The sequence below is a fragment of the Exiguobacterium sp. SL-10 genome (assembly GCF_004337025.1).
Classification (GTDB): Bacteria; Bacillota; Bacilli; order Exiguobacteriales; family Exiguobacteriaceae; genus Exiguobacterium.
Map to the genome: position 1 here is coordinate 56,725 of NZ_SJUP01000012.1, position 42,117 is coordinate 98,841.

At 52.5% G+C, this 42,117-nt stretch carries 38 protein-coding genes (1 of these 38 only partly in view); 8 read left to right on the forward strand and 30 right to left on the reverse strand.

The annotated features are described in order from the left end of the window. The 9 genes from EVJ33_RS12490 to addB form a co-directional block, all read right to left on the reverse strand. Positions 1 to 278, reverse strand: partial view of a phytoene/squalene synthase family protein gene (locus tag EVJ33_RS12490; RefSeq protein ID WP_131437607.1) — the beginning only. It extends 562 nt beyond the left edge of the window; only the first 278 of its 840 coding nucleotides appear in the window; the start codon lies at positions 276 to 278; the stop codon falls past the left edge of the window. Continuing rightward, the gene (locus tag EVJ33_RS12495; RefSeq protein WP_131437609.1) at positions 247 to 1,725 is read right to left on the reverse strand and encodes a phytoene desaturase family protein; all 1,479 of its coding nucleotides are present in this window, start codon (positions 1,723 to 1,725) and stop codon (positions 247 to 249) included. Before EVJ33_RS12495 ends, EVJ33_RS12490 begins: the two co-directional genes overlap by 32 nt. Beyond that, positions 1,722 to 3,248, reverse strand: a complete 1,527-nt coding sequence (locus EVJ33_RS12500) for a phytoene desaturase family protein (RefSeq protein WP_269088569.1) — start codon at positions 3,246 to 3,248, stop codon at positions 1,722 to 1,724. The genes EVJ33_RS12495 and EVJ33_RS12500 overlap by 4 nt, the downstream gene beginning before the upstream one ends. 73 nt (positions 3,249 to 3,321) lie before the next feature. Beyond that, on the reverse strand, positions 3,322 to 4,323 hold the full coding sequence (locus EVJ33_RS12505) for a class I SAM-dependent methyltransferase (RefSeq protein WP_131437613.1): 1,002 nt from the start codon (positions 4,321 to 4,323) through the stop codon (positions 3,322 to 3,324). A 101-nt stretch (positions 4,324 to 4,424) separates the two neighbouring features. Continuing rightward, positions 4,425 to 4,805 (reverse strand): YisL family protein, encoded by a 381-nt coding sequence (locus EVJ33_RS12510; protein WP_131437615.1) that lies wholly within the window; start codon positions 4,803 to 4,805, stop codon positions 4,425 to 4,427. Between the two features lie 144 nt (positions 4,806 to 4,949). Beyond that, positions 4,950 to 7,508, reverse strand: coding sequence for a sensor histidine kinase (locus tag EVJ33_RS12515; RefSeq protein WP_131437617.1), 2,559 nt, complete (start codon positions 7,506 to 7,508; stop codon positions 4,950 to 4,952). Next, complete coding sequence (locus EVJ33_RS12520) at positions 7,505 to 7,867, reverse strand: response regulator (protein WP_021066686.1); 363 nt, start codon at positions 7,865 to 7,867, stop codon at positions 7,505 to 7,507. The genes EVJ33_RS12515 and EVJ33_RS12520 overlap by 4 nt, the downstream gene beginning before the upstream one ends. A 115-nt stretch (positions 7,868 to 7,982) precedes the next feature. After that, complete coding sequence (gene addA, locus EVJ33_RS12525; protein WP_131437619.1) at positions 7,983 to 11,585, reverse strand: helicase-exonuclease AddAB subunit AddA; 3,603 nt, start codon at positions 11,583 to 11,585, stop codon at positions 7,983 to 7,985. Further along, positions 11,569 to 15,009, reverse strand: a complete 3,441-nt coding sequence (gene addB, locus EVJ33_RS12530) for a helicase-exonuclease AddAB subunit AddB (RefSeq protein WP_131437621.1) — start codon at positions 15,007 to 15,009, stop codon at positions 11,569 to 11,571. Before addB ends, addA begins: the two co-directional genes overlap by 17 nt. Positions 15,010 to 15,168: 159 nt before the next feature. On the opposite strand from addB, the gene EVJ33_RS12535 reads away from it, so the two are divergent. Together EVJ33_RS12535 and EVJ33_RS12540 are read left to right on the forward strand one after the other, a co-directional pair. After that, a complete protein-coding gene (locus EVJ33_RS12535) occupies positions 15,169 to 15,549 on the forward strand; it encodes a truncated hemoglobin (RefSeq protein WP_131437623.1) in 381 nt (126 codons plus the stop codon). Between the two features lie 55 nt (positions 15,550 to 15,604). Next, complete coding sequence (locus tag EVJ33_RS12540; RefSeq protein ID WP_131437625.1) at positions 15,605 to 15,961, forward strand: hypothetical protein; 357 nt, start codon at positions 15,605 to 15,607, stop codon at positions 15,959 to 15,961. Between the two features lie 24 nt (positions 15,962 to 15,985). On the opposite strand, the gene EVJ33_RS12545 is transcribed toward EVJ33_RS12540, so the two are convergent. The 16 genes from EVJ33_RS12545 to EVJ33_RS12620 all read right to left on the reverse strand — a co-directional run bounded on the left by EVJ33_RS12545 (position 15,986) and on the right by EVJ33_RS12620 (position 33,484). Then, positions 15,986 to 16,402 (reverse strand): hypothetical protein, encoded by a 417-nt coding sequence (locus tag EVJ33_RS12545; RefSeq protein WP_131437627.1) that lies wholly within the window; start codon positions 16,400 to 16,402, stop codon positions 15,986 to 15,988. 130 nt (positions 16,403 to 16,532) lie between these two features. Beyond that, positions 16,533 to 19,601 (reverse strand): efflux RND transporter permease subunit, encoded by a 3,069-nt coding sequence (locus tag EVJ33_RS12550; protein WP_131437629.1) that lies wholly within the window; start codon positions 19,599 to 19,601, stop codon positions 16,533 to 16,535. 108 nt (positions 19,602 to 19,709) lie between these two features. Further along, entirely contained in the window at positions 19,710 to 20,159 is a 450-nt protein-coding gene (locus tag EVJ33_RS12555) for a competence protein ComK (RefSeq protein ID WP_236634620.1), read from the reverse strand. Positions 20,160 to 20,281: 122 nt separating this feature from the next. Then, on the reverse strand, positions 20,282 to 21,661 hold the full coding sequence (locus tag EVJ33_RS12560; RefSeq protein ID WP_131437633.1) for a sensor histidine kinase: 1,380 nt from the start codon (positions 21,659 to 21,661) through the stop codon (positions 20,282 to 20,284). Further along, a complete protein-coding gene (locus EVJ33_RS12565) occupies positions 21,658 to 22,320 on the reverse strand; it encodes a response regulator transcription factor (RefSeq protein WP_131437635.1) in 663 nt (220 codons plus the stop codon). The genes EVJ33_RS12560 and EVJ33_RS12565 overlap by 4 nt, the downstream gene beginning before the upstream one ends. Before the next feature lie 345 nt (positions 22,321 to 22,665). Further along, a complete protein-coding gene (gene copZ / locus EVJ33_RS12570; RefSeq protein ID WP_131437637.1) occupies positions 22,666 to 22,872 on the reverse strand; it encodes a copper chaperone CopZ in 207 nt (68 codons plus the stop codon). After that, entirely contained in the window at positions 22,869 to 24,980 is a 2,112-nt protein-coding gene (locus EVJ33_RS12575; protein WP_131437639.1) for a heavy metal translocating P-type ATPase, read from the reverse strand. The genes copZ and EVJ33_RS12575 overlap by 4 nt, the downstream gene beginning before the upstream one ends. A gap of 12 nt (positions 24,981 to 24,992) precedes the next feature. Further along, on the reverse strand, positions 24,993 to 25,295 hold the full coding sequence (locus EVJ33_RS12580; protein WP_021066698.1) for a metal-sensitive transcriptional regulator: 303 nt from the start codon (positions 25,293 to 25,295) through the stop codon (positions 24,993 to 24,995). 95 nt (positions 25,296 to 25,390) lie between these two features. Continuing rightward, positions 25,391 to 26,938, reverse strand: a complete 1,548-nt coding sequence (locus tag EVJ33_RS12585) for a long-chain-fatty-acid--CoA ligase (protein ID WP_131437641.1) — start codon at positions 26,936 to 26,938, stop codon at positions 25,391 to 25,393. A 103-nt stretch (positions 26,939 to 27,041) separates the two neighbouring features. Continuing rightward, positions 27,042 to 27,515 (reverse strand): PTS sugar transporter subunit IIA, encoded by a 474-nt coding sequence (locus EVJ33_RS12590; RefSeq protein WP_131437643.1) that lies wholly within the window; start codon positions 27,513 to 27,515, stop codon positions 27,042 to 27,044. 157 nt (positions 27,516 to 27,672) lie between these two features. Next, the gene (gene lplA / locus EVJ33_RS12595; protein WP_131437645.1) at positions 27,673 to 28,662 is read right to left on the reverse strand and encodes a lipoate--protein ligase; all 990 of its coding nucleotides are present in this window, start codon (positions 28,660 to 28,662) and stop codon (positions 27,673 to 27,675) included. A 68-nt stretch (positions 28,663 to 28,730) separates the two neighbouring features. Next, positions 28,731 to 29,618 carry a Cof-type HAD-IIB family hydrolase gene (locus EVJ33_RS12600; protein WP_236634621.1) on the reverse strand — a complete coding sequence of 296 codons (888 nt, stop codon included), beginning with the start codon at positions 29,616 to 29,618 and terminating at the stop codon, positions 28,731 to 28,733. A gap of 90 nt (positions 29,619 to 29,708) precedes the next feature. Continuing rightward, positions 29,709 to 31,094 (reverse strand): protoporphyrinogen oxidase, encoded by a 1,386-nt coding sequence (gene hemG / locus EVJ33_RS12605; RefSeq protein ID WP_131437649.1) that lies wholly within the window; start codon positions 31,092 to 31,094, stop codon positions 29,709 to 29,711. Then, positions 31,087 to 32,016, reverse strand: coding sequence for a ferrochelatase (gene hemH, locus EVJ33_RS12610; protein ID WP_131437651.1), 930 nt, complete (start codon positions 32,014 to 32,016; stop codon positions 31,087 to 31,089). The genes hemG and hemH overlap by 8 nt, the downstream gene beginning before the upstream one ends. Beyond that, complete coding sequence (gene hemE, locus EVJ33_RS12615) at positions 32,013 to 33,062, reverse strand: uroporphyrinogen decarboxylase (protein ID WP_131437653.1); 1,050 nt, start codon at positions 33,060 to 33,062, stop codon at positions 32,013 to 32,015. The genes hemH and hemE overlap by 4 nt, the downstream gene beginning before the upstream one ends. 116 nt (positions 33,063 to 33,178) lie before the next feature. Further along, complete coding sequence (locus tag EVJ33_RS12620) at positions 33,179 to 33,484, reverse strand: MerR family transcriptional regulator (RefSeq protein WP_131437656.1); 306 nt, start codon at positions 33,482 to 33,484, stop codon at positions 33,179 to 33,181. Positions 33,485 to 33,613: 129 nt separating this feature from the next. Here EVJ33_RS12620 and EVJ33_RS12625 point away from each other — a divergent pair, with 129 nt between their 5' ends. Next, positions 33,614 to 34,912 (forward strand): ammonium transporter, encoded by a 1,299-nt coding sequence (locus tag EVJ33_RS12625; RefSeq protein ID WP_131437658.1) that lies wholly within the window; start codon positions 33,614 to 33,616, stop codon positions 34,910 to 34,912. 39 nt (positions 34,913 to 34,951) lie between these two features. Here the strand turns inward: EVJ33_RS12625 and EVJ33_RS12630 are convergent, their stop codons facing one another. Then, positions 34,952 to 36,082 carry an ABC transporter permease gene (locus EVJ33_RS12630; protein ID WP_131437660.1) on the reverse strand — a complete coding sequence of 377 codons (1,131 nt, stop codon included), beginning with the start codon at positions 36,080 to 36,082 and terminating at the stop codon, positions 34,952 to 34,954. After that, positions 36,079 to 36,816 (reverse strand): ABC transporter ATP-binding protein, encoded by a 738-nt coding sequence (locus EVJ33_RS12635; protein WP_131437662.1) that lies wholly within the window; start codon positions 36,814 to 36,816, stop codon positions 36,079 to 36,081. The genes EVJ33_RS12630 and EVJ33_RS12635 overlap by 4 nt, the downstream gene beginning before the upstream one ends. A gap of 168 nt (positions 36,817 to 36,984) precedes the next feature. Between EVJ33_RS12635 and EVJ33_RS12640 the strand changes: the two genes are divergently transcribed. Beyond that, a complete protein-coding gene (locus EVJ33_RS12640; RefSeq protein ID WP_131437664.1) occupies positions 36,985 to 37,239 on the forward strand; it encodes a GlsB/YeaQ/YmgE family stress response membrane protein in 255 nt (84 codons plus the stop codon). Between the two features lie 47 nt (positions 37,240 to 37,286). Here the strand turns inward: EVJ33_RS12640 and EVJ33_RS12645 are convergent, their stop codons facing one another. Further along, positions 37,287 to 38,336, reverse strand: a complete 1,050-nt coding sequence (locus EVJ33_RS12645) for a hypothetical protein (protein ID WP_131437666.1) — start codon at positions 38,334 to 38,336, stop codon at positions 37,287 to 37,289. A gap of 132 nt (positions 38,337 to 38,468) precedes the next feature. On the opposite strand from EVJ33_RS12645, the gene EVJ33_RS12650 reads away from it, so the two are divergent. Continuing rightward, positions 38,469 to 38,897: an HIT family protein gene (locus EVJ33_RS12650; protein WP_131437668.1), complete on the forward strand. Its 429-nt coding sequence runs from the start codon at positions 38,469 to 38,471 to the stop codon at positions 38,895 to 38,897. Between the two features lie 53 nt (positions 38,898 to 38,950). Here the strand turns inward: EVJ33_RS12650 and EVJ33_RS12655 are convergent, their stop codons facing one another. After that, on the reverse strand, positions 38,951 to 39,280 hold the full coding sequence (locus EVJ33_RS12655; protein ID WP_236634625.1) for a hypothetical protein: 330 nt from the start codon (positions 39,278 to 39,280) through the stop codon (positions 38,951 to 38,953). 174 nt (positions 39,281 to 39,454) lie between these two features. Here EVJ33_RS12655 and EVJ33_RS12660 point away from each other — a divergent pair, with 174 nt between their 5' ends. Then, a complete protein-coding gene (locus EVJ33_RS12660) occupies positions 39,455 to 39,811 on the forward strand; it encodes a hypothetical protein (RefSeq protein ID WP_236634622.1) in 357 nt (118 codons plus the stop codon). Positions 39,812 to 39,870: 59 nt separating this feature from the next. After that, positions 39,871 to 40,434, forward strand: coding sequence for an HTH-type transcriptional regulator Hpr (locus tag EVJ33_RS12665; RefSeq protein WP_131437672.1), 564 nt, complete (start codon positions 39,871 to 39,873; stop codon positions 40,432 to 40,434). On the opposite strand, the gene EVJ33_RS12670 is transcribed toward EVJ33_RS12665, so the two are convergent. Next, positions 40,418 to 40,756 (reverse strand): DUF1878 family protein, encoded by a 339-nt coding sequence (locus EVJ33_RS12670; RefSeq protein WP_236634623.1) that lies wholly within the window; start codon positions 40,754 to 40,756, stop codon positions 40,418 to 40,420. The two genes, EVJ33_RS12665 and EVJ33_RS12670, sit on opposite strands and share 17 nt — an antisense overlap. A 151-nt stretch (positions 40,757 to 40,907) precedes the next feature. Here EVJ33_RS12670 and EVJ33_RS12675 point away from each other — a divergent pair, with 151 nt between their 5' ends. Then, positions 40,908 to 41,906 carry a peptidylprolyl isomerase gene (locus EVJ33_RS12675; RefSeq protein WP_131437676.1) on the forward strand — a complete coding sequence of 333 codons (999 nt, stop codon included), beginning with the start codon at positions 40,908 to 40,910 and terminating at the stop codon, positions 41,904 to 41,906. Positions 41,907 to 42,117: the final 211 nt, after the last annotated feature.

Consider the following 42,117-nt stretch of genomic DNA (forward strand, 5'->3'; position numbering starts at 1 on the left):
ATATCGTACCGTCCCCAGACGTCACGTAACGCCACCCAGAGAGCATCCGGCAAGGGTTCACCCGCCAAGAAGCGATCGAATTCAGCCAAAAATTGCGTCAAGCTCTCTTCGGGCCGGTCCGATTCATCGACCGCGTCATCGAGCGTCCGACAAAACGTATAGACCGCGGCCACGGCCTGACGGTCTGGTTTGGAGAGCAAGGAAAAGGCCCGATAAAACGTGAGCGAGCCTTTTTTCATTACGTCTTCACAGTGACGATACGCTTCTTGTGTCGTCATGGTACAATGCCCCCATTTCTTCTTCCATTCTTTTCACTAACAGCTGCGAGCCGATCATGACGATTGGGACTCCTCCACACGGATGCACCGATGCGCCGACGGCGTAAAGGTGGTCGATATGCGCGTACGGGCGGGCCTGCGGTTTGAACGCGGCCGACTGGGCCAATTTCGGGGCAATGCCGAAACTACCACCTTCGAATAAACCAAACCGTTCTGCATCCATCGGCGTCCGTACTTTCATCTCGAGGACACGGTCCCTGAAGTCGGGGACCATCTGTTCGATCCGACCAATCAAATGCTCGATCGCTCCGCTCGCTTCAAAGTCCTCACGTTCCAATTTGCGTGGGACCGGAACGAGAACATAGAGGACGCTCGTCCCGTCCGGCGCCAATGAGTCGTCAATCAAAGATGGATTGAACGTATACATCGCCGGATACTTGCTTAGTTTACCATCTTCGAAGATGGTCCGCATCGACCCGGCAAAATCATTCGGTAAATCGAATTGGTGGACCGGTAACTCGATCTCCCCAGTGACGGTGAAGTAAAGCAAGAGCGTTCCGCTCGACGGTTCATATGATTTCGGTTTGACGCCATCAATCAACCGTTCCATGAGCGGGAAGTCTCCGTTGACGACGACCGCATCATACGAATGAACGACACCGTCCACGATGACCGCGTTCGCCTGACCTTGCTCGACTCGGACCCGTTCCACGTTCGCATTCAACTCGAATTTGACGCCGCGTCGTCTCAACTCTTGTTCTACTTTCGTCGCCAGTGAGAAATATCCTCCCTTGACGTACCAGATTCCCTCCTCTTGTTCGCGATACGGAATCAAACCATAGAGGGATGGAGTATCATACGGGTTCCCACCGATATAGAGCGTTTGGAGGCTGTAGGCGACGCGCAGGCGTTCGTCTTTGAAGAAGCGTTTCATGTTCTCATGGGCCGTCTCATACGCCTTCAAGCGCATGAGAAGCATCAATAGCTTCGGTTCGAACAAATCGGTCTTGCCTTTATAACCGCGATCTAAGAACGCATCGAACCCAAGGCGGTACTCTTCCCGTTTTTGGGTCATATACTTTCTAAATCCGTCGCCCTCGTTGAACAGACGGTCGATTTCGGCCGCCTGGCGCTCGATGTCACGATATTTGTGGAACGTCGTACCGTCCTCATAACGAAGGCGATAGAGCGGGTCGACCTCGATCAACTCGAGCTCTCGTTCCGGAAAGCCGGCCTCTAAGAGCTGACTTTTCAGTTTCCCAGGCAATAAGACGATGGTCGGTCCTTCATCAACCCGGGCCCCGTTCGCGAACTCGACATAATTGAGCCGACCGCCGACGCGTTGTTCTTTCTCGTAGATTGTCACGTTTAACGACGGATATTTATGGGTCAACAGGAGCGCCGCATAGAGCGATCCGATACCGGCACCGACGAAACTGATGTTCATTGGCCGACACCTGCCCGGTCACGCAACAAGTTGGCGGTGATCCGCGCCGACTCAAAAATCGTCGGCAGTCCACTACCTGGATGTGTCCCACCACCGACAAGCCAGACGTGGTCGAGCTCTTCGAATTGGTTATGGGGACGGAAATACATCATCTGTGACAAGTTATGTCCTAAGTTGAACGTCGCCCCTTCATAGACACCGAACGCCTCCCAATCGTTTGGCGTGAGCGGCTGCATCACTTCGATATGGTTACGGATCTCACGATACGGTGAACGTGTCTCGAGGGCATCAAGGACGCGCTCGGTCATCGTCGCCTCGAGCGTCTCCCACGGTAAATTCGACAAGTTGTTCGGCACCGGAACGAGTACGTAAAGTGATGATTTCCCTGCCGGTGCGAGCGTCGGGTCAATCCGTGACGCATTTTGAACATAGAACGAGAAATCCTCGCTCAATTTCAACTCTTGCGTCATCTCCTTCACGTTCCGCTCATAATCGTCGGCAAAATGAATCGAGTGATGCGCGACATCGTCATAGACACGGTCGAGCCCAAGATAGAGCATGAACGTCGAGCATGAATAGCGCTTCTTCTTCAGCTGCTTCGGACTCCAACGTGTCAGTGCGTCGCTCGGGACGAGCGTTGTCATCGCGTGCGCGAAGTCCGCGCCGACAATCACTTCGTCAAAGGCATAGTGGACGTTGTTCGCCACGAGCCCGTTGACGCGTTTTCCGTCGAGCAAGAGACGGTCGACGCCTTCTCCGAGACGAATTTCTCCGCCTTCTTCTTCGATGACACGCGCCATTGCTGTACATAGTTGGTTCACGCCGCCAATCGGATGATGGACGCCGTAGGCATGCTCCATATACGACAAAATCGAGAAGCCGCCGGGACAATCCCAAGCCGACATCCCTAAATATTTGGCTTGGAACGTGAACGCGTATTTCAGCTCCTCGCTCGTGAAGTATTCCGATAACACGTCATATAACGATTTACCGATCGACAAGAACGGGAGCGCCTTCAAGACGCGCGTGGCCACGTAATCCGTCAGCTTGTCGTGCGCCGTCTGTAGGACCGGCATCAACTTCGACAGCTTGATGGCTTGTTCGGCCATGAAGCGTTCGTATCCTTCCCCGTTGCCCGGGAACTGTTCTTCGATCGCCTGATGCATTTGATCGCGGTCGGTCGTCATCGATAGAACGCGATTCCCTTTATCGAAATAAAGGTCGTACATCGGTTCGAGTTGCTTCATCTCGACGTAGTCATGTAAATCTCGACCTGTCTCTTCGAATATTTCTTCTAAAATATACGGCATATTTAAAAAAGTCGGGCCACGATCAAACGCGAATTCTCCGACTTGAAGACGCGACGTCCGTCCACCGACGAATGCCTGCTTCTCAAACACTGTTACCTTCACACCACGACTTGCGAGCAGCATAGCGGCCGCAAGTCCTCCTGGTCCGGCACCGATTACGGCGACTCTTTTTTCCGACACGTTGAACAACTCCCTATGTGAAAAGTCTCTTATGCTTCTATCCTATTATAGAAATGACTGGAGACAAGTTCAAATCTGAATCGGCTCGTCGTGTGTCCGTGATGTGTCAATTGTCGCGTTTCGCGATGACAATGTACCACGACCCTTCTGGGATGAACGGGATGAAACGGACGTTATCAAAGCCGACCTTGTGCATTTGACGACGTAACTCACGAATCGTCGGGAGCGGATAGAGATTATCATGCAACGTCATGAACGCATTGAACGCTGAGGCAAATCGAGACCCGAGCGGCGTCTCCGCGAGCGGAGTGACGAGGACGGCGACACCTGCTTCGTCTAAGTTTTCAAGCATCCGTCCGAGCAGCTCGATTCGTTGTTCAGGGGAGAAGTAGTAGAGCATATTATTCATCATGACGGCATCAAACCGTTCGTCATGGTCCCATTCCATGAAGTCAGCCACTTCGTAACGGATATCGCCCGACTCGTCCTGATCCCTAGCCTCGGCAATGACATCTTCCTCGAGATCGATGCCGGTCAGTTGCCAATCAGGTTCGAGCCCGTGTAGTTTCCGTAAATAGCCGCCGTGCCCGCATCCGATATCGAGCATCGTCTTGACGTCGGCCTGACGCAACAGCTGTTGCACGACCGGGAACGCGACCGTCTCGACGAGCGTCGACGTCTGTGCGACGACTTGGCCATGCGTCGCACCGTCGAACGTCTTCTGTGTACCCGACTCTAAAAAGTCAGGGTATGCGATGAGTGCCGGAATATGAAGTTCCATCATCTCTTGGAGCATGAAACCGATACTACGCTCATCTTCGTGCGACAACTGATATTTCAAACTACGTGTCGGGAAATAGCGCCAGCCTTTCTTCTTCAAATGGCGTACGGCGACCCCGACTTCGAGCCAACGTTCAAGCGCTAGTTTCGTCAATGGCTGTTTCAAGCGAAGCGTCATCTCCGCAAAACTTGCCCCGCCTTGGAGCGCGTCGAACAATCCATATTTATACCCGATATACCCGTGCCAGAGCGGCAGGAACGATTCGGTTTGTTTCATCCATCTGCGTGCGTGCAAGACGCGTGACCATTCATTCATCTGTTGTTCCATCGTTTCACCTCATCATCGTTATCACTGATTTTTTTATTTTCCCCTAATAATTTACGGACAAACAAAAAAATCCCACTTCGATGTGCGAAGTGGGAACCAAATTAAATGAAATTGCTGAAGAACGACTGACCGTAAGGCAACGCATAGCCGATGAAAATCGTCACAAGTGCGAGAATAGCAAAACCGCCGAACATTGCGTTCGCTGGTTTTTTCTTCTTCACGCGGATGAGCGTCATCTCACCGAAGATGAGTGTGAGCAGTCCGACCGTGATTTTCACGTGATAGAACATGCCGCCACCGTTCAATTGTAAATACAAATAAAGTCCTGTGCCGAACGCGACGAGCAACATGAGTCGAAACACCATGTGGGCAATCTTCCCGCTCTTGTTCGCGTTCTTATAGCCGACGTAAGCGACAGCGAACAAGACGAGTAACAAGATCCAGCTCGTGACGTGCGTGTGTAGGAATGCAGTTAATGGCATTCAAAGTCCCCCTTTCCATTATGTACAATCTCTATTGTACACGAGTCGCTCGGATTGCGGTCAAGCGGGTAATTGAAAAATCTTCGCTTGCACCAAAAAGGCGCCTCATCGATGATCGATAGGCGCCTTGGCGTGTTGACGTGATTAAGCTGTCGTCGTTTCTTGTTCACGGACGGCGTATTCATAACTTGGAATGACGACCGTGAACGTCGAACCTTGATGTTGGACCGACTCGACATGAATCTGACCCGCGTGCCCACGGACGATTTCCTGACAAATCGGGAGGCCTAGTCCGGTTCCACCGATTTCACGGCTATCCGAATTGTCGACCCGATAAAATTTGTCGAAGAGACGGTCGAGCGCATCGCTTGGAATACCGATGCCTTGATCCTTCACTTTAATCGACACCGATTGGTCGTGATGACCCAGTTCGACGGTGATTTTCCCGCCACGCGGAGAATATTTCACAGCGTTCGAGAGCAAGTTGCTCATCAACTGCTTAAACTTCTGACAATCCGCGAACAGTTCATACGGACGGTCATCGGTCGCAATCACTTCGAATTGATGTTTCAATGACGACGCTTCATAGAACGTCATCATGTCACGCACAATCGGTTCAATATCAAGCTGTTCCCGATCATACATTTGACTACCAGCTTCCATGCGCTGCACGTCGAGGAAGTCGTTGACGAGATGTGTCAGTCGTTCCGTCTCGGCGTGGATCGTCTGTAGATACTTCGCTTGCTTCTCGTTCGGCAATTGCTTCTTGACCATGAGTTCGGTGAACCCGTAAATCGACGAGAGCGGTGTCCGCAATTCGTGAGAGATCGTCGAGATGAATTCGCTCTTCAAGCGTTCTGCCTCGGTCTCGCTCGTGATGTCACGGAAGACGAGCAACGTCCCTTTCGATAACCCACCGACGACGATCCGTTCGGCATACATCTGCAAGTTCATCTCGCCTTTACGGATCGAGAAGCTGACGCTGTCGTGTGGGAAATCGTCAGTGAAAAGACGATCCGTATACTTCATGAAATCATCTTCTTGGTCGACCGTTGTCGAAATCGTCTCGCGCCATTCGTTCCATGACAGTTCTGCAAGTTCTCTCGATGTGATTTCATCGAGTTCAGGGAACATTTCATAGAGTGGTCGGTTGACGAAGACATCATCGGTCGAATGCTCGACGTAGATGACTGCCTCACGAATCGAGTCCAGAATTCGTTCTGTCTTCCCTTTCTCACGAGTCATCTCTTCAAATAAACGCATTCGGAGAAGTGAGAGCGACAACTGGCGAGCGAACGACATGATATCACCCATCTGTGTTTGCGTGAAACGGTCCTTATAGCGGACGAGATAGATGAACGCGATAATCGAGTCATCCGTCGGGTCATGGACCGGCACGGCCGTCTCATACATGTAGTATGGATACGGGAGTGGGTGGTCGCTCGCGACTTGTTTCGACGAGTGCACGGTCGTGCGCAGCGTCATCGCTCGCGTCAAGACGGAATTCTCGCTTTCGAGCAATTGACGCGTGAGCGTCTCGTTCAAGCCGTGGCTTGTAATCGAGAACGAGCCCGTTGCATCGACAAAAACGAGGGCGCCGACTTCGGAGTCGGTGATGGCGACGAGTTTCTCGATGATCTCTGGATAAGCGGTCAACGAGTCTCGTGCCGCGAGTGTCTCGGTCAACTCGTTGCGATAAGCCAAATGCTGCTCGTTCTGTTGCGTCTGCTCCAAAATCTCTTCCAGTTCTTGTTGCTGTGCCTGGAGTTCTTCTTGTTGCGCGATCAATTCTTCTTGCTGCGCTTGCAATTCGTGGTTCTTCTCAATCAAATGACGTTCGTTATCACGAAGCGTCTCAGCCATCTTGTTGAAGGACCGCGACATAATCCCGATTTCGTCTTCACGATCCATCTGGTCACTCAGGTCGACGATCTCCCCTTTCAACAAGCGGTCAGATGCGACTGACAAGCGGGAAATCAACTGTGTTTGACGGCGCAAAAACGGTTGGATGACTAATAGAATCAATGCGGCGAACGACAAGATGCTCGCAATCCACAAGAATTGTAAAATGTCATTGTTCAATTTCCAAGAGTCATATACTTTTTGTTTTTCACTCGTCATCAACGTTTTATAATCAGCTAACGCCGTCTCGATTTGTTGAATCGGTCCCAGTGTATCGATGCCTCGTTCAGAATCGTATGGAACGGCGCCCTGTGCAATCAATCGTTCTGCTGTCGATAACGTCAATATCGTTTCCGGGTTGATCGTTGTCTCGGTAATTTCACCTTCAGCGCGCAATTGTCCGTATTCTGTCGTCACCGGAAGGATGACGCCGAAATAGAAGTCATGAAATTGTTGCAAGTCTTCTGCGAAAATCTCACCTTGTTTCGTTTGGACGACGCTCTTGAACCAGTTGATTTCTTGCTGGAACTCATTCTCTCTCGTACGAGCCAAATCAAGTAATTCTGGATCACCAAAGAGAAGATAACCGCGTGCGTCGTATTGAGCACCTTGCCATTCGTCCCATAGCGTGTTCAACCGTTCAATCCGTTCATCAACGTCTTCTAGCCGTTGTTCATTTTCGACAACTCGCTCTTGCATGTACGTGTACATGATCATCGATCCCACGAGTGCGAGCGCGAGGAATGAATAGAGGACGACCATAAGGTCGCGACCGAGTTTTTGTTTAAACCATCTGTTCAATTCACAATGCCTCCTATAATCTTCACCAACTCAAGTGGACTGAACGGCTTGGAAATAAAATAGTCGACGCCAATCTCGTTCGCGCAATCACGATCAGATTGTTGGCTCTTCGCCGTGAGCATCATCACTTTTGTATGTTGACGTCCCGGTAGTTTCCGTACTTTCTCGATGACCTCAAGACCGGTCATGCCTGGCATCATATGGTCGACAATCACGAGATCATACTCGTTCTGTTCGATCAGCCGATAGGCTTCAAGGCCGTCTGGCGCTTCATCAATGTCATATCCTTCATCTTCTAATGTATCTAAAACAAGCATCCGTAAAACTTCTTCATCTTCTGCTAGTAAAATTTTCACCATGACGATTCCTCCATTTTTTATCCCATTCCATTATTTTAACGGATTCAGTTCGTAATCACAAAAAATAAGGGTGTACGGTGTATAACCGTACCCCTTTTTCTTCACAACGTCTACATTATAATACAACAATTTCCTGCAATTCGAGCGAATAAATGAGCATCTGGCCAACCGTGATTCCCCAGATCGCCTCGATTGCCTCGCGGTAGAGCGATAATTGGACGTGATAGCGGTCGCGCAGCATTTGTTTCGCTGCTTCACGGGAATCGCTCGAAAAGAGCACAGAGTCCGATTTATAGTCGAGGAGCACGTATGTCTCGCCATCATAAAACAGACAATCGATAATCCCTTGAATGAGTACATGCTCATCCGTGAACGTCCCGCTCGGATTGACCCGCTCGGCTGGAACCGTGTATGTGAACGGCAACTCGCGCCAGCCCTGTCCAGCTTGGAGCGCTGACGTTAAGGCACGCCCGGTTTCCGAAGCGAAGAACGCCTCGATTTCAGGAGTCGCGAGCCTTGCCGTCTCGGCCTCGACCGGACTGAGCATACCATCGATTTCCCAGCGATCGATTTGGACATCGAGCGGCTCGGACGGGTCAATCAATTGGAAGACGAGATGTAATGTCGTCCCCCGCTCGGCCCCTGTCTGCTTCGACTGCTTCCACTTCGGTTCGCGGTATGGCGTGTCACTCGCCCGATACGTCTCTTCAAACGCAGCCTGCTCGAGCTGGAGCGCGCGTTTCAGTTCGGTGACCGTTTGTTTCGCTGCCGTCTCGGTCGCAGATTGAGCCGGATATGCATACGTGAACGCCCGGTGGACGAAATCCGCGACGTTCGCTTCGTCTTTGACCGGGAAGTCAATCGCCTCGAACTGTTTGACATGATGGAGCTGTGCCATCATCTCTTGCAGTGTAGCGACTTCCGCCAAGTCTTCCTCCCCGATGATGCGGTACGTCCATGACGTCGCTTCCGGCTGTGGCGCGATGACCGGTAGCCCTTGCTGTTCCAAGAACGGGGCGGCCCCTTCGAGTTTCAGGAGTGCCGGGGCGACCCAATCGAGATACGTCTTCGCCTCACGACGCGCATCGGCCGATAACGTCACCCCAGTCTGCTCGACATGCAACCATTGTCCGATTTGTTTCCCGGGCTCTTTGATTGTCCCGACCAAAATCAATTTTTCTTTCGCACGGGTGAGGGCGACATACAAGACGCGCATCTCCTCTGCCTTCATGGTGGCATCGAGATCGCGACGAATCATCTCTTTGACGAACGTCTCCGTCTTCGTCCGGGTGACGACGTCAATCGCGTCGAGCGAGATGCCATAACGTTTATGGAAGATGACACGCTGCATTTGGTCGCGCTTGTTGAACTGCTTCCCGAGTTGGGCGACGATCGTGACCGGGAACTCAAGTCCTTTGGATTTATGGACTGTCATAATCCGGACGACGTTCTCTTCTTCACCGAGTGAACGCGCTTCCGATAAATCTTCCCCATTATCCTGAAGCCGGTCCATCACACGGAGGAAACGATACAAGCCGCGGTACCCACTCCGCTCATACGACAGCGCCCGGTCATAGAGCGCCTTCAAATTTTCTTGGCGCCCTTTCCCACCAGGTAAGCCGCCGGCGAAATCGTAAAAGCCTGTATCGTTGAACACTTGTTGAATCAATTCCGACAAACTATGGTTCCGGGCGAACGTGCGCCACGCCGACAATGCGTCGAGTACATCGCCGCACTTCAGACCGAGATCATCTTCATCGTCCGCTTTTGCCTTGAGCGCCTCGAAGAACGAGTCCTCCGATTCAAGACGAATCTTGGCCAATTCTCGGTCGCTAAACCCGAACATCGGCGAACGGAGCGCCCCGGCGAGCGGGATGTCTTGAAGCGGGTTGTCGATCAGTTTCAACACCGCGAGCATCATGCGAATCTCGGTCGCTTGGAAATAGCCACCGTCTGAATCGGTATAGGCCGGGATGTTGTACTGTGTCAAAATATCCATCAGCTGTTCGACGCGTTCTTTTTTTGAGCGGACCAAAATGACGATATCGCGATATTCGCACGACCGCAGCAGTCCCGTCGCCTCATCGGTCACTTTGAACGGTTCATCACCCGAGACAAGCTCTAAAATCCGGGTCGCGATGGCCCGGCCTTCTAGCTCTTGTTTCGACAAGTCACGGCTCTCCCCGTTGACGAGGATAAGTTCCGGGCTCGCCTCAAGTTCCTCATACGTTCGTCCCGGCACGAGGCGTGCCGCCTCATCGTATTCGATTTCACTCACTTCTTCGTCCATCAATCGAACGAACAAGTCGTTAATGCCATGGAGCACCTCGGCCCGACTTCTGAAGTTTTGGGATAAATCAATTCGTTGTCCCGCCCCATCCTGTTTAAAGCGCGTCGCCTTCTCGATGAACAAGCGAGGCTCGGCATGACGGAACCGATAAATCGACTGCTTGATATCACCGACCATGAACAAGTTCCCGACGTTCTCGACTTCATGACTGACAAGCCCGATGATTGTCTCTTGAATCTCGTTCGTATCCTGATACTCATCGATCAATACTTCGGCGAAGCGCTGTTTGTAAAGCGAAGCGACCGAAGATGGCGCTTCCCCGTCTCGTAAAATGGCGAGCGCATAATGCTCGAGGTCGCTGAAATCGACGAAGGCACGGTCCCGCTTCGCCTGTTCATAGGCGGCACCGAACGTCCGAACGGTCTTGACGAGCGTCTCGACGAGCGGACGTTGTGTCATCAACACGTCTAAATAATCGGCCCCGCTCGTGCTCGCTTGGGCGATGGCTTCACTTAACTTCTTCTTCGCCTGATCGTACGTGGGCTTCAATAACGTGTGATAAACGTGATGCTCTTCTTTCTTTTGAACGGATTTCATCGTCCCGAACTTGACGGCGCGGGACGCCGTCTCGAGTTCGCTCCACTTGAACGAGTCTGGATCAAGATTCGCAAATGGTAGAATCGCCTGTTGTACGTTCTCGGATTGTGCCTCATAGCCGGCGAGCCGAAGCTCGACGGCCACGCGACGGAGCTGACGCAACGCTTTCTCGATGTCTACCCAGAGCAGACGACCGAACTCGATTAACAATTGCTCCTCATCAGGGTCCCCATCGAACTGGTACAACGACACGAGCTCATCCAAATACGCTTCCGGGTCCGGTAGTGTCCGGGCATAGTGATAGAGGCCTAGAATCAACTCTTCGATCTCGCTGTCGCCTCGGTCCGACGTATAGGCATCGATCAAGGCGAAAAAGGATTGGTCTTGTTGTCCGTATGCCTCCTCGAGCACATCTTCGAGTACGTCGTCCTGCAAGAGGACCAAGTCGCGCTCTTCGGCGATTTTGAACGCCGGATCGAGATCGAGCAAATAGTAGTTCTCCCGAATCACTTCGAGACAGAACGAGTGAATCGTCGTAATGAGTGCTCGGTTGAGCATTTGGCGTTGTTTGCGGATATAAGCGTTCTCCGGGTCATCACGAAGCGCTTGATCGAGCGCTTTGGCGATTCGGCGCTTCATCTCGGCCGCCGCCGCGTTCGTGAATGTGACCACGAGCATGCGGTCCGACGTCAACTCGTCCGTTTCATCTAACAGACGGCTCGCAAGCCGTTCGACGAGGACGGCCGTCTTTCCAGAACCGGCCGCCGCCGAGACGAGGACGTGTGATCCTCTGGCATCGATGGCGGCTTGTTGATCATTCGTCCACTTCATCAGCGTCACCTCCTAATCTTGACAAGACGTCATCTTTTTCTAACTTCTTCAATTGCCGCGCCTCATTGGACAGCGCCTCATCAAAGTGACAGACACTTTGGAACGGGCATGTCTGGCAGGGCCGGCGTTCTTTATACTCATACGGTTCGACGCCAATCTCGCCATCATACATCGCCTCGACACTCGCCTCCGCCAAATCGAGGGCATGGTCCATCAACTGCTCGAGTTGCGGCGGGGAGACGACTTTTTTTGTCGTGTTCGCGTCGAGCGTCCCATCTTTCTTATATTTGACCGGGATGACGATCGATTTTTTCTGATCTTGTTTCGCGGTCCGGTCCATCGCCTCTAAAATTGCCGGGTCATCGACGAGCAGCCCTTGCATCTGATACGATTCGAGCACTTTCCGTTCCGTATCTGTTTCTGTCTCGCCCGGTGCGACGAGCGGTCTATGGACGTGGAAATAGAGCGCCGCTGCTGGTGCGACGTTCTCCTGTGTCCACGCGTTCGCCTGCTCAATCAATACTTTCAAGTAAATGAGCATCTGCATGGCGAGTCCGTAATAGATCTCGGCGAAGTCAATCTCACGTTTGCTCGACTTATAGTCGACGATCCGGACGTACAATTGGTCATGGACCGAAGCCGTGTCGACCCGATCGATTCGTCCGACAAGTTCACACGTCGCACCGTTACTGAGCGTGAACGACACGGGCGGGAAGTTGCCGCTGCCGAAGGCGAGTTCGAACGCGACAGGATCGAACCCGTCCCGTTTCGATTGCTCAATCAACACTTCCGCCGTCTTGCTGACGACGTCGGTCAGTTTTTTCTTCAAATATCTGTATCGGTTCGAGCTCATCAAAATCGCATTTTGAATCTCCGGTGTGACGAGTTCGACGGCCGCCTCAGCGAGTGACGAACATTCGTCTCGGCTCACATCCCGCCACTCTTTCCCGTCCATCTTCACGGTCTGTGACATGTGCTCGATCGTCCGATGATACAAGTTGCCGATGTCCGGCGCCTCTAACCGATACAGGCGACGTTCTTTCAAACGGAGCCCATAACTCGCAAAATGGCGGAACGGACAGGCCTGGAACGTCTCAAGCCGCGAGACACTCGCCCGAATCGAGTTTGTGTACAGCGACTTGGCGACATCTTCCGGCAATGGCTGTGGCACGTTTTGATAGAAGAGCGCGCTCGTCAGTAAGCGAATCCGTTCGCGTCCTTCCGGATGTTTCAACAGCTCGTTATATACCGTGAACCACGTGTCTTGAATCGGATAATGCCGGCTGAGCCGTTGCAGTTCGAGCGCCGTCACGGCTGCCGTCTGGTTCACGTTCGTAATGAACGACAACTGGTCGCTCGGGCGATGTTCTCCGGCTTCCGCGAAGTGGGTCGTCACGACTTTCCCGCCACTGAGGCGAGCTTTCAGGTCAGCAATGAAACTCGCCGGTTGAATCGCCTTGCCGGTCCGGTCGACGAGGGCATAGCTGACGAACAGACGATGGCTCGGTGCGGTGAGCGCCTTGTACAAATAATACGTCTCGTCGTCGAACAAGTGCTCGGTCGCTTTCCCGGCCCGGACGCCGTTGTCATGCATGAAGTCAAGATCCTGGTCGGTCAACAGCTTCGACTGGGTCGAGACAAGCGGGATTTGATCTTCGTTCGCCCCGAGTAAAAAGACGACCTTTTTATCAATCAAGCGACCCCGAACGTAATCAGTGACCGTCAATTGGTCCAGAGACGGTGGGACGAGCGCGTAGCGCAAACTGTCGAGTCCGGTGTCCATCATCTGTAGGAACAGTTCAGTCGAAAGCGTCTCATCTGGTGCGGCCGCCTCGAGCTGCTCAAGCAAGTGCAACACGGCGTCCCACACTTGTGTATGTTCGCGCGCCTCGAGCAATCGTGATTCCTCGAGCGCCTCGTCGCGCCAATGGGCGAGACAAGACGCCACATTAACTCGTTCTAAAAAAGCATAGATGGCGTGCGTATACGATTGCATCGTCTTCGCCGCCTTCAAATCGGCCAACAGCGGGTCAAACGTGTCGACGACGGTTTGGCGATAGCGATTGAGTGCCGTCTCCGCGTCGAGCTCTTCCCCGGTCAGCCTTGCCTCTTCCTCGGCCCGGCGTCGTAAATACCAATCCTCGTGCCAGTGGTAATGTTTAATCCCGCGCTCGATGACAAACGCCTCGAGCCGGTCGACCGACGTACGCCGATGTTCCGCATCGAGCAGAATCAATTCGGTCTTGAGCGCCCGGAAGACGGGTTCTTCCCGGTATCCGCGAAGGGCGACCTCAATCGTCGCCTTCAATAATTCGACGACCGGATGATCGAGCATCGGTTGCCGCTCATCGAGAAAGAACGGCAATTCCATTTTCTGAAGCGCTTGCGTCGCCAAGTCGCCGTACTCTTCGAGCGATCGTGACACGAAAGCGATATCGCGATAGCGGAACCCTTCCTCACGAACGAGCCGCACGACCTCACGGACGGCCGCCTCGACTTCTACCGACCGGTCGACGGCCGCATGCAACACCACGTTGGAATCAGGACGCGTGTACGGGGCTGCCGTCACTTGCCCGAACGTTGCCTCGAGATAGGCCAAGCTCGGATGCTGGAAGCGAGGCGAACCCGTATGTTTTTCGTCATTCGAGGCAAGGCCGCGCTCGGCCAACAGCTCTTTGAAGCGCATGAGCGTCCGTTGCGTTGGCCCGAACGACGGATGCGGCCGATAGAGCGAATCCGGATCGATCGTCAAGAGCACGTCGAGCGGTGCTTTTTCCGCTAAAGCGACGAGCACAGCCAATTCTTGCTCAGAAAATTCGTTAAATCCGTCCACATAAAACTGCGTCCCGCTCAAGTCGATATCCGGCAATAATTGCATCAACACGTTGAAATAGTCTTCAGCGTGGAGCGATTTCCCTTCCGTCATCGTCAAGAAGCCCTCGTAAAGAATCGACAAATCTTGGAGTTTGAGGGACCGATGTTGGTCTTGCTCGCTTAAACGGAGCAACTGCTCGGGATCGACGAGGCCGCGCTTGAGGAGTGTGATCAATTGGTTCAGCTCCTCGTAAAAGCCGAACTGGTTCATCGTCCGGCGGAACAACGTCAATCGTTCCTCGTTCATCTCGACGACGCGACGCAACAACAAATGCGTGCCCGTCTGGTCTAAAAACTGTTCGGTCGCGACGCCCCGGTCGCGCATCATCAAAAAGGCGAGTCGACGCATCGACAATACTTGAATCCGTGTCGATCCGTTCAAACCGTCCGTCATCGCCATCTTCCGTTCCATCTCAAACGACATTTGGTCTGGGACGAGCATATAGATGGTCGGTCCGCTCGGGTCACGCTTCAGCTCTTCGATGACATGTTTCGTCATCCATTCGCTTTTTCCGCTCCCAGAACGACCGACATGAAAAGTGACCGTCATTTAGGCGAACACCCCTTCCCTTTTTTCTTTATTATGACCCATTCGCCCTCGTTTGTAGAGGGAAATCCATTGAGACCCCAGCAAGAAAATTGACCAGCCCGCATCCTTCCCAATTTCAGCGAAAATCGATTAGACTGGACGTATGAGGGGGAATAAAACATGAGTGCATATGAACAATTCGGTGGCGAGCGTGGGGTCCAGCAGCTCGTTGACGCCTTTTACGACCTCGTCTACGCCGACCCAGTGTTGTTACCGTTGTTTCCGGACGACAAAGACCGGGTCAAAGCGCATCAATTTGAGTTTTTAACACAGTTGCTCGGAGGACCGAAACTATATACGGACCGTCGTGGTGGCGGCAACCTGGCGATGATTCATCGTGACCATCCGATTTCGGAGACGCATGCCGGACATTGGCTCGGTTGTATGGAGCAAGCGCTCAAAACGGTCGATGCGCCCGAGTCCATCAAACAACAGCTGTTCCATCGCTTGATCATGTCGTCATCGAACGTCGTCCGCGTCTGCTCCCACCATTTTGAGTAGTCAGCCTTTCGAAAAGCGGGTATGATAAGAAAGTAAGTAAAGGAGGTCGTTTTTCATGACAGAAGAAGAGAAAAAAGAGGCCGTTTCCTCTGAAGAAGAAACGGAAGAAGTAGAACCGACGGCAGTCCTCGCCGACGCCCTCGAAGAGGACGAAGAGGAAGAAGACCAACCCGAAGAAAAAAACATGGACCACATTAAAGGTGTGTTCAACTATCCACATGAGAATGGACGAGAGTATCGCGTCGTCTTCTATAACGATCGCAAAAACCTCGTCTTCCGTGAACTCGGAAACGGGAAAGTTGAATTCGTCGGCCGTTTTACCGACGAGTCGTATGACCAAGAGAACGAAGCAGAGATGCGCGAACTCGGCGAGCAACAGCTCGAACGAATTCTTGCGGATCGCCTCAAATAAAAAAATCGCCCGCGGGCGATTTTTTTATTTGTGCTTGTTCTTGTTTTGTTTTTTCTTACGAAGCGCATAAATCGCACCGGCGAGTCCTCCGGCGACAGCAATCCCGGCCATGACCGGCACGAGTACTTTCTTCGTCGGAATCATTTCTTTCACGCGCTCATACGGTGTCGGTACCGACAGCTCAAGTTGGACGGCCGATTCGCCGTGACCGTGCGCACGTGCTTGGCGAGCCGCGTCGGTGATGACGACACGTCCCGTCGTATAACGGCGGTTGCCATGCTCATCCGTATACGGACGACGTACGCGTTTGACACCGCGAACTGTCTTCCCACGGGCTGCATCCGGACGGACGACACGTTCGCTCGTCCACGTCCGGCCTCCTGTCGCACTGTAAGCCGGGCGAATCGTCCGGCGATTTAACCATGTGTATGAATCATTCATCGTTGATTCCCTCCAATATTGTGAAGTCCTTCTCTTATTATACCCATAGAGCATCTCACAAAAACATACCTTCCCTTGGCAGCCGAACAGATGACATGAAAAACGACCGGCACGATGGCCGGTCGTTTCCTTACTCTGTGAACGGTTTATCCCGGTGGCGACGTTTCGCCAAAATCAAGTAGTACGCCGGAACGAGCACGAGCGTCAGCACGGTCGAGAAGAGAATTCCCGACACGATGCCGATGGCAAGTGGTCGGAACAATGGGTCTTCTCCGAACGCAACCGGTAAGAGCGCCACGACAGCGGTCAACGCCGTCAACAGAATCGGGCGAATCCGGGCGCGTCCTGCCTCGTAGACGGCGGTCGTGACGGCCATACCGTCTCGAATCCCTTGCTCGATGAACTCGAACAAGACGACGGCGTTCCGCACGACGATCCCGGCAAGCGAGACGATTCCCATCGAAGCCATGAAACTAAATGGCGTCTGGGTGACGAACAATCCGACGACCGCACCGGCAATCGCCAAGTAAATCGTGAACAAGACGAGGAGCGGCAGTGACAGTGAATTGAACTGGAACGCGATAATCAAGAAGATCAAGAACAAGACGACGACGAACAACGTGGCGAGTTCAAGGAAGAACTCGTTTTGTGTGTCGCTCGCACCGGATTGATCGAACGCGATTCCTTCATCGGTCAATGACGCCTCGGCATCAGCAAGCACACGGTCGACGTCTTGTTTGAACGCCTCTTCGTCCATGCCTTCGCTCGCATAAATTTGGAGCGTCACGGTCCGTTCCCCGTTCTCACGCGGAATCTGTTGAATCTGTTCCGTCGTCGTCTCCGTGACGAACGTGCTGAGCGGTGCGACCGGTGGGCCCGCTTCCGTTTGAACTGGGACGAGGATATCGTCTAAGGCGAGCGCCTCGCGGTTCGCTTCCGCATCGACGACGATTTTCACGTCGCGCTGTTCGACCCCATCATCGAACGTGCCGATCGGGATGCCGTCCGTGACGAGACGAATCTGGTCACTGATCGACTTCGCGGTGACACCCGCTTCCGCCATCGCGTCACGATCAAGTTCATACGTGAGCGTCTGGAACGGCTCTTTAATGTTGTCGAGCACGAGTGCGCCGTCAATAGCTTCGAGGTCCGCTTTGACAGTATCCCGTGCCGTGACGAGCTGATCGATTGTTTCACCACGCATCGTGAACTCGACAGGCGCTGAAGTCGGCGGTCCTTGTTGTTGCGTATCCAAGAAGATTTCAGCGTCCGGATTATTGTCCCGGATCTGTGTCGTATACTCATCGATCAATTGAATCGCATCGATCGTGTCATTGTCGACACGGACGACGATTTGACCCGTGTTTTCACCGGTCTGATCAAGCCCGCCCGTGAACAGGCTCGGTAGGCCGCTACCTGCAAAGACGGATGTCTCGACAACACCATCGATACTTTGGAACTCTTCTTCGATGGCTCGAAGTCTCCGTTCCGTCTCTTCGAGGTCGGTTTGGACCGGCAACGTGACACTCGTCACGACTTCTGGTCGGTTCGCAGCCGGGAAGAATTCGAACGGTGTCAACAAGATCAAACCGTACAAGGCGGTCGTGATGACGAAACCAACAAGACCGAACGTCCATGGACGCTTCGCGACTTTTGGTAATAACGTATCCGCATAGAAATTACTGAGGCGGTTAAGAGGTCCCCCTAACCAACCAGGCTCTCGTTTCGATACTTTCACTTGCTTACGATTCAACCAGTACTGGGCGATCGGCACGAGCGTCAAGCTGATGACCATCGAGGCGAGCACCGACAACGCCAATACGGTCGGCAAAGCACGGATAAAGTTTCCATTCGCACCCGATAAGAGTGTCAACGGCAAGAAAGCGAAGACGACGGCGAGCGTCGACGTGACGATCGAACCCCATACTTCTTTCGTCCCGCGCACGGCACCACCCATCGCCGTGTCACCTTTCCGGTAACGACGCAGGATGTTGTCGTTGACGACAATCGCGTCATCGACGAGGATCCCGAGTGCGATGATGGCCCCGATGATGGAGATTTGGTTCAAGTCGACCCCAGTGAAGCGAAGCGGGATCAACGCGAGCAAGAACGACAATGGAATCGCCAAGCTGACAATCAAGGAACCTGAGAACGTCAATCCGATTGTCGTGACGACGATGACCGCGATCATGGCGATGATGAATTCACGAGTGAGGGATGAGAAAATATCATCGACCGCTTTCGCCTGCTCATAATAAGGAACGAGCTCGACGCCACTCACGTCACCGACTTCTTCCGCGACGACTGCATCGACGCGTTCTTGAAGGGTCGGGATATCTTGACCTGGTTCAATTGTGACCGTCAAGGAAACAGCAGGTTGGCCGTCGAGTGAGACGAGGTCAGTGACCGCTTTCTCGGTCTCTTCGACCGTCCCGACGTCCTCGAGGAGGACAGGCGTCCCGTCCACTGAACCGACGACGACTTGACCCATATCGTTGACGTTCGTCAAACTATCGATTGCCAACTGATAAATCCCGTCTTCCGTCGACTGACGACCAAGCGGTGTCGTCTTATATTCTTCATTGATGGCCGTCAAAACGTCTGGGAAAGCGAGTTGGCGCTCCCCGAGTTCGGCCGAGTCAAGTGAGACGACAAATTCCGTTTCCGGTAATCCTTTAATCGTCACACCGGTGACCCCATCTGTCCGCAACAGACGTTCTCCCAACCGTTCGACATCTTCACGTACCGTCTGAAGCGTCTCGCGATCGTCTGCCGTCAACAAATAAGAAGCGACCGGCAACTGCCCAATCGAATCATTGACGGTCGGGGCGAGCGCATTTTCAGGTAAGCGCGGCGTCGCATCTGAGATGGCTTGGCGTACGTTCGCCTGTAACTCACTCTTGTCAATCCCGTCTTCATATTCGACCGTAATGTTCGAGAATTCGGATGCCGAGAGCGACGATACATTTTCGACACCCTCGAGCCCTCTCAATTCGGTCTCGAGAATATTCGTGACGTTCCGTTCGACCGTCTCTGCGGTCGCTCCCGGATATGGCGTTTGGACCAAGACGATATTGACACTCGTCTCTGGAATCTCACGTTTCGGAAGCTGGAAGAACGTGAGCACCCCGACGACGATTGCAACGAGTAAAAATACGATGACCAATTTTCCTCGTTCAATCATTTTTTGAAAAAACATGTTGACCCCTCACTTTCAAATGATGTGCAAATACACATATGAACTATTCTTCTTCATCATAGAGGGGTTCGTCATCGATTTCAATCTTTAATCACAGATGAATGTGCTTCAGTGAAAGCGTTTTTGAAACGAATACGATAACTCGATGGAACGTTGCTTCTGCTTATAGACGGTATGATTCGACACCGGGACCTCGACCGATTCACCTGAATGAAAGATAATCCGGCTCCCTTTACCGCTCTTTTTAGCATCAAAGACTTGAGAAAAATTGATCCAGGCACAGTCCGGGCTCTCTTTCGCAATGGTTGGGAAAAAGATCGCGTCCGCATGCCAATCCATGATGACAGGCGTTTTCCGGTGCGGGCCGAGTACGTTACGGGCCGCCTCAATCCGTCCTTGAATGCTCGAACCATAATATAGACAGGCCGATTCGAGTAAGTAAAGGGGCGAGCCTTTCAATCGCTCGACACCGCCGGATTGATAGACGAGCGTCTCCGCCTCCCCGTACTCATTGAAAACTGGAATCAAAGCTCTTGTTTCATTCGTCAACTGAGTCATCTGATTTGCCTCCATCATGGATATAGTGAATTACATGTCATTCATAACAAAATATAACGGTTCAAACAAATCACATAGGAATATTTCCCACTAAAAAAACCAACCGATTGACGGTTGGTTTTTTAATTTCGATGGTCTAATTTTTGATTTTGTAACGATTTTGAGTGGGGAAAATGAAAATGAACACGCACTCCATCGTTTGTATTTCCCAAGTTAACCGTCCCCTCATGGAGTGTCACGATTCGTTGAACGATGAACAGACCCAGACCGAACTTCCCTTGTTTCCCACGCGAAAATTGATGGAACAAGTCAAGGTTTGCGTCGACCGGAGGTCCGTCGTTCTCGATGGTGATGTCGACCCCTGCCTCGGAGCGGGCCAATTCAATTCGAATCATCGACTCGGCGTAACGTAAGGCGTTATCGAGTACGTTCTCGAAGGCAACACGGATCTGTTCCCCGTCACCGAGCATCTCGCCGGCATGACCAGTCACCGACCAGTCCAAGCTGCCGCGCAGTTTGAACCGGCTGACGAGCAGCTCCATCAACTTATCGAGATTGATCGGTTCAAGTCGCATCTCTTGCCCTTTGAAGTATTCGAGTTTCGTGACGTATAACAAATCAACGACTTTCTTCTCGAGCCGGGACGCCTCTTCGTCGATGACTTCGGCCGACCCTTTCAAGTCCCCGGTCGGATAAATCCCGTCCCCGATCGATTGGGCGTAGCCGCGGATGACCATAATCGGTGTCTTCAAGTCATGTGAAATGTTTTGGAGCAGCGCCTGTTGGGCCACGTCTTGCTCTTGCAACTCTTGACGCATCGCGTCAATCGAGCGGGCCAATTGTCCGAGCTCATCTTGGCGGGCAAGCGGGAGCACCGTCTCCCATTGCCGGTTCGAGATTTTCTCGACTGCCCGTTCCATCTCGACGATCGGCTTCGTCAACTCACGCGACATCCATAGAGCCGGGATCAATGACAACAGACTGATGACGCCGATTAGAATCGAAATACGCCAGTAGAGCGTCGAGACGAGTTCACGCCGATAGGCATCCCATGCATAGGAAGCTTGGTAGATCAAGGCCCCATCGTACTCATTCTGGCGAATGATATAGTAGACGTCCTCCCCGTCGATCGTCGTCTGGTATTTGGCGACCTCGCTCGACTGCGTAAGCGCCTCCTGATACATCCGATTCGTCAACTCGAGCGGGGCCGAACCATAAATGATGCGTCCGTTCGGCAAAAAGATGAGCTGATTGACCGACCGTGATTCTTGTTGGCGACGATCGTATTCAATCGGGTTTTGCGGAATATTTTCTAGCTCATTCGTATTCCCCAGGTAATAATCCACATCTTGCAACGTCTCATACACTTGTTCATCGATAAATTGCGTGATCGACGAGCGGATCGTCAACAAGATCATCAAGGCAAGCGTCACGATGATCAGAAGGATCAATACCCAAATTTTCCACATGAGACGTTTCGGTTGGAGTCGATCAAGTTTCATGGCTTAACGAGTCGGTAACCGACGCCATAGAGCGTTTCGAGCTCAAGGCGATGCAGTTTTTTCCGGAGACGACGTACCAAGTCATCGACGACGCGGTCCGAACCGAAATAATCATGACCCCATACCCCTTCTAGAATCTGTTCGCGCGACAAGGCCGAACCTGGATGTTCGAGGAAGAGGAGAAGCAAATCGAACTCTTTTGATGTCAAATCGATCTCGTCTTGTTCATGTTTGATGAGACGTTTCTCGGGATAAATCGTATACTCTCCGTATTCAATATGTTCGTTCGACTTCGAGCCATAAACACGGTCAATCAATTTTTTGACACGGATGACGAGCTCCCGTGGCAGGAAAGGTTTTGCGATGTAATCGTCCGACCCCATCTCGAGTCCGATGATTTTATCGATATCTTCGTCCCGTGCCGAGATGAAAATCGTCGGCGTGAAGGCGTTCGTCGCCTTGATTTGTTTTAGCAATTGGAACCCGTCGAGATCCGGGAGCATAATATCGAGCACCCATAAGTCTGGCTCATCTTTGATTGCGGCCTGGGCCGAGGTCCCGTCGGTGAACGAACGGACCTGATATCCTTCTTGCTCTAGATACGTCACGAGCATCTTATTTAAATTGATTTCATCATCGACTAAGTAGATTGTGTACATTCCAGTCACCTCTGCAACGTTTTTACTTATCATATCAAACAATTATGGACGAATGATGGGAATACGGTCGTTTCTTGAGCGATCAATGTGCTTTTGAAACGCAGAAATGCCGACAAAAAAAAGAAGGGTCTCCCCTTCCTTACCGCGTCGGCCGAGTGCGCATCTGTTGTGCTAGGAATACCGTGCCGCCACTGAGGAGGGCCAGTACACCGCTGATCATCATGAGTTCCATCATGTTCCACCTTCCCATTGATAGCGATTCTCATTATCACCTATAATATAGCATACTTTTCTTAGCATGAACATGACAAAAAAACTCCCGCCAAGATAGGCGGGAGCTCCGTATTATGCGTTGACGTCGTAGCCTTGTTCCTCGATCGCTTCGATCATCGTTTTCACTGAAATTTGATCGTTGTGGATAACGTCGACCCGATGGTCCTGTAACGAGACGATCGCTGACTCGACGCCTTCGAGTTCTGTCAAGGCGCCTTCGACCGCCGCTTTGCAGTGATTACATGTCATACCTTCTACTTTTAAAGTCGTTTCATTCATGTTGATGTTCCTCCTTGTGTTTTCAATCGTAACGCGTTCAAGACGACCGAGACCGAACTGAACGCCATGGCCGCCCCCGCAATCCATGGAGCGAGCAACCCGGCCGCTGCGACCGGGATACCGAGACTGTTATAAGCAAGCGCCCAGAACAAGTTTTGACGAATGTTACGCATCGTTAACGCACTCATCTCGATGGCGCGGTTCACGCCGTCGATATCTTGCCCCATCACGGTGACGTCGGCCGCCTCTAAGGCGATATCCGTCCCGCTGCCGAACGCGATGCCGACATCGGCGACAGCAAGTGCCGGGGCATCATTCATGCCGTCCCCGACCATGGCTACACGTCCTTGCCGTTTCAGCGCTTCGATATGGTCGGCCTTCTCAACCGGTAACACCTCGGCGATGACGTTCGTTTCGGGAATCCCGAGTTGGCGAGCGACATCGAGCGCGACTTCTTTTCGGTCACCGGTCAAGACATAGACTTGTCTTGTCTTGGCAAGTTGCTGGACGACGGCACGACTCTGGTCTTTTAACTTATCTTGCAGACCGAACGCCGCGACGACACCAGACTCGTCGGCCACATAGACAGGCGTCATCGCCTGCATATCCCATTCTGGGAGTACGAATCCTGATTCTTGCATCATCCGGACCGAGCCGATAAGAAGAGGTTTCCCATCTACGATCGCTTTCAATCCTCGACCGGCCAACTCTTCAACGCGTTCGACCTGACCGTCCCCTTCGCCCCGGCCAATCGCCTCGGCGAGTGGGTGCGTCGATTGACGTTCGGCCATGACGGCCTGTTTCAAGAACGACGCGTCTCCGAACGTCGCCACGACTTCCGGCGTACCTTTCGTGAGCGTCCCCGTCTTATCGAAGACGACGATATCGACACCATTCAACGATTCGAGCTGACCGCCCCCTTTGAACAAGACACCACGTTCGGCGGCACGACCCGTCCCGACCATAATCGATGTCGGTGTCGCGAGACCGAGCGCACACGGACAAGCGATGACGAGAACGGCAATCGATGCCCGAATCGCCATGTCCAAATCATTGAAACCAAGCGTCCAGACGGCGAACGTCAAGGCGCTGATGGCGACGACGATTGGAACGAACACACCAGAAATCCGGTCCGCTTGCCGTTGAATCGGTGCTTTGTCCGTCTGTGCCTGTTCGACGACACGGACAATTTGAGCGAGCATCGTCTCGCTGCCGACACGTTCAGCGACCATCAAGACCCGATGCGAGCGGTTGATCGTTCCGCCGACAACATCGGCACCGACACTTTTCTCGGAGGGGATCGACTCCCCGGTCAACATCGACTCATCGATGACCGTCTCACCTTCGACGATTTTCCCATCGACCGGTACTTTTTCACCTGGGCGGACGACGATGACGTCGCCGGCTTTGACCAAATCGATCGCGACCGATCGCTCCACACCGTCAACGAGTAAAATCGCTTCTTTCGCCTGTAACGACAAGAGCGACTTGAGCGCGTCCGTCGTTTTTTCTTTCGCTCGGGCCTCTAACCATTTGCCGAGCAATACGAGCGTGATCAAGACGGCACTCGTCTCAAAATAAAGCGACGGGTGCATCGGATGCACGAGCATCTCGAAGACGGAATAAAAATAAGCTGCCGACGTCCCAGTCGCCACGAGCACGTCCATGTTGGCCGCGCCGCTCTTCAGGCTCTTATACGCCCCCTTATAAAACTGGGCCCCAATCCAGAACTGGACCGGTGTGGCGAGCGCGAATTGCCACCACGGATTCATGAGCCAATCGGCATGAAACGTCACACCCGGGATGTGCGTAATCATGACGAGCAGAAGTGGTGCTGACAACAGCGCCGAGATGAGTACTTTTCGCTCGAGCGGACGGAGATCATGTGCCGGGGTCAGTTCCGCTTTCCGTTCTGCGCCGTAACCGATTTTCTCGATGCGGGCAATCAGTTCTTCTTCAGTGATGCCATCCTCGACACGAATCGTCGCCGTCTCGAGCGGCAAGTTGACGGTCGCTTCGACGCCGTCCATTTTATTCAATACTTTTTCAATGCGGGCCGAACATGCGGCGCACGTCATCCCTTGAATCGACAGTTCGACGGTTTTCATCGGTCCACCTCCTTACTTCTTGATGCGACTGACGATTGTCATCAATTCGTCAATGTATGGGTCCATGTCTTCTGTTTCACTCGCATGGACTAGACATTTGCGCATGTGACGTTCGAGCAGTTGCATCTCGACTTGTTTGAGTGCCGCTTGGATGGCGGACGTCTGCGTCAAAATATCGACACAGTAGCGGTCGCTCTCGACCATCTTTTGAATCCCACGTACTTGTCCTTCAATCCGGCGCAGCCGTTTGCTGAGCGCTTCACGTTCTGCGTCTTCACGCGGAACGATCGGTTGGTCATGCATGAATTCTTCCATGATTATCACCTCACCATCAATATACCCCTACCCGGTAATGGTGTCAAATATTTCAAACAAAAAAGGACGACTGATTTCGTCGTCCTTCTCTCCCGTCAATTGCGTTGGAACGCCTCGCTCTTTAAGACGGTCCGTAAAATCTTACCGGTCGTGTTCCGCGGTAACTCCTCGATGATTTCGATGTGCGTCGGCTGTTTGTACTTCGCGAGTTTCGTCGCCGCGAACGACCGAATCTCGTCAAGCGTCACTTGTTCGTCGCGGGTGACGACGAATGCCTTCACGGCTTCCCCTTGTTCAGCATCAGGGACCCCGATGACGGCCGCCTCGACGATGCCCGGATGTTGATAGAGCACTTCTTCGACTTCACGCGGATAAACGTTATAGCCGCCAACGATGACCATGTCTTTCTTCCGGTCGACGATGTAGAAGTACCCGTCCTTGTCGCGCTTCGCCAAGTCTCCCGTGTAGAGCCATCCGTCACGAAGTGTCATCGACGTCTCTTCCGGCAGTTTGTAATAGCCTTTCATGACGTTCGGGCCACGGACGATGAGTTCGCCGACTTCGTCGACTCCGACCTCTTCCCCCAGCTCATCGACGACTTTATTCTCGACGTGGACGATTGACGGGCCGATCGAACCTGCCTTCCGCTCCCCATGAAGCGGGTTGAAACAAGTAACAGGTGACGCTTCTGAGAGGCCATACCCTTCAAGAATTTTACACTCGAACTTCTGCTCGAACGATTCAAGCAGCTGCACCGGCAGACTGGCCCCACCGGAGACGAAGACGCGGACGTGCTTGAGCGCCGAGGCATAAGCCGGAACTTTCATCGCCGTCTGTAACAGGAAGTTGTACATCGTCGGCACACCGGCGAAAATGCTGACACGATGTCTCGGGATGAGGTCGAACACATCTTGCGGCGAGAATTTCGGTAAGATGACAATCGTCGCGCCGCGCAGGAGCGGTGCGTTCACGATTACGGTCAGACAGAAGACGTGGAACATCGGCAGCGCCGCGAGCGCTTTATCTTCCGGCGTGATCTCCAAATATTCTCCAATCGAATGGGCGTTTGAGAACAAGTTAAGGTGTGTCAACAACGCTCCCTTAGGTTTTCCAGTCGTCCCGCTCGTATATAGGATGACGGCAACTTCATTCTCATCGACCGTGACGAGTTCCCCTTTCGTCGTCGTGAACGCCTCGTTGAACGGCAAGAACTCGATGTCCCCGTCCCGTTTCAACGCCGGTACGTCCGCGTACGGGACCGAGATGACGAGTCCGAGTTGCGGTAACTTCGTGAGCGCGGCTTCCGCTTGCGCGACGAGCGGTGACAAGGCGACGATCGCCTTCACATCCCCATCGACCAAAATATAGGCCATCTCATCCGGTGTATATGTAGGGTTGATCGGAATGACGACCCCACCTCGTGCGAGCACCGCAAAATAGGAAATCAAGAATGCCGGGCTATTGCCGAGGACGAGTGCGACGTGGTCCCCTTGACCGATCCCTTTTTGCCCGAGCGTCGCCGCCATCGCCTCGACCTGGCCGAAAAACTGTCCGTAGCTGACCGTGTCTTCCCCAAACACATAGGCCGCCTTGTTCGGATGCGCGGCCACAACGCCCTGTAGTGCCGTGACTAAGTTTGCCATGGTAATCCCCCTTTGAAAATGAATGACTATTCACTTTTAAGCCGTAAAAAAGAGCACGGCAGCCGCGCTCTTTTTCAGTTATCTCCATTGTACATGAAACGGCTTAATAAGAAAACGCTTTCAAGTCCATCGTCTTCAAATGATACAAGCCGGTCCGACTCTGTACGTGGACAAGTGCCTGCAGTGTCTCGTCATCCATGAGCAAATCGTCCATCAATTTGTGGAGTGCCGATTTTTTTGATTCGGTCGTCGCCGTGATGAAGAAAATCGCTTCGGTTCGAATCGTGTCTCCCGCAATTGTGTGCATCGCAAACGGATGATTAAGATGAAGCAAGATGATGCCGTCTTGTTTCGAGACGTGGAGCGGTACATCGACGACAGCGACCGGCACGGCAACATCGGTCACACCCGACGGAATCGTTTGCTCTTGCTCGATGACGACGCGCGCGAACCTCTCATCGACAACCCCTCTTCCTTCTAATTCAAGACCGATCGCGCGGACAGCCAGGTCAAACGTCGGTTGCTCCGTCACCCACATCCAATTCGCGTCCATCCACTCTGTGATAAATCGGTGCATATTGTTTCCTCCTGTTGGTTGAATCCTATATAAGAAAGCGCTTGCATTGAATATGATACGCCTCGCTGAAACGACGTGCAACCGTCCACACCAGATGTCACCAAAACGCCAAAAAGAAGGGACCTTGTTAAGAGTCCCTCCTTTTCTCCAACCCGCTTCAGCTAATGAGATCGACGAGTTCTTCGAGCTCGATGTTTCCAAAATAATGTTTGACGTCAAGCTGTGACAATTGTTCCCGAATCGCGCCGCGTTCGAACCGCGTCCCGACGAGTACCTGTTCGACGTCATGGATATCACCGACACCGAAGAAGTCCCCATAGATTTTCGCTTCCGTGATCGTGCCCTTGTTGACGTTCAAACGGACGTCGATCGTGCCAATCGGGAAACGACGTTTCGACTCGACATCAAACTTCGGCGATTTCCCGAAGTTCCAGTCCCAGTTCGCGTAACGTTCTTTCGAGATGTCCTGAACGATTTCCCAATCCTCATCGCGAAGCACGTAACGTTCTGGTTCCTGTCCGTCATAAATCGAGTGGAGAAGCGCCTCGACGAAGCGTTCCATCTCCATCTCTTCTTCTAAGAATTCCGTAATGTTGGCGACGCGGCTGCGGACCGATTTGATTCCTTTCGAACGCATCTTCTCTTCTGAGACGTTGAGCGAATTGACGACTTCCTCGATGTTCGAGTTGAACATGAGCGTCCCGTGGCTGAACATGCGGCCGCGTGTCGTGAACTGGGCGTTACCGCTAATCTTGCGTTCGCCGACTTGGATGTCATTGCGTCCCGTCAATTCGGCCTCGACCCCGAGCTGTTTCAAGGCGTCGACAATCGGTTGCGTGAACTTTTTATAGTTGTTGAACGAGTTGCCATCATCTTTTGTGATAAAGCTGAAGTTCAAGTTCCCTTCGTCATGATAGACGGCACCGCCACCTGAGAGACGACGAACGACGTCAATCCCGTTCTCTTCGATATACTTCAAGTTGACTTCTTCTGATGTGTTTTGGTTCTTACCGATGATGATCGACGGGCCGTTAATATAGAACAAGAAATAATCCTCATGCTCGACGTTCAAATGTTTGAGGATATACTCCTCGACCGCCAAGTTGAGTTTTGGGTCCCGAATGTCCGGGTTGAAAATAAATTTCACAGTAAGTTCCTCCTAAGGATGTTCATTAATTGTATTATACGAGACGTCAGCCCGTCGCTACAACTCGTTTACTTCCATTCCCCTGTCATGACGCGCTTCAATGCGTTCGCGACGCCATATTCGTCGTGACGCTCGGTGACGTGATGACTGATGGCGATCAAGTATTCGTGACTATTGCCCATCGCGATGGCTTTACCGGCGACCTCGAACATCGGAATGTCGTTCAAATTGTCGCCGATGACGACGACTTCTGATAAATCGACACCGAAATGCTCGGCCAATTTTTTGACGCCGTGCCCTTTATCGGCCCCGTTCGCCATGACCTCGATGTTATCGTTGCCTGAAGACGTGACGTAAACGCCCTCCACACGCTCATCGATTTCCGTCCACAGCGATGACATCTTCTCGAAATGACTCGAGAAGGCGATGAATTTATAGACACGTCCGGCCTCGTTCTTGATGAAGTCTTCGATATCCTCGACGAGACGAACATCTTCGTTGACATAATAACGTTTGCGGAAGAACTCGTACATCTCGAGTGACCGCTCGTCCCCGTTTTGTTTCAAGTTTTCCATCGTCGCTTCAATCAAGTCGAGTCGGCTCGCGACGAGCCCCGCCTCCGAATACATTTCATAGAAGACGTCCGAATATTTGTGGTCTTGATGCAGCACCGATACGACCTCGAGCGCTTCTTCCGTCGTCAAATCGATTTCATGTAGCACGTCACCCGTTTCCGTCAACACGCGACCGCCGTTCGAAGAGACGATCGGGCACGTGAGGCCGACCTCGTCGAGGATTTCTTTCGCGTTGAAATAATTGCGTCCCGTCGCAATCGCAAAACGAATCCCCTGCGCTTCTGCCGCGCGAACGATTTCTGCCGTCTCGGGTGCGATTTTCGTGTGGTTATGCAGGATCGTGCCATCCATATCGGATACGAACAATTTATACGTTGTCATCAACATCCACTCCCTCTTTTTCTCTTTCGCTTCTAACTATAACAAAAAGAGAGGCCCTCGGAAAAATCCGGCACCTCTCTTCATAAATCTTTAAATATTTCCCGCGAGTGCTTTGATCTGTTCATGGACGCTCTTGATGCAGTCCGGCATGCCAATCCCGTCGTAGGCGATACCTGCGAGCAAAATACCGGGATAGACGCGGCCCATCTCAGCCCGGAGCGCACGGACCCGGTCGGAATGGAAGACAGCATAGGGCGGCAACCCGTCCCGGAGTCTGCTGACGACCGTCTCGAGCGGCGCTGCTTTAATCGTCATCAAGCCGCCGAGGTCACGTAACGCCGTCGTGACAATCTCCTCATCGGACGCATCGACGATGGCATCGGCGCCTGGACGCCCGAGAAAGACGCGCAGGACGTGATACCCTTCCGGCACGGCGTGTGGCCATTTTTGGTCGATGAACGTACATGCGGTAATCGTCACGTCCGCCTCTTGGCTCGTGACGAAACCTGTCCCGACGAATGGCAACTCGATATCTTGTTGTTTAAATACGAGTGAACACGTCGCCGTCGCGTGCGGCTTCATGTCTGCGAGAAAATCGCTGTCGACTTTCGGTAAGAACTGACGGATGAGTCGGGGCGGTACCGTCAAGACGAGATGATCACATTCGATATCTCCACGGTTCGTCAATAGTCGATAGTCCCCATCCATCTCCTCGACCTGTTCGACCGAACAGGTCAAGATGATTTCAGTCCGTTCTAGCCGTTCGGCGAGGCGATCCGTGAGTGACTTCAGCCCACGTTTGAGTGAAGCGAACTGTCCGACTTTCTTCGCTCCGACTTCCGCGACCCGCTGCTCGGGACGAAGGTGGCGCATCCCTTCATACAAGTTGCCGTACTGCTTCTCACCCTCGATGAACTGAGGGAAAGTCGACAACGCGCTCATCTTGTCGATGTCTCCCGCGTAAATCCCGGAAAGAAGCGGTTCGATCAGCCGGTCGACGATTGGGTCTCCGACCCGTTCACGCAAATACAGTCCGAGCGAGACGTCCGTCTCCGGGACCTCAACGTCCGGAGGAGACAGAAGCATCGTCCGAAGCAAAGCGTGTTCTTCCTCAGACAAGAGTGTCGTGTCCTTGAACGCATCGACGTCGAGCGGGATGCCCATGACCGTCTGTTTTGGGATCGGGTGCAATCCGTCATGATGGAGAACGTACGCTTGGCCGACGCCGTTCCGGACAATCTCATCGCCGAGCCCGACGTCGTGAATCAAGTCGGTCATCGCCGTCTTGCGGAACACGTATGAATCCGGTCCCCGTTCGACCGCAAATTCCCCGGTCTCGAACGTATCGATTTTTCCACCTAAACGGCCGCTCGCTTCGACGAGCTTGATGGTGACATCTTCCGGCAAATAACGCTCAGCATAAAAAGCGGCGGTGAGACCTGTGATCCCACCACCGACAATCGTTACATTACGCATGATGCACGATCACGCTTTCCATTCGATCGGCGACGGCTTCAATGAAGCTACGCTCCGCGTTTGGCATGTTTGGACGTGCATAGTGAACGCCGAGGCGGTCACAGACGACTTTACATTCCACGTCGTTATCGAAGAGCACCTCGAGGTGATCTGCGACGAATCCGACTGGCGTGTAGACGAACGCCTCATAACCATGCTTTTCATAAAGTTCAGCCGTCAAATCTTGGACGTCCGGTCCGATCCACGGGTCAGGCGTGTTGCCTTCAGACTGCCAACCGACCTCATAGTTCGGTACGCCCGCCGCTTGGGCGATTTTGTCCGCCGTCTCCTTCAATTGATCCGGATACGGGTCGCCACCTGCTAAAATCTTCTCTGGAAGACTGTGTGCCGAGACGATCAAGCAAGCCTTCTCGGCCGGTACCGGCAAGTTCGCGAACGTCGCTTTAATCGCTTCCGCCCACCAATTGATGAATTTCGGCTCATCGTACCACGATTCGACCGAACGGATCTCGATGCCGTATTTCGCGGCCTCTTCATGCGCCCGTCCGTTGTACGATTTGACGCTGTATGACGAATAGTGCGGAGCCAATACGACCGACACTGCTTCTTTAATGCCGTCATTCGCCATTTGCGCGACCGCATCTTCTACGAACGGTTCGATGTGCTTGAGCCCGATGTAGAGTTTGAAGTCGATCTCACCGGCGTGACGCTCGTTCAAGATGTCACGGAGCGTCTCCGCTTGGTCGATGGTGATCTTCGCGAGCGGTGACACGCCACCGATAGCCTCATAGCGCTCCGTCAAGTCTTGGAGTGCTTCCGGTGATGGTTTTCGGCCATAGCGGATGTGCGTATAGTAACGCTCGATATCTTCAGGTTTGTACGGTGTCCCATAAGCCATTACAAGTAATCCGACGGTTTTCATAATGATTTGCCTCCCATTTTTTCACGTGAGTAGTCATGGATAAACGCTGTCAATTTGACGAGCACAGACGGATCGACTTCTGGGAACACCCCATGTCCCAAGTTAAAGACGTATCCTGGCTGTTTCATCCCCTCGTCGAGGATTTCTTTCACTTTCGCTTCGATGACCGGCCACGGGGCCAACAAGAATGACGGGTCAAGGTTGCCTTGGACCGCTTTCGTGATGCCGCGGTCACGCGCCTCTTGCACCGACAAGCGCCAATCGAGGCCGACAACGTCGAGCGGCTGGTCTTGCCACTCTTCGACGAGATGGCTCGCTCCGACACCGTGCATGATGAGCGGGATGTCGAGCTTGCGCAACTCAGTGAAGATTCGCTCTGTCGTCGGTTTGATATAACGGACATAATCCTTGCGGCTGAGCGTCCCGACCCATGAGTCAAACAATTGGAACGCCTGGATACCGGCCTCCGCTTGCGCCGTCGCATATGTGATGACCATGTCACCCAACTTCTCCATGAGCGCGTTCCATACGTCCGGCTCGGCATACATGAGCGCTTTCGTGCGGTGGTAGCTCTTCGATGGACCGCCTTCGATCATATAACTCGCGAGTGTGAACGGTGCACCTGAAAATCCGATGAGCGGGACTTCCAAACGTTCACGGAGCAAGCGAATCGTCTCGAACACGTACGAGATGTCTTCCGGATTGAGCGGCTTCAAGCGCTCCACGTCTTCCATCGTCCGGTACGGGTTATCGATGACTGGACCGATGCCGCTCTTGATTTCCACATCGACGCCCATCGACGGGAGTGGCGTCATGATGTCTTTATACAGAATGGCCGCGTCGACTCCTAGTTGTTTCACCGGGAGCTCTGTTACGTAGGCACACAACTCGGCATCGTGCGTGATTTCGAATAGTGTCCTCGTTTTTTTGATCTCACGATATTCCGGTTGGTAGCGTCCGGCTTGGCGCATGTACCAGACGGGCACATAGTCTGTCGCCTCTCCTTTAAACGCCTTCAAAATAGTATCGTTCATACGTCGCGTCATTCCCCTCTATAATTCTCCTACACTCTTCTTCTATAGGTATGTGAACTCAAAAACATTATACAGAAATTAATTAGAATAATGCTAATGTGAAGCATTTTCATTGTGTTTTCTTTGTGTCATTTCTTTGTCGGATACGTGCGGAAGGCCGAATTGAGCTGACCACGAATCAAATCGTCACGCTGTTTCGACGATAGACGTTTCTCGCGTTCTTTAATGTCTTGAATCCGCCAACCGTCCTCAAGCTTTGACGCCACATCAATCAATCGTTCGACGTCATGGAAAGAATATTTACGTGAACCACCTTTAGTCCGTTCCGGAAAGACGAGCCCTTTCGCTTCATAATAGCGGACTTGTCGCTCCGAAAGGCCAGTCAGTTCAGTGATGACGCCCATCCCAATCACTTTCTTCGATTTATAGTCCATCACTCGTCCTCCTCCTCCATAAAAAAACTATGTCAGATAATCTGACAAATTGCAATCCAAGTCAAATCATTCGTCATACACTGAAAACAACTTTTGAATCATCAATCGCGAAAAAGGAGGAATCGCAACATGGAAGACATCTTATATTATATGGACACGCTGTTCGTACTCATCGCTGCACTGCTCGTCTTGACGATGCAACTTGGTTTTGGTTTGCTCGAAACGGGTACGCTCCGGGCTAAAAACGCCGGGCACGTGGCAGTCAAACAAATCATCAGCCTCTCTGTGGCGGCACTCGCCTTTTGGGCCGTCGGCTTCGGCCTCTCATTCGGGGACGGGACCCGCTGGTTCGGGACGGAAGGATTCTTCATGAACGGATCGTTCTCAAGTCTTGATTGGGCCAACGTCTCAATCGATATCAAATTCTTGTTCCAGTTGTCATTCGTCGCCGTCGCGCTCGCCATCGCCTGGGGCGGGTTCGCAGAGCGGGCTAAACTTTCCGCTTACGTTTTGTTCGGCATCTTCTTCGTCGCCATCCTCTATCCGATCGTCGCCCGCTCCGTATGGGCCGGTGGACTCCTCGGGACGATGGGCATGCAAGACTTCGCCGGTTCGGCCGTCGTCCACCTTCAAGGCGGGATGGCCGCCCTTATGGCCACGATCATCTTGAAACCGCGTCGTAAGACGGAATCGCTCGCTGGTCACAACCACGTCTTAACGGTCGTCGGCGGACTCGTGCTCTGGCTCTGCTGGTTCGGCTTCAATGCCGGTTCGACGATGTCGGTCGCGGACGGATTCTTCGGATACGTCGCCCTCACGACGATGCTTGCCACGGCAGCCGGTGCCCTCGGCGCTCTTGCCATCGTCATGCTTCATAAGAAGACGGCAGACATCCCTACAATCGTCAACGGTGTCCTCGGGGCGCTCGTCGCCATCACGGCCGCCTGTGCTTTCGTCGAACCTTGGGCCGCAGTCGTCATCGGCGCCGTCGCTTCAATCGCCACGTATGGGACGAGTATCCTCATGGCGAAATATGTCGATGATCCGCTCTGTGCCTTCTCGGTACACGGTGTCGCTGGAATCATCGGCACACTCGCACTCGGGTTCTTCGCCTCGCCGCGCTTGGTTGAGATCACAGGCATCGGTTCGGCAGGCCTCTTCTACGGCGGCGGCTTGGGCCAACTCGGTGTTCAAGCTCTCGGTGTTTTGATCGCGATGGTCATCGCCGGTGGCGGTAGCTACGCCTTCTTGAAGTTGCTTGACGTCACAATCGGTCTTCGCGTCACGGAAGAACAAGAAGACATCGGTCTCGATATCGCTGAACACGGTGTATCGGCATATGGCGAAGTCGAGCCAGAAGCAGAGACACCAGCACGCCTCCCGAAAATTCTCGGGTCAAGCGTCTCGGTCATGTCACCGAAGAAATAACGACAACAGTCAGGGACACCCAAAGCGGGTGTCCCTGTTTCATGTCAATCGGTTCAAATAGTAACGGACGATTAGATACGCAAGTGCTAGACCGACGAGTGCGTCCCACGTCGCTCCGAACAAGAACGAAGCCACGCATAGTCCGAGCATTTGCGCGAACAACAACCGCGTCGCCCACCATTTATAGGCAGAGAGCCGCTCTGAGCGTGTGATCGGCAACCATGACGCCATCGACACCGTGTCGAGCCGCTTGAACAACGGGACGAGTTGCAAGGCGGTCAACCCGACGAAAAGCGGGACGACCAGTCCGACGTACCACCCGCCCGAGAGCCACATGACGACGAGCGCGACGGCAGAGAGTCGCAACACGAGATCGAGCGAATCGTTCGAACGCATGATGCGGAGACCATAGACGTAACGGGCGGCATCGGCTCGTCTCAAGACCGAACGTTCGAGCAGGCTCACGATGAACGACCGCTCCCGTACGTCTTCCCGCATCGCCGGGACATCGACGAACCAGCTGACGACCCGATTGAACTGGGCTTTGCTCTTCTCTTCAAGCAAGAGCCAGTCGAGTAACGGGATACGGCGGTTGCGGCGTACGTGGAGCAAGATGAACGGGATGAGTGCCGGTACCGGTGTTAAGAGCGGCACACCGAACAGGATGAGAAGGCCACTGGCGAGCGCGCTAGGCACTACCACATATTTGACCCCCTCCAACTTGGCGAGACGACCCGCGGCAGAAATGAGCACACTCGTCGCGAGGATGGCGCCGACTTCAATCGAGCTGAGTGTTTGCGTCCGGACGAGCAACGGCAACACGACAAGCATGACGAGGATGGCACGGATGGTCGCGAAGACGACGTTGAACAGGCGAACGCCTGTCATAAACGCTTGAATCTCGCCGAGTCGTGGCAATAAAAAGACTTGATCCGCTTCTTGAATCAGCGTCCGGGGACGATGTCCGAGCGGCAAGAGCAACCAAATCAACGCCACAATCCATTCACTCGGAAATGCCGGATCCAAGTCCGTCAAGAACTGGTTGTAGACGAACGCCCCATAAATGAGCGTAAAGTATAGCGTGAACAATAACCCGCCGTTCGCCACATAACGGCTGTATTTCACGACGTCTTCCACCCAGACGCCAAATCGTTGTTTGAATACGTTCATTGTTTCCGCTCCTCGGCATCAATCGCCTCGACATAAATATCATCGAGCGTGGCGTCCGGAAGAAGACCATATGTCTCGCGTAACTGCGCGGCCGTACCGGTCGCGATGACCGAACCTTGGTGCAAAAAGACGAAACGATCACAGTGGCGCTCGGCCGTCTCCAAAATATGCGTCGACATCAAGATGGCGCAGTCTTCCTTATACTCGTCAAACAATCGGAGCAACTGACGGATCGCGAGCGGATCGAGCCCAACGAACGGCTCGTCGACAATCAGGAGCGGCGTCTTCGTCACGAGCGCACAGAGAATCATCGCTTTTTGCCGCATCCCTTTCGAGAAGACGGACGGGAACCAGTCTAGTTGCTTCTCCATCCGCATATCCCTGGCCAAGCGCTCGGTCCGGCTCGTTAAATCCGATGCCTCAATGTCGTACGCTTTGCCGATCAATGTCAAATGTTCACGCAAGGTCAACGTGTCATATAAAATAGGGGTCTCAGGTATATAACTTATTTTCTTACGATAATTATTTTCTGATGAGGTGAGTGTCTCACTATCGACTTCGACCGATCCCGAAATTGGATCAAGCAATCCTAAAATATGTTTAATCGTTGTCGATTTTCCCGCTCCATTTAGCCCTATCAGCCCAACGAGCTCACCTTTTTTCACTTCAAACGAAATGTCGTGCAAGACTTGTTTACCTATATAACCGCCGTTCAACTGGTCGACGTGCAACATGAAAACTCCACCCCTCATTTTCAACTTTTTTTTGTGATATATGTTTTGAAATTTGTCACATGGGAATATTCTCTACTGTAAGGCATTTTAAAAACTTATTCATCAATTCCATTGTTCCATAAAATTGTTACTAAGAACAATGGACAAAACAGAGAGGAGAATGTTTGCATGGGTTTTATTCTTTATTTGATCGTCGGAGGTATCATCGGTTGGTTAGCAGGTCTTATTTTAGGTAAAGACGTACCAGGTGGCGTGATCGGGAACATCATCGCTGGTATCATCGGTGCTTGGATTGGCGGCTTACTCTTCCCTAACTTCGGACCAGTTATCGCGGACATCGCGATTATTCCAGCACTTCTTGGTGCGATTATCTTAATCTTGATCGTATCGTTCGTAATGAAATCAATGAACAAAAAGCGCTAATCTAGTGCTAAACAAACGGGACCCTCGCTGAGGGTCCCGTTTTTTCGTTATATCAGGATTAAATAGATGGCCCCGTCCCGCTCGATGAACCGTTTCTCGCTCTGTAGGCGCAAAAAGGTGAAAATCGACTCGAGCAACGTCTGATCATAGCGCCATTCGACGCCGAGATCGGTCTCGATTTTCTCATTCGGTTCCCCGATCAAGGCGATGATGTCGTCCGGCCGCTTCTCGAGATTGATATCGATGCGGTCGACGCGACCGTCAACAAATCGAAGCTCCATCCCATCATAGCGCCAGACGTCACCTCGTTCTATCGGTTCACCGATCTCGTCGCTGACCGTCTGTTCCCGTTTATTCATCAACGCCTCGATCGTCTCGATCGAGTGCCCTGTTTGCGCCTCGACTTCGATTTCAATCAGCTCGGCCCGTTCGAGGTCGAATTGTCCGGCGACCGTCTCATCTTGTTCCGGCAACAGCCCAAATGCCAAGCGATCGTCTTCAATCAGCGTCACGTCGTCACTCTCGGTCACCGTCGACCCATCGACGACAGCGACGGCTTTGACGTCGTAACGGCCTGGCATGCGCTCGAACGTCACGTCACCGCCCGCCTCATCAATTCTTCCGACTTGTGTTCCGTCCACCCACACGTTTGTCAATGGCACATCCGACGTCACAACGAGCGACTTCGGCAACAATTCGATCCGATAGTCGGAAAAGCCGAACCGCCCTGCCCCCGTATCGACGAGCCGGAATAATCCGTCCGTCGCCATACCTTGCGTCCGGTCGGCACGGTCTTGCGCCACTTCCGAGATAGCCTCGCCCCGAATCGTCTTCTCTTCATTCAACCACCCCATGAAACGGAGTGCCTCGGCTCGCGTGAGCGGCTCCGATTCATACTCGACAGTCTGTTGGAAAAAGCGGACGTCCTCGTTCAAGAGCGCCTCTTTGAACCGGACATGAATCTTGTCGTTGGCGGCAGCCGGTTTATACCCCCATTGATAGAATGCACTGACCGCTAGGCCAATACCGAGCATCATGAGGAGCCCGAGATAGATGCTTCTTCGTCGTGACGGTTTTTTCGATCGTACATACGCCATCCGTTTTCTTCCTCTCTCTACTTGCTATTGTTTTTAGTGTAGGGGGAATCGACCGTCTGGACAATCGTTCTTCCGCCTGAATTTCCATGTTATGATCAGATGGATTAGTCATTTATGAATGGAGGAGTCAGCATGCACACTGAGGACAACTGTATTTTTTGTAAAATCGTCAAGGATGAGATTCCGTCGTACAAGGTATACGAAGACGACGCCGTCGTCGCCTTCCTCGACATCTCTCAAGTCACGAAAGGACATACACTCGTCATCCCGAAACATCATGCCCGAAACATTTACGAATTGCCAGCCGACGTCGCCCGTGACGTCTTCGGAGCCGTTCCCGCCATCGCGAACGCCATTCAACGTGAGACGGGTGCGATCGGGATGAACATCTTATCGAACGCCGAAGCGATTGCCGGACAGACGGTCTACCATTTCCATATGCATCTGTTGCCACGCTATGGCGAGACGGACGGGTTTGACGCAAAATGGGAGACGCATCAAGGCGATTACTCATCTGACGACATGCAGACCATCGCTGCCGGCATCAAAGCAAACCTTTAATGAACAAATGGACCGTCGCTTGTTGAGCGATCGGTCCATTTTTGTCTCGCACCTCATGACGAGTTGATTGAATTGAGATGGCGTTTCCGCTCCTCTTCGATTTGGGCACGCTCGACTTGTAATTTAATCGCCTGCTCGTATAACTGTTGCCGCGATTTGACAGATTCCGCTTGTTCGAACTCTTTTCTTAACAAATTTAGACGGGCGTCTATTTCAACGAGTCGCTTTTCAAGCAAAGTTTGTTTCCGCGTCTGTTCGTTCTGTTCCGACGCTTCATATCCCGCCTCGAGTGCTTCCATGATTGTGTGTGCCCAAGGGTCATCTCCCAGTCGCTTGGCCGCGTTATACAGGTCTAACATGTCATCAACCCAACGCTTTTGCATATTCACTGGAGGTCACCTTCCTTTACCCATAGTTTAAAATAAAATGATTTTTCGGTCAAAATTGAATGTTCTGAAAAATTTTATTTAAGATATAGGTTTTTAATCACTCTTTTTTGGTAAAATAATATGAAAAGAATGTATTGTAGCATCAGTGTGCTTGAGGAGGGGAATGTATTGTCGAGTCAGAATCGTCGAGAGTGGGTTGCTTTTGGCTTTGTCGTCGCGTTTTTAGGAGTTGCGACCATTAAAAAAATCGCCCGTGGAACGGCAAACGACGCCGCGGCTAACCAACACCGAGCGTCCACAATCACTACGTTGAAAGAACAATTCCAAAAAGTTACGAAGGACGCGTCGCAAGTAGCGGCAGCCGGTAAATTGCAAGGGAAAGAATTGACGGATCAAGTGAAAGCCGAAGTCGAACGCTATCAACAAGACATTCAGCCTTCAATCGAGCGGATTCAAGGAAACTTAAACGAGCTTTCGAACGTACAGTCAGATATGACCGAAGCGAAAACAGGAAAGACCGACTGAACCGTCTGTCGTCATCGCCCGTCATCTTAGTCACATTGTATCGGAAAGGATGGATCGACATGGAACACGAAAAAGAATTCACTGGCCCTGAGGCCATGCTCTATAGTCATAAAATCATTCAACTTAGTAAGGCATTGTGGAAGACGGTCGAGAAAGACTGGCAGAATTGGATCAAGCCATTCGATTTGAACATTAACGAACACCATATTTTATGGATCGCACACGCCCTCGGCGGCGCCTCGATCTCAGAGATTGCCAAATACGGGGTCATGCACGTGTCGACGGCGTTCAACTTCTCGAAGAAGCTCGAAGATCGCGGTTTGCTTACGTTCTCGAAAAAAGAGACGGACAAACGAAATACGTACGTCCAATTGACGCCTGAAGGTGAGGCGCTCTTGCTTGAGACGATTCACGCCTTCGACCCGGAAGAGAACGGTGTATTCCGCGCTTCACTTCCGCTTCAAGAGTTGTACGGGAAATTCCCTGATTTGACGGACATCACGGCTATCGTCCGTCGTCTCTACGGGGATAACTTCATGGACATCTTCGCGGAAACGTCGAAAATGATTACGGAAGAAGCCGGACGTCGCCCGGAAGACGACGAGGTCAGTAAAGAAGCTTGACTTGCCGATACAACGGTTCCGTGACGTCAAGCGCCATCCCTTGGCGCACACACGCCGCGAGAATCGTTTCGGCTTCTAACTTCGGGTGCAGCATCCCGACGAAATGAACGAGCAAAGGCTCCACGGACGACAGACCGTAGCGCATTTGCTCGTTTTGTCGTTCCCGGATATCATCGAGGAGTGCGAAAAATGCCACGACCTCTTGTCTCGTCAAGTTGGCTTTCAACACCTCATGCTCGAACGGACGATTTGACCAATCGACTGCGCCGAGCAACAATTCCATCTGGAACGATAATTGATTGATTTTCTCTTCTAACGACACGTTCTCCACCCCATCATTTCACATTCTCTTTCATCATTATACGATACGTTTCTGTGCTATGATACTACACAGGCAAGAGAACAGCTGTTATCGTTAACAAAATGTGGTATAGTCGGATTTAGAAACTTATAGATTTTTAGGGGTGGAATATATGTCAAACGGAATGACGAATGAACCGAACAAACAAAACAAGAAGTTTTCAACAGGCGCCCTCGTCGGCGCATCAGCAATCGCACTTCTGATTGGTGTCGGCGGCACGTATGCGGCGACAAGCGGCGGGTCTTCGGACAACTCAGCAGTTGTTTCCTTTGAAGGCGGCGAAGTGACACGCGGTGAGATCGCGGACATGAGCTACGACCGCATGGTGCCACAACTAGCTTTCCAAGAAACGATGAATGAATTGCTTGAAAAAGAATATGGCGACAAGGTCGAGCAAGATAAAGTCGATGAAGAGTTCAGCAAGACGGAAGAGCAGTTCAACTCAAAAGAAGAGTTCGAACAAGCGATTCAACAAGCTGGCATGACCGACACGGACGAGTTCAAAGAAGCGCTCCGCGGACAAATGCTCGTCGATGCGGCGAAGTCAGAACTCGTCGAAGTGACGGACGAAGACATCGAGGCCCAATTCGCGAAAGAGAACGTCGAAGTCAAAGCGAGTCATATCCTCGTCGAGACTGAAGAAGAAGCCCAAGCGATCATCAAAGAATTGAACGATGGCGCTGACTTCGCAGACGTCGCGAAAGAGAAATCGACAGACACAGGTTCTGGTGAAAAAGGTGGCGACCTCGGTTACTTCTCAGCCGGTGCCATGGTCCCAGAGTTTGAAGAATACGCGTTCCAAGAAGACGTGGTCGGCAAAGTCTCAGAGCCGGTCCAATCACAATTCGGTTTCCACGTCATCAAAGTCATGGACCGTAAAGAAAAAGACCTTAAACTCGAAGACGAGAAAGATCGTATCCGTGAAGAATTGGCAACTGAAAAAGCGGCCTCTGTCGACGCGAACAAGATCTACGCCGAGTTGATCGAGAAATATAACGTCGACGTGAAAGATGCGAAAGCGTCAACACAGTTCGACGCTGTTAAAGACGCTCTTAAAGCGGAAGAAGAAGGTTCAGAAGAAGCTCCAGCCGAAGAATCAACCGAGCAATAAGCAAAAGACGTCCCGCGGGACGTCTTTTTCAGATTGTTGACTAACAGAATGTTTTCGCTCATCCTCTTGGCGCCTCCGCTTTCCTAGGGGCGAGCAGGGAGCCGCATCGCGACGTTGTCGCTGCTGGGTCTCCCTCCGCTCGCTGATCCCTCAGGAGTCTCCGGCGCCGTCGGATGAGCGCCGTGAGAGGCCGCCCCTGGGTGGCCTCTCG

Bases quoted from the DNA above. Each gene is read 5' to 3' on its own strand.
- EVJ33_RS12495 (WP_131437609.1), bottom strand. From the start codon at position 1,725: ATGAACATCAGTTTCGTCGGTGCCGGTATCGGATCGCTCTATGCGGCG.
- EVJ33_RS12505 (WP_131437613.1), bottom strand. From the start codon at position 4,323: ATGGAACAACAGATGAATGAATGGTCACGCGTCTTGCACGCACGCAGA.
- EVJ33_RS12510 (WP_131437615.1), bottom strand. From the start codon at position 4,805: ATGCCATTAACTGCATTCCTACACACGCACGTCACGAGCTGGATCTTG.
- EVJ33_RS12520 (WP_021066686.1), bottom strand. From the start codon at position 7,867: ATGGTGAAAATTTTACTAGCAGAAGATGAAGAAGTTTTACGGATGCTT.
- addA (WP_131437619.1), bottom strand. From the start codon at position 11,585: ATGAAGTGGACGAATGATCAACAAGCCGCCATCGATGCCAGAGGATCA.
- addB (WP_131437621.1), bottom strand. From the start codon at position 15,009: ATGACGGTCACTTTTCATGTCGGTCGTTCTGGGAGCGGAAAAAGCGAA.
- EVJ33_RS12535 (WP_131437623.1), top strand. From the start codon at position 15,169: ATGAGTGCATATGAACAATTCGGTGGCGAGCGTGGGGTCCAGCAGCTC.
- EVJ33_RS12540 (WP_131437625.1), top strand. From the start codon at position 15,605: ATGACAGAAGAAGAGAAAAAAGAGGCCGTTTCCTCTGAAGAAGAAACG.
- EVJ33_RS12545 (WP_131437627.1), bottom strand. From the start codon at position 16,402: ATGAATGATTCATACACATGGTTAAATCGCCGGACGATTCGCCCGGCT.
- EVJ33_RS12550 (WP_131437629.1), bottom strand. From the start codon at position 19,601: ATGTTTTTTCAAAAAATGATTGAACGAGGAAAATTGGTCATCGTATTT.
- EVJ33_RS12555 (WP_236634620.1), bottom strand. From the start codon at position 20,159: ATGACTCAGTTGACGAATGAAACAAGAGCTTTGATTCCAGTTTTCAAT.
- EVJ33_RS12560 (WP_131437633.1), bottom strand. From the start codon at position 21,661: ATGAAACTTGATCGACTCCAACCGAAACGTCTCATGTGGAAAATTTGG.
- EVJ33_RS12565 (WP_131437635.1), bottom strand. From the start codon at position 22,320: ATGTACACAATCTACTTAGTCGATGATGAAATCAATTTAAATAAGATG.
- copZ (WP_131437637.1), bottom strand. From the start codon at position 22,872: ATGAATGAAACGACTTTAAAAGTAGAAGGTATGACATGTAATCACTGC.
- EVJ33_RS12575 (WP_131437639.1), bottom strand. From the start codon at position 24,980: ATGAAAACCGTCGAACTGTCGATTCAAGGGATGACGTGCGCCGCATGT.
- EVJ33_RS12580 (WP_021066698.1), bottom strand. From the start codon at position 25,295: ATGGAAGAATTCATGCATGACCAACCGATCGTTCCGCGTGAAGACGCA.
- EVJ33_RS12585 (WP_131437641.1), bottom strand. From the start codon at position 26,938: ATGGCAAACTTAGTCACGGCACTACAGGGCGTTGTGGCCGCGCATCCG.
- EVJ33_RS12590 (WP_131437643.1), bottom strand. From the start codon at position 27,515: ATGCACCGATTTATCACAGAGTGGATGGACGCGAATTGGATGTGGGTG.
- EVJ33_RS12600 (WP_236634621.1), bottom strand. From the start codon at position 29,618: ATGACAACGTATAAATTGTTCGTATCCGATATGGATGGCACGATCCTG.
- hemG (WP_131437649.1), bottom strand. From the start codon at position 31,094: ATGCGTAATGTAACGATTGTCGGTGGTGGGATCACAGGTCTCACCGCC.
- hemH (WP_131437651.1), bottom strand. From the start codon at position 32,016: ATGAAAACCGTCGGATTACTTGTAATGGCTTATGGGACACCGTACAAA.
- hemE (WP_131437653.1), bottom strand. From the start codon at position 33,062: ATGACGCGACGTATGAACGATACTATTTTGAAGGCGTTTAAAGGAGAG.
- EVJ33_RS12620 (WP_131437656.1), bottom strand. From the start codon at position 33,484: ATGGACTATAAATCGAAGAAAGTGATTGGGATGGGCGTCATCACTGAA.
- EVJ33_RS12625 (WP_131437658.1), top strand. From the start codon at position 33,614: ATGGAAGACATCTTATATTATATGGACACGCTGTTCGTACTCATCGCT.
- EVJ33_RS12630 (WP_131437660.1), bottom strand. From the start codon at position 36,082: ATGAACGTATTCAAACAACGATTTGGCGTCTGGGTGGAAGACGTCGTG.
- EVJ33_RS12635 (WP_131437662.1), bottom strand. From the start codon at position 36,816: ATGTTGCACGTCGACCAGTTGAACGGCGGTTATATAGGTAAACAAGTC.
- EVJ33_RS12640 (WP_131437664.1), top strand. From the start codon at position 36,985: ATGGGTTTTATTCTTTATTTGATCGTCGGAGGTATCATCGGTTGGTTA.
- EVJ33_RS12645 (WP_131437666.1), bottom strand. From the start codon at position 38,336: ATGGCGTATGTACGATCGAAAAAACCGTCACGACGAAGAAGCATCTAT.
- EVJ33_RS12650 (WP_131437668.1), top strand. From the start codon at position 38,469: ATGCACACTGAGGACAACTGTATTTTTTGTAAAATCGTCAAGGATGAG.
- EVJ33_RS12655 (WP_236634625.1), bottom strand. From the start codon at position 39,280: ATGCAAAAGCGTTGGGTTGATGACATGTTAGACCTGTATAACGCGGCC.
- EVJ33_RS12665 (WP_131437672.1), top strand. From the start codon at position 39,871: ATGGAACACGAAAAAGAATTCACTGGCCCTGAGGCCATGCTCTATAGT.
- EVJ33_RS12675 (WP_131437676.1), top strand. From the start codon at position 40,908: ATGTCAAACGGAATGACGAATGAACCGAACAAACAAAACAAGAAGTTT.